Raw genomic sequence first — 52,977 nt, forward strand, 5'->3', positions numbered from 1 at the left:
GTCGGCGAAGAAGGTGTTGCTGATGTCCGGGATCAGCAGCCCGATCACGGAGGTGGAGCCGGCCTGGAGGCTGCGGGCCAGCGAGGCGGGGACGTATCCGAGCCGGTTGACCACACTGCGCACGCGGGCGGCGGTCTGTTCGTTCACCGGCCGGTTCCCGCTCAGCACGTGCGAGACCGTGGTCGGGCTGACCCCGGCCGCCGCGGCCACGTCCTTGATGGAGGCGGCCCGGCGCACGGCGTGCCGGTCGTGGCCCGGCCGGTCATGGCTCCGGTCGTGGGCCGGCCGCTCGTGGCCGGCCCCCGATCCGTACAGCTCACGGGTCATAGTGCTGCACCGCCCTTCCGTGGGAGGTGTCGAGGATCCGCGCCACGCGCGCGTCGGCCTCGGCGAGCAGGACGGACTCGTCGACGGTGAGGAGCCGCCCGTCGCGCATCAGGACCCGCCCGTCGACGACGACCGTGCGTACGTCACTGGCGCGGGCGCTGTAGACGAGCGCGGCACGCGGGTCGTGCAGCGGACGGCAGTGCGGGCCGGACAGATCGGTCAGGACGATGTCGGCGCGCATGCCCGGCTCCAGCGCCCCGATCCGGTCCTGGAGCCCCAGAGCCCGGGCCCCTCCGCGCACGGCCATGCGCAGCGTCTCGGACACGGTCATCCAGGTCGCGTCCCGCACCGCCTGCTTCTGGGTGAGGGCGACCAGCCGCAGCGCCTCCCAGACGTCGAGCGTGTTGTGGCCGGCGGCCCCGTCCGTGCCGACGGCCACCGTGACCCCGGTGGCGAGCAGGTCGCGGACCGGGGTCAGCGGGGACAGCGCGTGCTTGAGGTACACCTTCGGGCAGCAGGCGACGGCGGTCGTGCCGGCGTGCTCGGCCAGCAGCGGCAGGTCCCGCTCGACGATCCCGCAGCCGTGCGCGATGAGGGCGCCCGCGTCCAGTACGCCGGTGTCGTGCAGCACCCCGATCGGTGTGACCCCGCGCCGCTCGAGACTCGACTCCGTCTGCTCCAGGTGCTCGGCGGCGTGGATGTGCATCCGTACGCCCAGCCGGCGGGCGTGATCGGCCAGGGTCCGCAGATCCTCGTCGTCCACGGTGTACGGCGCGTGCGGCCCGAGCGAGACGGTCACCCGGCCGCCGGCCCCGCCGTGCCAGGCCTCGGCGAAGGCGACGGTGGTGTCCAGCGCCGACGCGCCGCCGCTGCTGAAGTAGGTGGGAGCGATGTCGGCCCGCAGGCCCGTCTCGGCGACCGCCTCGGCGATCCGCTCGGGGAGGAAGTAGTGGTCCGCGAAGGTCGTGACACCCGACCGGATCATCTCCGCGCAGGCCAGCAGCGCCCCGACCCGTACGTCCTCGGGGGTCAGATTGGACTCCATCGGCCAGACCCGGTCGTTGAACCAGCCCTCGACCGTCACGTCCTCGGCCGCGCCCCGCATCAGCACCATCGGGCTGTGCGTGTGCGCGTTGACGAGACCGGGCAGGGCCAGCAGCCCGTGCCCGTCGACCACCTCGGCGTCCCGCTCCTCCGGCCGCTCCGCCCCCGTCGGCCGTACCTGCGCGATGACGCCGTCCTCCACCACGATGTCCCGCGCGGGCAGCACCTCGCACTCCCCCGCCGACGGGACACGCAGCACGTCACAGCCGCGCACGAGCAGGCGGTGACGGGGTGCGGAAGGGGGCGTTCTGTCGCTCATGCGGCACAAGCTAGATATCCAAAACGTTTTGCACAACAAGGGGACGCTTCGGATGCCCGGTTGTTTCCGGCGCCGGTCCGGGTGCTCATGCGGTTACCCGCACCCCCTGCGGGCGCGGGGGGTACGGGTCGGCTCGCGGTCGTGCGGCCGCGCTAGGACAGCTGGGACTGCACCTGGCTGGAGATCAGCTCCAGGTGGTCCAGATCGTCGAGGTCGAGGATCTGGAGGTAGAGGCGCTGGGAGCCGATGGCCTGGTAGCGGGCGATCTTGTCGACGACCTCGGCGGGAGAGCCGGCGAGGCCGTTGGCCTTCAACTCGTCGACCTCACGGCCGATCGCGGCGGCACGGCGGGCGACCTCGGCGTCGTCCTTGCCGACGCAGGCGACCAGGGCGTTCGAGTACACGAGGTCGTCGCCCTTGCGCCCGGCCTCCTCGGCGGCCTTGCGCACCCGGCCGAACTGGCGCTCGCTGTCCTCGATCCCGGCAAAAGGCATGTTGAACTCGTCCGCGTACCGCCCTGCGAGGCGCGGGGTGCGGCTCGCGCCGTGCCCGCCGATCAGGACCGGCACCTTGGCCTGGGCCGGCTTGGGCAGCGCGGGCGAATCGGTCAACTGGTAGAAAGTGCCCTCGTACGAGAAGGTCTTGCCGACCTCGGTGGCCCACAGGCCGGTGACGATGGCCAGTTGTTCCTCCAGGCGGGCGAACTTCTCCTTGGGGAACGGAATGCCGTACGCCTTGTGCTCCTCCTCGAACCAGCCCGCGCCCAGGCCGAGTTCGACGCGGCCACCGGACATCTGGTCGATCTGCGCGACCTGGATGGCGAGCACACCCGGCAGGCGGAAGGTTCCTGCGGTCATCAGGGTGCCGAGGCGGATGCGGGTGGTCTCACGGGCGAGTCCGGCCAGGGTGATCCAGGCGTCGGTGGGGCCGGGAAGGCCGTCGACCGAGCCCATGCGGAGGTAGTGGTCGGAGCGGAAGAAGGCGTCGAAGCCGAGGTCCTCCGTGGCCTTGGCGACGGTGAGGAGGGTGTCATAGGTCGCCCCCTGCTGGGGCTCGGTGAAGATGCGAAGATCCATGCCTCCATCCTGCACGCTCGTGCGTCGGTCAAGGGCGCCGGTCCAGCCGGTGCCGCCGGTCCACGGTCGGGTGAAATTCGGTCAATCCCGCGCCTGGGCCGGGCTCGGGCCAGTGACCGGCGGGAACGGAGATCGTTGCTCGGGAGGAGCCGGACCGCCCGGCACCCGTCGCCGGCGGCCGCTGCCGGGACGCCCGCACACGTGCCCCCTCGGGGGGCGAGGGCCGAGGAGGCCGTCACATGTCCCAGGAAGCCGTGCCGGAGCAGGCCGCCGTGCCTGCGCAGCCCAAGGGTCTGCTCCAGCAGATGGAAGAGTTGATGGCTGCCCTGAACGCGGACCTGTCCCAGCTCGACGCGGACCTCTCGGCGCCGCGTGCCGCTGCCGCGGATGAGAGCGAGCCCGCCTGACCTTCTCCGAGCCACGAACCCGACGCCCGGCCATCCCTTTCCGGCCGGGCGTTCGCCATGTGCAGGGGCTGTGCCCTTCGGCCTCTTGGCGTGCGTCGTGCGGCCGCGGGTGAGTTGTTCGGCCGCGGGTGAGTGGGGGTTGCTCGCGCAGTTCCCCGCGCCCCTGAAAAACCCGGGGCGACCCCTGCTTCACGGGGAGCTGGGAACCGCGCGAGCCATCACGAACCCGCCGCGCCCGAACGACTCACCCCGCCGCCGTGTCTCTCTCCGACAGGACCTGGTCTCTCACCGCCAGCCGCCGCAGCATCTCCAGCACCCGGTCCCGCGCCTCGTCCGCCGCGTCGATCGCCTCCATGCACTGCCAGTACGTCGCCTCGTCATCCGCCCCGCTCGCCAGCCCCACGAGCGCGATACCGACCTCGCCCAGCAGGCCCCCGAGCCGCAGCAGCGACTCGTGGGCGTCGCCCAACTCGGTGAGCTGGGCGGCGCGTAAATCGCCCACGCCGAGCGGCGGGGCGCCGAGTATGCCGCAGCCGCTGCCCGCCAGCTCGGTCAACCCCAGGGCCTCGCCGCGCAGTTCGGGAGGCCCCGAGACCGCGAGGCGGCTGCCGATCGCCTGCGCGAGGGCATAGGACTGCCACGCCTCCGCCATGATCTGAGGTCCCTCGACGCTGCCCGCCAGAGCACGCCTGCTCGCGAAGATGAGCCGCACCGCATCCATGCGCTGCCCCCGACTGTCCCGACGCGCTCTCACACGTCCGTCCGAACTCCTGCCTGTTCATTACCCACAGTGAGGGCCGCTGAGACAGAAAGCCAGAGGAAGCCGGAAATCTGTGGATAACAAGTCGACTGTGGACAACATTTCAACTCCGGAGAGTGACAACCGGATGGACGGACTCCTCCCCGAGCCGCGTCAGGGCTTCCCCGGCGCCGGAAATCTCCGTTCGTTGCGGTCGATCTTCGCATCCAGGGCCGACAGCGGATCGATCCCCAGCACCTCGCAGAGCTGCAGCAGATAGGCGAGCACATCGGCGACTTCGTCGGTGACCCGGTGGGCGGTGTCCGGGTCCGACATCACGCGCGTGGACTCCTCCGGCGTCAACCACTGGAAGATCTCGACGAGTTCGGACGCCTCGACACTCAGGGCGGAGACCAGGTTCTTGGGCGTGTGGTACGGCTGCCAGTCCCGGGCGGCGGCGAACTCGGCGAGCCGCCGCTGCAGGGTCGCCACGTCGAGTTCTCGCGCGGATTCAGGATCTTTCACGGTTCAGGTGTACCACCGTCACCCCCGCCACCCGGGCGGCCCAGGACGCGTCGCTCACCGCGCCGACCAGCCGGATGTGTCCTCGGTCGCACATCCGCGCCGCCAGCCGCACCAGCTCCAGGGCCTGACTCGGGTCCAGGGCGTGGTCGAAGCCGTCGGCGAGGACCGTGAGCGTCTGCAGCGCCGCCGGCACCTCCGCGACCGTATCGACCTCCAGTACCCCGGGCCCGGTGAACAGCACCAGGGCCAGCGCGAGATACCTCAACTCCCCGTCCCCGAGCAGGCCCAGGGCGGTCCGCACCCCGTCACCCCGGTCCAGCACCGCCCGTACCGCGCCGTCGCGCAGCGGCTCGGCCAGCAGGTCGAGGACCGGCCCCGCACAGCCGTCGCGGAGGGCGGCGACGAGCAGCGCGTGCCGTCGGCCGCACTCCGTCCGCGTGCGCCACAGCACGTCGGCGAGGTTGTCGCAGCCCCGGAGCAGCCGCCCGGAGCCGAGCGGCACGGCGGCGCGCATCCGGGCCGGGCGCGGCTCGCAGGCGTAGACCGAGCGGAGCGCGACCACCATCTGCTCAGCGGCGGCGAGCACTTGGCGCTGGCCGTCCGTCTTCCCGGCGACGCGGAGCGGGAGCAGCGCCGTACCGAGCCGGTCGTCGGGGAGCGGGCCTCGGGTGACCGGGGCCGCACCCGCCGTGTGCCAGGCGGCCTGGACGACGGGGCGGCTCGGATCGACCAGCGCGGTCTCCAGCAGGGTCCGCCCGCCGGCCGTCAACCGCTCGCCCACGATGCGGAGTTCGGGCTCGGCCTGGACGGCGACGTCGAGCCGTACGGGGCCTTCGGGGCCGTCGACCGTGCAGCCGATGCGGAAGCCACGCCGCCGCTGGGCGTCGGGCCGGGCCCGCTCGGGCACACAGCTCACCGGGTCGGGGAAGGCCTCGCCGAGGTGGGCGCCGCCGCCGAGCCGCGCGAGCGCCTCGTACGCCCGCAGGGCGGTGGTCTTGCCGGTGCCGCTGCGCCCCGCGAGGAGGGTCAGCGGTCCCAGGGGGAAGACGGCGTTCCGGTGCCCGGCGAAGGCGGAGAGCCGCAGTTCGGTGACGCTCGGCCGCTCCGGACGCGCTCCGGCGTCCGCGCCGGGCAACACCGACGACAGGGATGACACGGTCATATGTGGACAGTAGGGGCCCACTGATCAGGCAAACCGTTCCGCCCAGTGGATCTTCCTACGATCGGGGGAGCGCCCCGACCCGGCCACGGGCGCCCTGACCCGGTCGGGAGCGCCCCGCAGCGAGCGGGAGCGCTCCGCGCCGGGCGTCACACCCCGGGAACCCCGGCGCCCTCCATCAGCCCCCGCACCTCGGTGCCGGGCGGCGTGAGAAGGAACACGTTCCGGTCGACGCGGTGCATTCCGCTGGCGAGGCCGAAAACCACCCCCGTGCTGAAATCCAGCACGCGCTTGGCGGTGTCGCTCTCCGCGCCGGACAGATCCAGCAGCACCGGAACGCCCGCCATCAGCGTTTCCGCCACCTCACGGGCGTCCGCGAAGACGTTGACGCGCAGGACCACGAAGCGGCGTCGGGCCTCGGTCTCGGCTTCCGGTATGGTCCGGTGGCCGACTGCGGACGGCCAGGCGTCCCGACCCCGCAGCGGCACGACCTGGGCGAGCCCCTCCCACTGTTCGTCGGTGACATCGTGGCTGTTCACCCTGTTCACCGGCCCTCCCCCTGGCTCGCACTGAATGACTGCATCAGCCAATTCTTACGCATGGTCACCCGTTCGGCCCAACAGCGACACGGACCGCGACACCCCGGTCCGGTACAACGGCCGGATCCGGCCCTCACAGCCCCTTGCGCCGCCGTGTGTGGCGGGCGTAACGCCTCATGATCAGGTCATGTGACATCGGCGTAACGGGCAATTCGTACGATCGGGTCCGCCGGGCAGTGACTCGGACGCTGAGCGGAAGCCGACCGGCCGCCGTACCAGACAGCGACCGGGCAGCGGGCCGGGCGACGATCGCCAGGACCGGCCCGACCGGCCGGACCGACCGACCGGACACCCCGGACGCCGACAGAAAGGGGCCGCCCGTGGCCGCACAGGGCCCGCAGAGCACCACCACCCAGGTGCGGACCGTGTGCTCGTACTGCGGTGTCGGCTGCGGCATGCTCCTCGACGTCGGGATGGGTCCCGACGGCCGGCGTACGGTCCTGAAGGCGTCCGGCGACAAGTCCCACCCGGCGAACTTCGGCCGCCTGTGCACCAAGGGCGCGACCACGGCCGACATGCTGGCCGCACCGGGCCGCCTCACCACCGCGCTCGTGCGTGACGACCGGGGCGACGAGCCCGTCCCCGCGCCCGTCGGCGACGCGATCGCCGAGACCGCCCGGCGGCTGCGCGCGATCATCGACGAGCACGGGCCCGACGCGTTCGCCTTCTACGTCTCCGGCCAGATGAGCCTCGAAGCCCAGTACCTGGCGAACAAACTGGCCAAGGGCTTCATCCGCACCAACCAGATCGAGTCGAACTCCCGGCTGTGCATGGCGAGCGCCGGCACGGGCTACAAGCTGTCGCTGGGCGCGGACGGACCGCCCGGCTCGTACGAGGACCTCGACAAGGCGGACGTCTTCCTCGTCATCGGCTCGAACATGGCCGACTGCCACCCGATTCTGTTCCTGCGGATGATGGACCGGGTGAAGGCGGGCGCGAAGCTGATCGTCGTCGATCCCCGGCGGACGGCGACGGCCGAGAAGGCGGACCTCTTCCTGCAGATACGTCCCGGTACGGATCTGGCCCTGCTCAACGGGCTTCTCCATCTGCTGCACGTCGACGGGCACACCGACCCCGACTTCATCGCCGCCCACACCGAGGGCTGGGAGGCGATGCCCGACTTCCTCGCCGAGTACGCGCCGGACGCCGTCGCCGGGATCACCGGCATCCCGGCGGACGACATCCGGGAGGCCGCGCGGCTGATCGGCGAGGCCGCCGAGTGGACGAGCTGCTGGACGATGGGGCTCAACCAGTCCACGCACGGCACCTGGAACACCAACGCGCTCGTCAATCTGCACCTGGCGACCGGCGCGATCTGCCGCCCGGGCAGCGGCCCGTTCTCGCTCACCGGCCAGCCCAACGCCATGGGGGGACGCGAGATGGGCTACATGGGCCCGGGGCTGCCGGGCCAGCGGTCCGTGCTCGTGGAGGAGGAGCGGGCGTTCGTCGAGGAGCTGTGGGAGCTGGCCCCGGACACCCTCCGCGAGGACGGGGTCGGCAAGGGCACCGTCGAGATGTTCCAGAAGATGGCCGACGGGGAGATCAAGGCCTGCTGGATCATCTGCACCAACCCGGTCGCCTCCGTCGCCAACCGCAAGACCGTGATCGAGGGGTTGGAAGCCGCCGAGTTCGTCGTCACGCAGGACGTCTTCGCCGACACCGAGACCAACGCGTACGCCGACGTCGTCCTGCCCGGCGCCCTGTGGACCGAGTCCGAGGGTGTCCTCATCAACAGCGAGCGCAACCTCACGCTGGCCGCCCCCGCCGCCGACCCGCCGGGCGAGGCCATGGCCGACTGGCGGATCATCGCGGCCGTCGCCCGGGAGATGGGGTTCGAGAAGGGGTTCTCGTACGACAGCGCCGAGCAGGTCTTCGAGGAGATCAAGCGGGCGTGGAACCCGAAGACCGGGTGGGATCTGCGGGGTGTGACGTACGAGCGGCTGCGGTCGGGGTCCGTGCAGTGGCCGTCCGCCTCACAGGACGGACCGGCGCGGAATCCGATCCGGTACGCGGAGGCGGGCGCGGACGGGGGGCTCCTCTTCCCCACCGCCAGTGGGCGGGCCGTGTTCCACGCGCGACCCCACATGCCGGCCGCCGAGATGCCGGACGACGACTATCCGTTCGTGCTCAACACCGGGCGGTTGCAGCACCAGTGGCATACGCTGACGAAGACGGGCAAGGTCGCCAAGCTCAACAAGCTGAACCCCGGGCCGTTCGTGGAGCTGCATCCTCAGGACGCGCGCGAACTGGGCGTTCAGGACGGCGACTCCGTGGAGGTCGCGTCACGGCGGGGGCGGGCCGTGCTGCCGGCGGTGGTGTCGGACCGGGTGATGCCCGGGTGTGTGTTCGCGCCGTTCCACTGGAACGACCTGTTCGGGGAGTACCTGAGCATCAACGCGGTGACGAGCGACGCGGTGGATCCGCTTTCGTTCCAGCCGGAGTTGAAGGTGTGTGCGGTGTCGCTGGCGAAGGTGGCGGCGCCGGTACAGGTACAGGCGCAGGCACAGGCACCGGTCGAGGCCAGGCCTGCGGCGACGTTGGTGCCGACGGCGGTCGCCCCCGGCGCGAACCCGTTCGGTCTCGAACCCTCACCGCCTCCCGTCCTCTCCGCCCAGGAGCGCCAGTACCTCACCGGCTTCCTCGCCGGGCTCGGCTCCGGGGTGCAGGGCGTGCCCGTGCTGCCGGCCGACGCGCCGTTCAGTGCGGAGCACGCGGTGTGGGTGAACGGGGTGCTCGCCGGGATGTACTCACGGACGGCCGCCCCGAGCGCGGCGCCCGTCGCCGCCGAACCCACCGGGCGTGAGGTCGTGGTGCTGTGGGCCTCGCAGACCGGGACCGCCGAGGAGTTCGCGGTGGCGGCGGCCGAGCATCTGGGGGCCGCAGGGCACCGGGCGACGCTGGTCGGCATGGACGAGGCCGAACCCGACCGACTGCCGCGCGGGGCCGACCTGTTGCTGATCACCAGCACCTTCGGGGACGGCGACGCCCCCGACAACGGCTCCGGTTTCTGGGACGCGCTCTCCCACCAGGAGGCCCCCCGCCTGGATGGCGTGCGCTACGCCGTGCTGGCCTTCGGGGACTCCTCCTACGACGACTTCTGCGGGCACGGCCGCCGGCTGGACGCCCGCCTCTACGAGCTGGGCGCCGTGCGCCTGGCCCCGCGTACGGACTGCGAGCCGGACTACGAGCCGTCGGCGGACGCCTGGCTCGGCCAGGTCATCACCGCGCTCGGCACGGGTGCGGGTGCGGGCATGGGCGCGGGCTCCGACACGGTCACGGCTCCGGGAGCGGGTCCGCAGGCCGCCCCCACCGCCGCGCCCACGCCCCTCACCCGCTCCGCCAAACCCGCGCCCGCCGCCGCCCGGCTGGTCGGCAACCGGCTGCTCAGCCTGCCCGGGGCCGGCAAGGAGGTGCGCCGGTTCACCTTCGACACCAGCGGGACGGGGCTGTCGTACGAGGCGGGCGACGCGCTCGGGGTGCAGCCGGTCAACTCCCTGGACCTGGTGGCGGAGTGGCTGGCGGTGACGGGTCTGGACGGCTCGACTCCCGTAGGCGTCAACGGGGTTGGTGAGGTGCCGTTCGCCGAGGCGCTGCACCGGCACCTCGACATCACCCGGATCACCTCGGACCTGCTCCGCTTCGTCTCCGAACACACCCGGGACAACCGGGAGTTGAAGAAGCTGATGCGCCCGGACAACAAGGACGGGCTGGCACAGTGGTCATGGGGCCGGCAGGCCGTGGACGTGGTGGCGGAGTTCGCCGTCCGGGCCTCCGCGCAGGAGTGGGCCGGTGTCTTCAAGCGGCTCCAGCCCCGGCTGTACTCCATCTCGTCGAGCCCGCTGGTCGACCCGCACCACGTCTCGCTGACGGTGTCGGTGGTGCGGTACGAGAACCTGCACGGGCGCCCGCGCGGCGGGGTCTGCTCGCCGTTCCTCGCGGACGGCGAGGCGGACCTGGAGGTGCCGGTATTCGTGCAGCGTTCACCGCACTTCCGGCCGCCGGCCGACCCGGCGACGCCCATGATCATGGTCGGCCCCGGCACCGGGGTCGCCCCGTTCATCGGTTTCCTCCAGGAGCGGCAGGCCCTCGGCCACCGGGCGCCCAACTGGCTGTTCTTCGGGGAACAGCACCGGGCGACGGACTTCTACTACGAGGCGGAGCTGACGGCTCTTCAGGAGACGGGTGTGCTCAGCCGGTTGGACACCGCCTTCTCCCGTGACCAGCGCGCGAAGGTCTACGTCCAGGACCGTATGCGCGAGCACGGCCCCGAGCTGTGGCACTGGCTCCAGGACGGCGCCCGCTTCTACGTCTGCGGCGACGCCTCCCGTATGGCGAAGGACGTCGACCAGGCCCTGCGGGACATCGCGGTCACGCACGGCGGGATGACCGAGGGCGAGTCCGCCGCGTATGTGAAGCAGCTCGCGACGGAGAAGCGGTACGTGCGGGACGTGTACTGATCCCGCCCGCCGTCGGGGCCGTGTACGTGATCCGCCCGCCCTCGGGGCCGTGTACTCCGTCCGCCCGCCCTCGGCTCAGATCCAGCCCTGCTGCCACGCGTGGTGCGCCGCCGCGTGGCGCGTGGGGGCGCCCAACTTGGACCTCGCGGCGGAGAGGTAGTTGCGGACCGTGCCCTGGGCCAGGTGCACCTCGGTGGCGATCTCGACGACCGAGGCACCGGTGCGGGCGGCACGCAGGACCTGTAGTTCGCGGTCGCTGAGCGGGCAGTCGTCCTCGGTGAGGGCGGAGGCGGCGATGTCCGGGTCGACGGAACGGCGGCCGGCAGCGACATCGCGGATGATCTCCGCCAGCCAGCCGGGCGGCGGCGGTGGTCTTCGGTACGAAGCCGCGTACGCCGGCGGAGCGGGCCCGGCCCAGCACCGCCGGGCGGGCGTGCCGGGTGACCAGGACGACACGGGTGGGCGGTTCGGCGCCGATCTCCTCGGTTGGTGTTCCTCGTGTGAGTCCAGTCGAGCGTGCCCGCCGGGCCTCCCGGCCCCGGGACGCCGCCCCGCCCGCGTCTCGACGGCCGGCGCGACGCCCCGGGGCCCAACGACTTTGCCATCTCTTTACAACGCACCCCGAGGCTGTCTCGTCTCTCCGCTCGACAAACCGTCCGACGAAACCAGACGAGAGAGAGCGACCCATGCGCCGCACCTTCCTCAGTGCCACGGCACTCGCCTTCACCGCCGTGCTGGCGACCGCGCTGCCCGCGTTCGCCGACGACACGGCCCCGACCCCCGTACCCAAGGAGACCTCCAAGACGCCGACCCCGGCCCCGTCCACCCTGGCGCCGACCAAGGACGCCCCCACTGAGGCTCCGGGCAACGGCGGTGACTCCCCGGTGCCGAGCCAGGTCCCCGTCGTACCCAGTGGCGCTCCGGACACCGGTGCGACGACGGAGTCAGAGGGGTCCAACGCGGGCGTCCTGGCCGGGACGGGCGCCACCGCGGTGCTCCTCGGCGGCGGCGCGGCCGTCGTTCTCGTACGCCGTCGGCGGGCGAACGGGGCGTGACCTTGTTCTCCAGGCGCGCCTTCGCCGCCGCGGCGACGGCCTCGCTGCTCGTGGGCTGCTCCGGCCGGCGAACCGACCACGCCACGACCGCACCCTCCACGGACACGGCCCCGCTCCCCTCCGCGCCATCAGCCACCGACGCCGCGCGCCCGCTCGGCCGCTCGGTCCCGGTCAGACTGCTGATACCGGCCATCGAGGTCGACACCCCGGTCATCCGGCTGGGGCTGGCCCGGGACGGCACCGTGGAGGTGCCGCCGGTCACGGCGCACGACCGCGCGGGCTGGTACGAGCACTCGCCGACACCGGGTCAGACCGGGCCGTCGGTGATCCTCGGCCATGTCACGGTCGGCCGTTACGGGGACGGGGTCTTCCGTCGGCTCGCGCTCCTGCGGCGGGGCGAGCGGATCGAGGCGCGCCTGGAGAACGGCACGACCGCGGAGTTCACCGTCGACAGCGTACGGACGGTCGCCAAGGCCGACTTCCCGACGGACGAGGTCTACGGGAACGTGGACCGCCCCGCGCTGCGCCTCATCACCTGCGGCGGCCCCCGCACCGGTGACGAGTACCGCGACAACGTGATCGCCTTCGCCACACTGGACTCCATGACCCCGTGACCCACCACCACGTCGCGCACCCGCCACCAACCACCCCTTCCTCCTTGCCACTTGTCGCACCGTCACGACCATGGAGAGCGTTGAAACGGTCCCGTGAGAAGGCCGCGTCCGAGCTGTTCGCCGCCCTCTACCCCCGCCTCGCCGGCTGGTGCCGTCGGCTGGTCGACGACGACGAGACGGCCCACGAGATCGCGTCGGAGGCGTTCACCCGGCTCTGGGCCCGCTGGACGTCCGTGGCGGAGCCGCACGGCTTCCTCTACGTCACCGCGGCCAACCTCGTACGCGACCACTGGCGCAAGCTCGAACGCGAACGCAAGGCGATGCACCGGGCCACCGTCGAGGCCGCGGTACGCCCACTGCCCGACCACGCCGAACAGTCCGACCCCTCGGTCCGGCTGCTCGTGCAGTCGCTGCCGGAACGGCTGCGCGTCCCGATCCTGCTGCACTACTACGCTGACATGCCGATCCGGGAGGTGTCCGCGCTGACCGGACGCAAGGAGGGAACCGTCAAGGCCGACCTCCACGCGGCCCGCGAACTGCTCCGCGCCCACCTGAGGAGAAGCCTTGATCACACACCCTGACGACGGGCCGGACTTCGAGCCCGACGACCCCCTCACGGTCATCCTGCGTCCCCCCTCCGACCACCTCGGCCCACCCCCCGGCCGCTACGAGACGATCCGCCGCACCGCCGCGCGCCGCCGCCTCCTCCGCGCCGCGGCCGGCGCCGCCGCCACCTGCGCGGCCGTCGCCCTCATCGCCCTCCCCCTGCACTTCTCCGGGACGGACACCCCCACGCCCCCCTCGGTCCCCCTGGCCCCGCCTCCCGCGACCAGCCCCTCCCCCGTCCCCCCGTCCCACCGCCCCACCGAGGAACCGGCGACCCCCGTCCCCTCAGCTCCACCCTCCGGACCCACCGAGCCCACCGCGACACACGCCCCCACGGCCCCACCCGCGCCATCGGCCCCACCCACGCCCTCGACCGTGCCCTCGGCGCTGCCCGGCACCCGGCCCTGAGGCCCGAGCCCTGGTTTCCAAGGCGGCAACGAAGGTGACACACCCCCCGCGTTTCAGACCTCGTGCAGCCTCACCACGCTCGGCCGCCTCGCCACCGGTCTCGGCGTCCCGGTCACGGCACTGTTCCGGGGCGTCGACGCCGACCGCGAGGCGGTCTTCGTACCGGCTGGCCAGGGCGCCCGCATCGCCCGCCGCGGCAGCCGCGTCGGCCACCTCTACGAACTCCTCGGCGCCCTGCGCGGCCCGCACAAGCGCATGGAGGCCGTCCTGGTCACGCTGACCGAGCAGAGCGAGGTCTTCCCCCTCTTCCGGCACCCCGGAACCGAGCTCCTCTACATGCTGGAGGGCGAAATGGTCTACGGCCACGGGGAGGCCGGCTACACCATGCGCCCCGGAGACGCCCTCCAGCTGGACGGGGAGGGCGCCCACGGTCCACAGGAACTGGTGGAACTCCCGATCCGCTTCCTTTCCGTCACGGCGTACGGCGACCACGCCCTGGACTGACGCGTGTCCTGGGCGGTGTGGCGCGGCTCGCCGGGCTTCCGGCTACAGGTTCGGCTTGGCGGCGCTGATGTCGCCGAGCGCGGATTCCGGATCCCGTTCGATGGCCATGTCACCGAGGGAGACGATGCCCACCGGCCTGCCCTCGTCGACGACCGGGAGTCGCCGCACGGCATGCTCCCGCATCAGCCGCGCCGCGTGGTCCAGGTCCTCGTCCGGGCCCACCGTGACCAGGTCCTCGCTGCAGGCATGGACCACTGTGGTCTGTTCGGGATCGGCACCCTCCGCGACCGCCCTCACCACCAGGTCGCGGTCGCTGACGAGCCCGCGGAGCCGGTCACCGTCGGTCACCAGGACGGCTCCGAGGTCCTGGTCGCGCATCAGCTGGGCCACCGACCTCACGGATGCCTGCGGTTCCACTGTCAAAGGTGCGCTCGTCATGATGTCGCGTACGTGCTGAGCCATGGCGCTTGCCTCCTCCGGGGGTGTCGAGGTCTTCGCACCGCCGGGTACCCGATCGTCCCCGGTACCCACCTCGTCGTACCGGAACATCCGCCGATCCTGGGTACCCGGGGCTGAGCGGCGGTGTCCGTATCGCCGCCCGAGAGGAGTGAGTGTCATGACGACTCCTGATCCCGACCCGAGGCGCACCCCGGGAATCCCCCCGGGCGGCAGCACACCGCCCGGTGAGACCCCGCCTGCCGAGGGCGGCACTTACGGCATCTCCCATCCGGAACCGCCCGCACCGAGCAAGGGGTGGGCAGCGACGCCCCTCCTCCTGATCATGATCGTGGTGGCCCTGGTGGTGATCGGTCTGATCGGCATGGCGGTGATCCTGATCGCCTGACCGTCCCGCACACCCTCAGGGACGCCGCCAGGCGTCGTCCGGGAGATGGCTGCCCGCCTGCGGCCCCATCCGCAGCATGCCTCCGTCGACCACCCAGGAGGCGCCCGTGACATAGGACGCTCCAGCGCTCGCGAGGAAGGCGATCACGGCCGCGACCTCCCGTGCGTCGCCGGGACGCCCCAACGGCACGCCGGGCCGTCGCTCGGCGGTGACGTCGGTGTCCTCCTGGCCGGTCATCGGCGTGGCGATCTCTCCGGGAGCGACCGCGTTCACGGTGATCCCGTGCTCGGCCAGTTCGAGCGCCATGACCTGGGTGAGCAGCCCGAGCCCGCCTTTGGCGGCGCAGTACGGCGCCGCCCCCACACGCGGCTGATGCTCATGGACGCTGGTGACGTTGATGATCCGGCCGCCGTCACCCTGGGCGATCATCCGGCGGGCGGCGCGCTGAGCGCACAGGAAGGGCCCCACCAGATCGACGTCGAGGACTTGGCGCACGGTGCTGAGATCCAGGTCGAGGAAGGGCGTCATGGTGCCGGTCCCCGCGTTGTTGACCAGCACGTCGACCCTGCCGAGTCGCTCGGCCAGCCGGTCCATGACGTCGGCGGCCTCCGGCAGCCGGGTGAGGTCCAGCTGCTCGACCTCGGCCCGGCGCCCCGTCTCCCGCACCTCGTCGGCGGTCCGCTGTGCCCCTTCGCGGTCGCGGTGCCACGTGATGCCCACGTCCATACCGGCTTCGGCCAGCCGGACGGCGGTGGCGCGCCCGATCCCGGAGTCGGAACCGGTGATCAGGGCCACGGGGGCGGGGTGAGGGTGCGGGGCGGTGCGAGTGTCCGGGGCGGCGTGAGGGTCCGGGGCGGCTTGGTGCGTCTGCATGGCGACTCCGAGGGGGGATGGCTCCGGCGAGTGGCCGACAGCAGCGTAGGACGGTTCGACGCAATGCCCCTGTGCCACACGCCGCCGTGGCTGAGCTCGCGGGAACTGCCGTGCTGTCGCGGCTGCCTCACAGGGACACTTCGGCCAGGTCCGCCAGCAGAGCCTCGGCCACCAGTTCCTCGACCACGGCCGTGCCGTGTTCGGCCATGGCGCGGGTCAGTTCGGGGTCCCAGGGCGCTTCGGTGAGGCGGCCGGGCTGAGGACCGTTCGGTGTGCGGGCGACTGCGGCACGGTAGTCCTCGGCCGTCATCCGCCAGGGCCGGGCCGGCGTCTTGTCCAGGAGGTACGCGGCGATGCGGATGCCTTCACCGTCGAAGTCGCCGTGGTAGCGGAGGACGGCGCCGTGGTCCGCCAGGAGGCGGAGGAGGTGGACGGCCGCGCTGTTGGGCCAGCCGGACGTGCACACGAGCGGCGGGCAGGCGGCACCGAAGCGGCGTACGGCGAGCGCCAGGATGCTGGGGTTCTCCACGGCATGGACCACGGGCGCGGGGGCGGCGGCGAGGGTGAGTTCTCCCGGGGCCCGCAGTTGGGCGAGGGTCAGGCAGGCGGCCTGACCGGCTTCGGCGCAGACGCGGACCACACGGGCGAGCGGGCCGTCGCCGACCGGGCGCAGTCCGCCGACGAGCACGGTGGCGGACAGGTCGTCGTCGGCGACACCCGCGCGGGTCCACAGAGCGCGCCGGTCAGCCGCGGACTCGGGTGGAGCCGTGTCGTGGAGGGTCGCCAAAGCGCGCAGGACGAGGGTGGACAGACGGGTGTCGTCGTCCAGGGCATGGGAGTCGCCCTTCAGGACCCGGGCGGCGAACACCGGCAACGGCTCGGCCCGGGCCGGGAGTGCGGCAAGGACGGTCAGTGCGTCGACGAGCAGGCTTCGGGTGCGTTCCGCCGAGCCACCGACCAGGCCGGTCGCTCGGCAGGACACCGCCCAGTCGGCGAGCGCGGGCTGGGCCCGCACGACGTCATGACCGTCCAACCACGTCCACAACTCGGCGCGTTCGCCGTTCCGGCGCAGCCGTTCGCCTGCGCGGTCGCCGAGAGGGCCGACGAGTCGGGTGACGGTTTCGCGCACCGTACGACCGCACAATTCGGTGACGGCCTCCTCCAGGCGGGCGAGGGGGACCTGGGGACGAACCTCCGGCAGACGGTCCAGGCCCAGGAGGTCGGCCAGGGCCTCGCGCTGGGCGTCGTCGAGCGGTCCGAGACGCACCCGTGTGACGGGGCGACCGGAGGAGAGGCGATCGTGGACCGTGCGCCAGAGCGGGCGGAGTTCGGGGCGGAGCAGGGTGCGTTCGCCCGGGGCGAGGTCCGTGTCCGTGTCCGTGTGCGTGTGCGTGTCCGTGTGCGTGTCCGTGACTGTATGCGGGTCGTGGGTCATCCCGCCTCCAGGTCGACGCCGTTCCAGACGAACCGGACGCTGGTGACCGCGTCGTCGTTCCCGTCGGTGAGGAGTTGGTGGACGGCGATGCCCGGCAGTTCGCGGTAGGTGCCCCACTCGTGGTCCGAGGTCACCATGAGGTCCAGGTCGAGTGCGGTGAGCAGGGCGAAGACCTGTCCTCGGTTGACGGTGTCGACACCGACGAAGACCTCGTCCAGCAGGATCGGCCGGGGCGCCAGCGGCACGGCCTCATAGTGGGCGGCGACCGTGGCGAACAACGGCAGGTGCAGGGCGATGGCCTTCTCACCGCCCGAGAGCGCGCCGTGCAGCTTCTTGGTCAGCGGCTGCCAGCCGGTCCCGTTCGCCCGGTCGAGGCGGACGGTGAAGCGGTGCCAGGCGGTGTAGTCGAGCACCTCGCCCAGCTGCTCCTCCCAACCGGCCGCCGTGTCACCGCTCTTGGCCTCCTCGATGCGGGCGCGGAAGAAGGCGTGCAGGGCCTCCCGGTCGGTCTCGGTGACCCGGCCGGGGTCCTTGAGCAGCAGCCGGCGGGCGGTGCGGGTGCTGTCCGGCAGATCCGGACGGACGTCCCAGACGAGTTGGACGGCGACCTTGGAGGCGGTACGCACCCGCTCCAGGTGCCCGTTCATACGGTCGACGAGTTCGCCGGCCTGACGGATGCGCGCCGCGAGATGGCGGCGGATGTCGCCGGTGAGGATCTGGTCGAAGAGGCGCCGCTCGCCGGTGGTGATGTCGTCGCGGCTGCGGTCCCGCTCCTGGGTGAGCGTGGTGAGCAGCCCTGTCGCCCCTACGCGTACGCCGTCCAGGGTGGCGGTGAAGAGCTGGATGTCGTCGTCGGGTTCCAGGTCCAGGTCGGCGCGGGCGCCGAGGTGGCGGCGGGCCTCGTGGACCGCTTCGGACAGGCGGGTCGCGGCGTCGCCCAGGTTGCGCGGGGCGTGCGGGACGCCGGGCCACTGCCCCGCGATGGCGCGGGCCGCTTCCAGCGTGGCCTTGGTGCCGTCCCCGGCGCCGAGCTCCGGTGTGGTTCCGGCGTCCTCGGCCAGACCCACCAGGCACAGGTGCCGGAACCGCTGCGTCGCACCGTCCCGGGTCGCGACAGCCCGCTCACGTCGTTCGGCGTCCTGACCGCTGGTGGCCCGCAGTCCGCCGATATGCCCTTCCAGACGCAGCAGGAGATCGGCCGCCCGGCGGGCCCCCTTTCGGCAGCGGTCCAGCTCGGCGCGGGCCTCGGCGACGCGTGCGACGATCTGCCGGTAGTCCTCGTCGACGGTTGCCTCCACCGCCTCCAGACGAGCCCGCAGACCCGCTGCCTCCGCCTCGGCCGCAGCCGCGTTCTCGGCCTGTTCCTCGGCGGCCCGGCGCGAACGGTCCGCCTGCACGGCCAGCTCGTGGGCCCTGTCGGCCGCGGCGGTCGCGGTGAGACGGGCGTCCACCCAGCTGTCGGCGAGGTCCCGGAACCTGTCGATGTCGGCGGACAGTTCACGCAGCCGGTCGCGGTCGGCGGGCAGTCCGTGTTCCGCGGCCCGGCGGCTGAGCATGCGCAGAGCACCCGCCACCCCGCTCTCGCAGCGCGCCAGACGCGCGGCCGCATCGCGCACGGCGTCGTCCCGGGCCGCCGCCGTCTCCTCGGCTCGATCCCGGTCACGCCGACGGACATCGAGTTCCCGGTGGTCGGGGCGGGCGGCGCGGTCGGCGTCCAGCCGGGCGCGACGCGCCCCGAGGCCGCGCAGCTGGTCGTCCAGCGCGGCGAGGGAGGCGTTCAACTCGCCGATGAGCCGGGTCAGTTCACCGATCCTGCGCTGCCGGGCCCGCTGCCGGGCCAGGGCGCCGATGTGGGCCGGTTCCGGCTTGCTCCAGGTCCCGGTGGCGAGTGCGAGGCGCCAGGCACCGTCGGCGGAGACGGCCGCGGGATGGCCGTCGGACAGGGTCGTGCCGTACGCGATGCCGGCGAGGATGCGGGTCACGGTGTCGGTCGGGACGGGGATGTCCTGTTCGGGCCTCAGCACCTCCAGCAGACTGGGCCCGGGGGCGGCCACGGCGAGGGCCGCCTCGGCCCGCGTGTCGTGCCCCGGCAGCGTGATCCCGTCGTAGGGGCCGACCCACGCGTCCAGGAGGCCCGACGCCTCGAGCGCGGCCTCCACCGACGCCTGAACCGGGAGCGGGACACCTTCGCGGAAGGCGACCAGCCGCCACAGGGGTGCTCCCGCCGTCGCCGTGCGGACGGTCGTGCGGGTGGGCGGGGGCGGAGGCGGGAGGTCGGTCTCGCCGCTGAGCCGACGCGCCTCCTTTTCGAGCCGGCTCCGCTCGTCCGTCAGGCTCCGGCGTGCGGCTCGGGTGGTGGCCTCCGACGTGGTGATCTCCTGCTCCAGCGGGCGGGCGGCTTCTTCCACCAGGGCCGTCACCTCGGACTCGTGCGCGGCTCTGGCCACCAGTTCCCCGATGTCGGCCAGGCGCAGCTCCGTGCAGCCGTCCGCCCAGGCGACCAGCCGTTCCGCCTGTGCGGCGAGTGCGTCGTCCCAGGCAACGGACGCCTCGTCCCGCCGGGCGATCGCCTCGGCGAGTCGGCCGCGCGCCTCGTCCACCAGGTCCTCGGCGGCACCACGGTCGCGTACCGCGCGGTCGTGCTCGTCGATCGCCTCGGTGACGAGGGCGACCTGATGCCGTCGGGCGGTGACCGCGCCCCGGAGCAGCCGACGGGCCTGCCCGGCCCCGTTCTCCCCCACCGTGCGGGTGACCCCGGAGTCCTCGTGCCCACCGCCGCCCGCCGAACGCCCCGGGCCGGCGGGAAGGGGCACGTCAGGATCCACGTCAAGGATCTTCCTGACCTCGTGGTGAACGGACTCCATACCCGCCGCGCGGGCCGACCGGCGTGCGTCCTCGGCGGCCTCGCGCGCGTGCTCGTCGAGTACGCGCGCCCGCCCTGCCACTTCCTCGGAGTGCTCCTGGTCCTTCTCCGCTCCGGCCCGGGCGGCCCGGGCGGTGGCGAGCCGGCGCTCGGCGGCTGCCACCGCGGCATCCGTGCGGCGGCGGAGCCGGTCGAGTTCCTCACCCTGCCGGTACGCGTCGCTCTCCCGCAGGCCTTCGACGGTCTCCTCCAGGGCGTGCGCGCGCAACTCCTGTTCCTCGCGTTGTCCCTGAGCCGCCTCACGTTGCGTCAGTGCCTGTTCGAGCGCCTCGGCGCTCTGGCGGGCGACACGGGTGAAATTGTCCATCTCCGTGGTCGCCGAGATCAGCGCGGCGGCACCGGCACGCAGGACGCGTCGCGCGTAGCCGCGCTGCTGGGAGGCGACAGCCTGCGCCGCCGTCACCTCGTCGTCGAGCCGCTTGAGGTGTTCGCGCTGGCGGTCCAGCCGTTCGAAGCCCTCGGCCAGTTCGGCGATCTCTCCTTCGCCCAAGGGGGGCAGGGCGCGGGACAGCAAGGTGGAGAGCAGGGACGGGTCAAGCCGTTCGGACAGCTTCGGCTGACGCAACTGGAGCAGTGCGGACAGCAGCGACTCGTAACGCTGTGGCCCCATGCCGGCGAAGAGTTCACGGCGTACAGCCGTGCGGTAGTCGGTGGCTGAGGCATGCACCTCGCCTCGGTCGCGGAGAGCTTCGACGAGGGCGGCGCGGGTCAGCGGCTGTCCCGCCTCGTTGACGAGGAGTACGCCGTCGGGGCGGGCGATCCTGGAGCCGGTGGTGAAGTAGTCGGTGTGCACCGTGCTGGTGTGCACACTCGCCTGCAGGCGCGCCCCGCAGCAGAACCACCGCTCGATGCCGTCGTCGCCGACCCGGCGGAACTCCATCCACACGTAGCCGACGCGGGTCTTGCCGGAGGCGCCTTCTCCCAGCAGGTTCCAGTGCATGGTGCGCTCCGAACCGCCGAACGTCGACAGGCGGTTGGGGCGAAGGCTGGCGTCGAAGAGGAAGGGCAGCAGAAGTTCGAGGGCCTTGGACTTGCCCGAACCGTTCTGCCCGCGCAGCAGCAGACGGCCCTGGTGGAAGGTGAAGGTCTCGTCGTAGTAGCGCCAGACGTTGAGGATGCCCGCGCGGTGCGGCTGCCAGCGGCTGCGGACGACGTCCCCCTCTCGCTCCGCCGACTCGGCCGGCTCGGCCTGCTCGACGGACTCCGGCTGCCGTGGGAAGGGGAGCGCCGTCACAGTCACTGCCTGTCTCCTTCGGCTTCCACCTGGTGTGCTTTCCGCTCTCCGGCTTCCGGATCCCCCGCAACCGGATCTCCCACTTCCGGATTTCCCGCTCTTGGATATCCCGCTTCCGGACCTTCCGCTTCCGGGCCTCCCGCTTCCGGGCCTCCCGCTTCCGGGCCTCCCGCTTCCGGGCCTTCCGTTTTCGGACCCGAACCCGCCGTCTCCGTCAAGCGGTAGCGGTACGCGGCCGGGCAGGCGACGACACGACCCCCGTTCCGGCGGGCCAGACCGACATCGCTCAGCACGCGTACGGCGTCGTCGGACAGCCGAGCGGCACCGTCCACGGACTGGTACGCCTTGGCCCAGCGCGGGAAACGGCGCAGCAACTCCGCTCCCGCCTCGGCGAGTTGTTCGGTCAGCAGTCCGCCGGGCGTGGCACACAGCGGCTCCAGGAGCAGCAGGGCGGCGACCCGGGCGGTGGAGGTGTCGTCGGGGAAGCGGACATCGGTGGCGATCCCGTCCGGGTCCACGAGCAGGAAGCCCTCGGCTCGTTCCTCCAGGAGGAATCCGGCCTGCTCGACCGAGCGGCGCAGGATCTGTCGTCCGGTCAGAGACGTGACGTAGGCCAGCTCGTCCTCGGCGAGGTCCGCCCGGTACAGCACGGGGTCGTCGAAGAGCCGACGCAGCACCGAGTGGCGCAGCCTGAGGTTGCGTTGCGCGTCCGTCGCGGCGGTCTCGCCGTGTTCCTCGTCCGTCCTGCTCTCCACGACGACACCTCCGTAGCGGCGCTCCCGCACCAGCCCCGTAAGCAGCTCCTCGAACCGCGCCGGTGCCTCGTCCGGGGGTACGGCGAGCCGGGAGGCGCCGACAGGTGCGGCGGGCAACCGCATCAGCAGCGTGGTGTCCACACGGTAGAGGACCTTCGCCTCAGCGGACTCGACGTACGCCTCGGTCGTCCCGTCCACGGCGCGCAGCACGTCGTAGGACTCCAGCAGCTTCAGTACGTCGACGAACGCCATCCGCTCCGGCCGATGGACCGGGTCGAAGGCGGCCAGCGCCCGGTCGGCCGCGGTGGCCCGCACGACACGGTCGGCGAGCATGCCGATGGTCGTCATGGGCATCGACAGCAACTCGGCCGCCGTCACGCACAGCAGCACATAGCGCCGGCGGTCGAACGGGGCCCGGCCGGAGCGCGCTCTGCGGGCCGGGCGGGAGCCGTCCTGATCCGCGCGAACCTTGGTGAGGCGGGCGTAGCCGCGGCGGGGCTCCACCACCAGGCTCCAGCCGCAGGTGTAGTCGAACCACTGGGCCAGCGGCTCGCGACGGCGTCGTACGAGTGCGAAGCCGGCCTGGTCGGTGGCCTCGGTGAGCAGGGGGCGAGCCAGCAGGAGGCGGATGGCGCGGGCAACTTCCTCCCGCTCGGCGGCGGCGAGTTGGTTGGCGAGCGTACTCATCCCGCCGCCTCCTCTCCCGCTGTCTCCTCCCGCGCGGCGCGGGGGGCCGGGAAGGCATGCGCTCCGCCCGACGCGGTGATGTGGACGGCGTAGTCGGGCCCGGCGAGGGAACCCCGCGCGGTACGCAGTACGGCGGTGTGCTCGTCGGGTGGCGGCGACAGCGTGATCTCCACGCGGCCGTCTCCCGTCGTGGTGCGCCGCAGTCCATCCGCGTCCGGCCGGGCGGACAGGGCCCGGCCCAGCAGATCGAGCAGGCGGTCGAAGACCACGGGGTCCAGCGCCCCGAAGGAGGACAGCCGTACGGGACCTTCCGTCTGCAGTGCCTGCCAGGCATGAGCGAGTTCCGCCCGCTCCGCGCGGGCCCGCTCGGCGCGCTCCGCCCTGACCGCCGCGACGTCCCGCACCCTGGCGGTGCGGGTGAAGCGCTCCGTTCTTCCGCTGGTCCGCAGCAGTGCCGACACCTCCACCGGAGGGGCCTCGGACCAGGAGTGGGACGACGGGATCAACTCCGGGTCGGGGTGGGCGAGATGAGCGTGGCGCGCCGGGCCGAGGCCGAAGGCCGTCGACCACAGCCGGTGCAGATCCTCTTCAGCCGGGGCCGCGGCGAACCAGCGCGCCAGCTCCCGGAAGTCCTGCACGGCGCTGGAGGAGCGGCGGCGCGACTCGTTGATCCGCTCCAGGACCTGCAGGAGCGAGACGATGGCCCGCCGGGCGATGTCGTGCAGCTGCTCGATGCGGGGCCGCGCCCCGTCGTCCGGCAGGAACCATGCCCGCAGGCCCGCCCAGCGTGCCCGCCTGCTCTCCAGCCAGCCGGCCGCGGGATCCTCACCGGCCACCGGCGGCAGCTCGGCCCCGCGCAGTGCCCGCTCGCGCAGTACGGCGATGCCCTGCTCCTCCACCCGGGCCACGGCGGCAGCGACCGTCTGCCCGCGCCGGTCGAGGTTGACCAGGAACTCCTGGAGGTACGCGACGGTGGCGGCCTTGACCTCGCGAAACACCTCCAAGTCCGTGCCTTCGGCACGCAGGAGGCGCTGCAGCTCGCCGTTGAACGCCTTGGTGTTCTCCACCAGGGCCTCCAGATGCCCCTCCAGCTCCCGCAGCGTGCTGAAGATCCGACGATCGGCCGAGGCGGGTTCGCCGGACAGCAGGCACAGTTCGTCGAGCCGGTCGGCGATCGCCTCCAGCACGGCCGTCTGCAGCGCCCCTGTGGAGGCGAGAACCTCCATCGCGTGCCGGACTCCGGCGAGGGCGGCCTCACCCCGGCGGGTCAGCGAGTACTGCAGGTTGCGCCGCTCGTACTCCTCGGCCGTGCGGTAGTTCTCCGCGTGGTTGTGCACGACGTCCAGGAGCTCCCACTGCACGAGCCGCCTGAGCGCGTCATGCAGTTCCTCGTCCTCCACCGCCGCCGCCCAGCCCACCCCGCGCAACCGCTCGCGCACCGCCTGGAGTCCCAGTGCCGTCTCCAGGTGCTCGCCGGCCATGCCGAAGACGTCCAGCACCGCCCCGTACAGATCGGACCTCTCCACCGTCGTGAACCGGAACATCTCCGGTGGAACCCTGCGCACGCCCGTCGCCCCTCCCCACCGCCTCGGCGGCATCCGGGGTCCACCGTAGAGGGCGGCCGGTCCGGCGTCTCCTCAACGACTACCGGCGGTTGCCGCGGGATCACCCGGCAGAGGGCCGGGGCTCGCCGTAACCGCTCGCGCGCCTCTGGGGATTTGTCGGGTCCTCGCCGAAGAGGTGACCGTCCGCCCACCGGCCGGTCCCGCGTCGCCGTGACCGCGGGCTCCGCCGCGTCCGGCGCCCGGTCAGTCGTCGCGCTCCGCGCCGATGAGGACGAAGGCCATCGTGACCGGCTGGTCACCGCGGTTGTGCCAGGCGTGGCGGGTGCCGTTCTGGATCACGATGTCCCCTGCCGAGAGGGGGGTGCAGTGGCCGTCGTCGAGTTCGAGGACGATGTCGCCCTTCAGCACGATGCCGTAGTCCACGGTCGGCGTCGTGTGGGTGCCGTCGGGCTCGAAGAGCTCCGCGAGGCCGGGTGAGTCGGCCAGGGCTTCCTGGCCGTAGGCGACGGGGTCGAACGCCGGGTCGGCCATGGCGGTGTCCGGCGGGAAGGTCAGGACGATGAAGCGCGTGCCGCCGGGTGCCGGGAGGAGGCTGGTGACCTTCGGTGTGGGGTCCTCCCCCGTCCGGCTGACGCGTTCTCCGGGTTCGGTGGCCCACGGCAGCCGGGACACCCAGCCCGGCAGGCTGGTGAACTCCCGGCTGCGGGGGACGGGGCCGTCGCTGACGACGACCGACCTGCCGTTCTCGTCGTGGCCGGTGACGACTCTGCGCATGTGTCTCTCCTCGGTCGGGTCCGTCGGGTCCGTCAGGTCCGTCAGGTGCGACGGCCCCGACGAAGCGTTTCGGTCAGTCGGGCCGGCCGCTGGCGGGCCGGGCCGGGGTCTCGAACGCGGCCTCCCAGGCGTCCAGGACGTCCGCCGGTGTCGGGGCGGGCGCCCGCAGCAGGACCGCCGCGACCGTGCGGACGAACAGCCGGTGCCCGTCGTCCGTGAGGTACTCCGCCGGGGACTTGCCGTCCACGCGCGCGAGCAGCAGCGCCGGGAGCAGTGACGCGACGCGCGCCTCGAGGGCCGGCCGGGGCTCCCAGTCGACGCAGCGGACGTACGCCTCGACCAGTGCCCGTGCGGATCGGAGGAGTTCGGCTCGGTGCCCGGGTAGCACCAGGCTCTTGAGGAGCAGATGGTTGACGCAGAAGGCCAGGTCGAACGCGGGGTCCCCGTACCAGGCGCACTCGGCGTCGAGGAGTACGGGCCCGGCCGGGCCGATGAGGATGTTCTTGGGGCTGACGTCGCCGTGCACCAGGGCCAGGTGGGTCGTGGCCGTGCGGTCGGCGAGGCCCTTGAGGGCGTCGCCCAGATCGGGGTGCGCCGCCGCGGTGGCCAGCAGGTACGGCTCGATGCGCAGCGCGTGGAAGCTGTCGTCGGTGGCGAACTCCTCGGCGAGGGCGGCATCGCCCGCACTCGCCGCGTGCAGGGTCCCGAGCAGTTCTCCGACGGCCGCCGCGGTCGCCACCTCCACCTGGCCGCCGAACAGCCGCGCCTTCCACACCGGGTACCGCTCGGGTGGCAGGAACGCCATCGCGAAGAGTCCGGCCTCGGCGTCGTGGGCCAGCAGCTCCGGCACGCTGTCCGGCCTGTGCCGGGCCGCGAACCGCATCCACGCCCATTCGTAGGCGTTGCGCGAGACCGGTGCCCGCCAGTCGGCGGCGACCCGGAGGCGGGCCAGGGCCCGCTTGACGCACAGGGAGCGTCCCGGTAGGTCGACCCGCCACAGGTCGGACGAGACCCCGCCGGCCAGCGGCGTCCAGTGTGCGGCCTCACCCGGCACGGCGAGCTTGTGGGTGAGCAGGAAGTCGGTGAGCGAGGCGTCCGGCACCGGTTCCGGGGTCACCGGCGTGGAGGGCGAGGTCATCGGGGGCCATCCGAACCGGCGGGCAGACCGCGGGGGCTGTTGCGGGCGTGGGCCGGGGCCTCGCCCTCCAGGATCCGTACGACCTCCTCGGCGGCTCGGCGGCGCAGTTCCGTGACCGAGGCGTCGGAGGAGAAGGCCACGTGCGGGGTCAGCAGCGCGCCCGGCTGGGCCAGCAGCCCGTCGGGGACGTGCGGCTCGCTCTCCAGGACGTCGAAGGCGGCTCCGTCCAGGTGCCCGCTGTCGAGCGCCTTGATCACCGCGTCGGTGTCCACCAGGCCGCCCCGGCTGACGTTGACGAGCAGCCCGCCCCGCCGCATCAGCGCCAGCTGCTCGGCTCCGATGATGTGGTGCGTGTCCGGCGTGAGCGGCACATGGAGGATCACCACGTCGCTGCGGCGCAGCAGCTCCTCCAAGCCGACCATCTCGACTACGGGGGCGTCCTTCGGCGGGTGCGGATCGTGGGCCAGGATCCGGCAGCCGAACGCGCCGAGCCGGCCGGCGGTGGCGCGTCCGATGCGCCCGTAACCCACGACGCCGCAGGTCAGCGTCGACAGTCGGCGCAGCCGGGCGCTCGCTGGGTCCCAACGGCCCGCACGGACGTCCCGGTCGAACAGGGCCAGGCCCCGGGTCCAGGCCAGCACCATGCCGACGGCGTGGTCCGCGACCTCCTCGACGCAGTAGTCGGGCACGTTGGTGACCCAGACGCCCCGGTCGGTGGCCGCCTCCACGGCGATGTTGTCGAGGCCGACTCCGAGCCTGGCCACGATCCGCAGGTCCGGCGAGGTGCCGATCGCGGTGGCGGAGACGGGCGCCCAGCAGGTCAGGATGGCGTCGGGCCGGTGCTCGGCCACCAGGTTCTCGATGGCTTCGGCGGAGGCGGGCTCGGCGGGGCCGGTCACCAGGGTGTGGCCCGCCGCCTCGATGACGGATCGCTCGACGGAGTCGTCGGGCCAGGCGTAGTCGGTGAGCAGCACGGTGCCTGGGCGGCTCGTTTGGTTCATGACAGGTCGTCCTCGCAGAGTCGTACGGCCGCGGCGGACGGTCGGGCGTCGCGCCCGGTCGCGTCCGGTGGGCGGGTTGATCGCCACCCGGGGGCGGCCGACGACATGTCCGAGGGGCCGTCGGTCGCCTGGATGGGCCGGAGGGGTTCACTGGGCTCGCCGGCACCCGCCGACTTGTGGTCGGGGCGGGTGCCGCGGTACGCCCCTGGAACGGATCACGGGATACCAGGGCACGTCGCATCACTTTGTCACAGCCACGTGATGCTAACGATAGCATTCACGGTCTTCGGCACGTCAAGAGTGCGGCGGACACCCGATCGCCGAGGCCCCGTCGCGGGGCCCGCTTCGGTGCCCGTTTCGGGACCCGTTTCGGGACCCGTTTCGGGACCCGTTTCGGGACCCGTTTCGGGACCCGTTTCGGAGCGGAGGAACCGCGCCGCCACGGGAAAACGAGAGGCGGCGAAGAAAACCCGTGTGCACACCTTGACGCGCCCGGCACTTCCCTTCATGGTTTCTGCCAGCGCCGACCGTGTGACCGAGAAGTGTCCGCACGAAGTCCGGCTGCCGAAGACGCCATAGCCACGGACGTTGCCGACGGGCGATAAGCGACTGAATTCCGCATGCGGTGTCCGACCGCGCGGCAGCCCGCCGTCGCCCGCATTCCGCCAGTCGACGACCGCACCGCCGTCGCCGACGCGAGTCCGCGTTCAGCCCACCGCTTCTCGTCATCGCCGCACGACCCCGTACGGCGATGCTTCCGCCGCGGCCCGCCGTGGCCCATTTCTCTTCAGGAGCCGCTATGTCTCACGCAGCGCAGGTCGACACCGCCGCGGTGCCCGCCGGCGAAACGCAGGAAAGCGACCGGCCCACCCTTTCCCGCCCCATGATCGGCGTGGGCTTCCTGCTGATCGTCCTCTCCTACATGGTCAACGCCATGGACCGCCAGGTCTTCCCGCCCCTGCTGCCCAACATCCGCGAGGAGTACGGCTTCTCCCTGGAGCAGGGCGGACTGCTGGCCACGAACTTCACCCTCGGCATGGCCCTGGCCGGTCTTCCCGCCGGCTACCTCCTGGACCGCTTCCGCCGCAAGACCGTGCTGCTGGTCAGCATCGTGATCTACTCCGTGGGCACGATGGCCACACCGCTGGCGACCGGATTCGCCGACATGACCCTGTACCGGGTCGTCTCGGGCTTCGGTGAGGGCATGCAGTCCGCCGCCATCTTCGCGGCGATCGGGGCCTTCTTCGCCCAGCGGCGCGGCCTGGCCTTCGGTGTCATCGGCGTGGGCTACTCGATCGGTGTGTTCATCGCGCCGCTGATCGGGGTCGAGCTGATGAGCATGCACGGCACCTGGCACTCGCCCTTCTACCTTTTCGGCGCCGCCGGGCTGCTGATCGCCGCCGCCTCCCTGTTCCTCGTGAGCACCGGTCTGACCGAGCATTCCGTCGAGAAAGTCGCCTCGACCGGGACCTACGAGTACATGCCGGCGTCCACCTACAACCGCAACACCATCGCGCTGGCCGTCCACGCGGTCATCAGCGGTGTGGCCATCTACGGGTTCCTCGGCCTCTACCCGACGTTCCTCATCACCTCGCTGCACTACACCCCGGGGCAGGCCGCACTGGCCATGAGCCTCCTCGGCTTCGGCGGCATGACGGCCGTGTTCGGCGGCTGGCTCGGCGACCGCTTCGACCAGCGCAACCTGCTGATCCTCAGCCTGCTGGCCGTCTCCGCCATCAGCGCGTACGTCTACACGACGCAGGCACCGGTGGGGACGCAGTGCCTGTTCGCCTTCCTCATGGGCGCCTTCGGGCTGGGCTTCATCTACCCCAACACCAACAGCGCGATACAGCGGGCCGTCCGCCCCGGCCAGATCGGACGCGCCTCCGGCCTCTTCGTGACCGGCTACTACGGACCGGCGGCGTTCTCGGGTCTGCTCTTCGCCACCCTGGTGGAATCCTTCGGCTGGACCCAGGCCGGTCTGCTGCAGGTCACGGCGCTGCCCCTGCTGGGCGTCATCGCCCTGGCCTTCGTCCGCACCTCGGAGTTCAACAACGCGGTCCGCTAGGCGCTCCGCCGGAAGCACAGTGATGAACCCGGGTGGCGGGGGCCGGTCACTCCCCCGTCGCGGCGGAGCCGCCCATGGCACGGCCCCGCGCCCCTCCCAGGGCGCGGGGCCGTGGCGACTCCACCCCTACCGCTCGACCGACCGGCCGGCGCGGCCCGGCCGCCAGCGGGGCGCCGGCCCACCGCGGCTCCGCCGCCGGCGGGGTGCGTCGGCCCACCGCCGACATGCCCCGGGGCCTGCCCACCGCCGAGCGGTGGGCAGGCCCCGGTACGTGGAGGCGACCCGGCAGGCGTCCCCCGGTCAGAGGCTCTCGGCCACGACAGGGTTGCGCAGCACGCCGATGCCCTCGATCTCCACCTCGACCTCGTCACCCGGACGGATCGGCCCGACGCCGGCCGGCGTGCCGGTCATGATCGCGTCACCGGGCAGCAGTGTGAGATAGCGGCTGAGATAGCTGACGAGGTCGGGCACGGAGAGCAGCAGGTCGGCCGTGCTCGCCGACTGCTTGACGGCGCCGTTCACGCGGGTGGTCAGCGTCAGCGCCGAGGGGTCGAGCTCGGTCTCGATGACCGGTCCGAGCGGAGCGAAAGTGTCCTGCCCCTTCCCTACGAGAAGCGTGCCGAACGCGCTCTCCTTCCGCTGGACGATGCGATCGCTGACGTCATTGCCGCACGTATAGCCGAGGATGTACTCGTGCGCCTCCGAGGGCTTCACATGACGGCCTTCCTTTCCGATGACGACGACCAACTCGCCTTCGAAATGGACCAGTTCACCATCCGCCGGATAGACGATGGCATCACCCGGACCTACGACCGCCGTACTCGGCTTCATGAAGCACACGGGAACTTCCGGAACCTCACGATCGGTCTCGTCGATGTGTGAGGCGTAGTTGTAGGCGAACCCGAAGATCCGGGGCCGTTCCAGCGGCGCGAGAATGACCGCGTCACCGATTTCTTCGACGTGCCCGGTGAGGGAAAGTCCGGTGAAGGGATCCCCCTCCAATCGCGCGATCCCGGTGTCCCCGGATACGAGCTCTCCGTAGTGGCACACGCCTCCGACGGCATACCTGACGATCCGCACGGAAACCTCCGCAGCTAGGCAGCCACAGACGGCTGCACGACCCATCCAGCAATGCTAACGTTAGCACGGCGCATAGCGATCAGCCCCGCGACTCCCTTGCCCGACCACAGAGCGCGACACAAGCGCTATCGTTGGCACACGGAAAGTGACGGACGGGATCAGCCAGCTCTAGGGGGCCCTTACGTGATCACGACCAAGGACATCGCGGAACGCCTCGGAGTCTCCGTCTCGACGGTCGGCCGGGCGCTCGCCGACGATTCCCGCATCAGCGAGGAGACCAAGTTCAAGGTCCGCCAGGCCGCCTCCGAGATGGGGTACGTCGGCAACCGCGCGGCGCGGATGATGCGCGGGGCGTCCAGCAACGTGGTCGCGCTGGTGATCCCGGACATCCGCAACAGCTTCTACTCGACCATCGCGCACGAGCTGTCCAAGAACATGGAGGCCGAAGGCTTCCAGCTGATGCTCGCGGAGACCGACGACGACCGGATGGTGGAGCTGCGCCATCTGCGGGAGCTGTCCGCGACCCGCGTGGCAGGCGTCATCATCGTGCCCACCGCGCGCCCGCACAGTGACTCCGTCAAACTTCTGCGCACGGTGCCGCACCTGCAGTTGCTGCGCCGCCACCCGTCGCTCGGCGCCCAGTGGTTCGGCGTGGACGACCACGAGGCGCTGCGCCGGGCCACGGCCCACCTGGTGGCCGAGGGCCACACGCGTATCGCGTACCTGGGCGGCCCCGAGGAACTGCCCACGGGCGCCGAGCGCCTGCGCGGCTTCCGCAGCGCCCTGCGGGAAGGCGGCCTGCCGGACGACGCCGGGCGCGCGGAACTGGCCCCGCCGTCGTCCGTGGAGCACGGCCGACAGGCGGTGCGCCGGCTGCTGAAGGGCCCGGACACCCCCACCGCGCTCGTGCTGGGATCGATCCAGCTCACCCGGGGGGTGCTGGAGGAACTGTCCGAGCAGGGCACGAAGGTGCCCGGGGAGCTGTCCGTGATCGGCTTCGGTGATGAGCCGGGGTTCTCCTGGTGGGGTCCCGGGCTCACCACGATCGGTCTGCCGATCCAGGAGATGGCCACCGGCTGCGCGCTGTGGCTGATGCGCCGCCTGAAGACCAAGCCGGGCAACGACGGCCCGTACACGTCGGTCTCCCCGGGATCGCTGATCCTGCGCGGCAGCACGGCACCCCCCGACGGAAAGGCTCCGTCCAGGTCCCGCTGAGCCATGGGCGGCCCCACCGGCACACACGGAAGGCGCCCGGAGCATTCCGCTTCGAGCGCCTCGCCTGCGTCCGGCGGCGGTCAGTACGCTCCGCCGCGCAGGCCGCGCATGACACGGGCGGTCCGCACGAGTTCGTCGAGCACCCGCTCGGCCGCGGCCTCGTGGATCTTGCCGGGCCGGAACGTGCCGTTCTCGACGAGCCCGTCGACGAACGGGATGCTCACGGTCGGACCGATCGGCAGCATCCCGAGGTTCGCCACGACCTGGTTGCCCATCTGCACCGCCCGGGTGCCGGCCGAGACACCTCCGTAGCTGACGAACGCGGCCGGCTTGTGCTGCCACTCCACCACCAGGTAGTCCCACGCGTTCTTCAGCGGGGCGGGAAAGCCGCCGTTGTACTCGGGGGTGACGAAGACGAACGCGTCCGACGCCTCGACGATCCGGCTCCACTCCCGGGTGTGGCTCTTGGTGTACTGCCGCCGCGCGGGCGGATGCGGCTCGTCGAAGAAGGGGAGCGCGAGTTCCCGCAGGTCGACGGTGTGCGACGTGAACTGGTCACACTCCGCGGCCCGGGTGGTGAACCAGTCCGCGACGGACCTCCCCACCCGCCCGGGGCGAGTGCTGGCCACCACGGAGGTGAGGGTCATCGGCTCCACAGGAGGTTCGGCTGCCATACCGGGCTCACTTTCCTTTCGGCCGCGCCCCGGCCCGGCGGGCCCGCTCCTCCCTGTGCTGTCCGTCCGTCCAGGAAGCGCACGGGCCCGCCGGAGTCCTTGTCGGAGCCGGATCGTGCGAACGATAGCATTCAATGTCGGGCGAACCAAGAGGCCAGCGCCACACGGCAGTCCGAGAAGAACAGCGGGCAGCCCACCTCTTGACATCGCCGCCAACTGTTCGCACGATTGCGCTATCGTTAGCACTCATCGAAGAGAGCCGTACGAGCCTTCGCTCGCTCTCAGCGCCGCCGTACCGATCCGGGTGCCGCCGCCCCTCGGGGCTCCGCGCCCTCGCCCGTTCGTCGGCCATGACCTCCGTACGCCTTCCGTCGTGCGGACGTCCCTTCTCCGATGACAGGCACGGACTCCCCGGCGGTCGCCCCCGGTCGTCCGTACTCCGAAAGGTTGCACCGCATGTCCGATGCGCGGATCGCCAAGCTCCAGGGCCGCAGGGTGTGGGACTCCCGCGGCCGGCCGACCGTCGAGGTCGAGGTCCACCTCGCGGACGGTGCCGTCGGGCGGGCCATCGCACCGGCGGGTGCCTCGACGGGCCAGGGCGAGGCACTCGACCTGCGTGACGGCGGCAGCCGCTTCGGCGGCCTCGACGTCCAGGGCGCGGTGGGCTCGGTGAACGACGAGATCGCACCCGCCCTCACCGGCCATGACGCGGGTGACCAGGAGACCGTCGACCGGCTCCTGGTGGACCTCGACGGAACGACCGACCGCGGCCGTCTCGGCGGCAACGCGATCGTGGCCACGTCCATGGCCGTCCTGCACGCCGCCGCCGCGTCGGCGGGCGTACCGCTGTGGAAGCACCTGGCGGGCGAGCGCCCGGTCCGCATCCCCCTGCCCGAGATCCAGATCTTCGGCGGCGGCGCCCACGCGGACCGCCGGGTCGACGTACAGGACTTCATGGTGATGTGCCCGGCGGCGGACAGTTTCTCCGAGGCCCTGGACTGGACCGCGGAGATCTACCGGGCGGCCGGAAGCCTGATGCGCGCGGCGGGCAAGGCCCAGGGCGTGGCCGACGAGGGCGGCTTCTGGCCCGCCTTCGACTCCAACGAGGAGGCGCTGGAGATGCTGACCCGCGCCATCGAGAGCGCGGGCTTCGCTCCCTCGACCGAGGTGGGCATCTCGCTGGACGTCGCGGCGTCACAGTTCGGCAGCGGCGGACGGTACACGCTGGCCCTGGACGACCGCACGCTCGACACGGCGGCGTTGATCGACATGCTGGGCGGCTGGATCGAGCAGTACCCGATCCTGTCCATCGAGGACCCGGTGGGCGAGGACGACCACGACGGCATGCTGGAGTTCACCCGGCGCTACGGCCGTCGCTGTCAGGTGATCGGCGACGACTACCTGGTCACGAACGCCAAGCGGGTGGAGGCCGCGGCGAGCGCCGGCGCGGTGAACGCCGTCCTCGTCAAGCCGAACCAGGCCGGGACGATCACGGAGGCGTTCCAGGCACTGCGTGCCGGAAGGGAAGCCGGCTTCGGCACGATCGTCTCGGCGCGCTCCGGCGAGACCGAGGACACCACCATCGCCCATCTCAGCGTCGGCTGGGACGCCGGCCAGCTGAAGGTGGGCTCGTTCACCCGCTCCGAGCGCATGGCCAAGTGGAACGAGGTTCTGCGCATCGAGGAGTCCCTCGGTGAATCCGCGGAATTCAGCGGGTGGTCCGCTTTCACCTTCGCCGGATCCGACGCCTTCACGGCCGAGCGGTAATCCCGAGGAATTTACGGCGAGGCCTCAATCCCCAGGCCCTCCCGCCGAACCGAAATCCCGAGGCCTTCACCGCCGAGCCGTGATTCCGAGGCCGTCACCGCAGAGCCGAAAAACAGCCGCGCGACACTGAGCATCACAGTCAGCGAAAATCCAGAGCCGATCCGAGCACGGAGACCAGCATGCTGCCGCCCGTCAATCTGCGCCCGAGTTTCAACATCACCCGCTCCAGCCACGTCCGGCTCACGGTCGCCGATCTGGCCGAGAGCCGGAACTTCTACGTGAACGTGCTGGGACTCGTCGTCAGCGACGAGGACGAGCGCACCTGCTACCTCCGTGGTCTGTCGGAAGCCTGCCACCACAGCCTCGTCCTGGAACTGGACGAGGAGGGCGCGGGCTCCTGCGGGAGGATCGGTTTCCGGGTCTTCTTCGACGAGGACCTCGACAGCGCCTACGACTGGTTCCGTGAGCGGGGGCTGCCCACCGAGTGGGTCGACGTCCCGTACCAGGGCCGGACCCTGCACGTCAGCGACCCCGTCGGCACGCCGCTCGAGCTCTGCGCGCACATGGAGACCCGACCGCGGCTGCACATCGACTTCCAGCTCCACAAGGGCGCGCACGCGCAGCGGCTCGATCACTACCAGACCTTCGCGCCCGACACGTACGAACTGTGCGCGTTCTACGGCGAGCTCGGCTTCCGCAACTCCGAGTACCTGGCGCACGGCGACAAGCTGCTGGGCGCGTTCATGTACCGGAAGGGCACCTGCCTGGACCTGGCGATCGTCGAGAACACCGGGCCCGCCCTGCACCATTTCGCGTACACCGTCTCCGAGAGCCACGACATCTTCACCGCCTGCGACTTCGCGGGCATCCACGGCTACGGCGAGGGCGTGGAGCGTGGCCCCGGACGGCACGGTCCGGGCGGGATGCTCTTCGCCTACCTCCGGGACCCCGACGGGCACCGGGTGGAGGTCTTCAACAGCCACTACCAGACGATCGACACCGAGATCGAGCCGGTGCGCTGGGACGCGGGATCGCTGAGCACCAACGCCCGCTGGGGCCTGCCGGCGCTGGAGAAGTGGTACTTCGAGGCGTCGCCCTTCGCGGGGGTCAAGCAGATCGCGCCGGCCGAGCCGCCGAAGCCCATGTCGCTGGAACGGTTCCTGCTCGAACAGCCCCGGTCCACCACCCGCTGATCCTTCCGTCCCCGAGGAGACACCCATGGCACGAGTCCCCTATCTGCGCCGCGAGGACGCCGACGAGTCGCAGAAGCCCCTGTACGACCGGCTGGAAGCCGAGCGCAAGGTCCCGACGGCGAACATCTTCCTCGCCCTGACCCACGCGCCGACCCAGCTGGACGCCTTCCTGACCTACGCCAACTCGCTGCGGGCGGCCGACCTCAGCCCCCGCCTGCGTGAACTGGCCATCCTGACCGTGGGACACGCGACCCGGTCGGCCTACGAGGTCGCGCACCACCAGTCGCACGGGCTCAAGGCCGGGCTCAGCGAGGAACAGCTCGCGGCGGTGGCCGACTTCGAGTCGTCCGACCTGTTCGACGCCACGGAGAAGGCGGTCATGCGCCTCGCCAGGGAGTCCACGCTCCAGGTCGACGTCTCGGAGAAGACGTGGCGTGCCGTCGCCGACCATCTGACGCACAAGCAGATGGTCGAACTGTCGTTGTCCATCGCCTGGTACAACTCCGGCGTCCGCATCATGGGATTGCTGGGCATCGACCTCGAGGACAATTACCCGAACGCGTTCCCGAATTCGTAGTCGTCGGCACCGTACGGCATATCAACTCAGGAGTATTTCAATGGCGAAAATGCTCGCCGCACGACTGCACGCCCTCGGTGAGCCGATGTCCGTGGACACCGTCGACGTGCCCACCCCTCGGCCGACCGACGTGCTGGTGCGGGTCAAGGCATGCGGAATCGTGCCGAACATGGCCAATGTGATCAACAACTGGCCCACCTGGTACCCGCACCAGCCGCTGCCCAAGCTGCCCGCGATCTTCGGTCTCGACCCCGCGGGCGTCGTCGAGGCGGTCGGGGAGGCGGTCCTCAACACCAAGCCCGGCGACCGGGTCTATGTGAGCCCGCTGCGGTCCTGCGGCAGCTGCCAGGTGTGCCGCGGCGGCGAGCTCAGCCGGTGCCGCTACTTCACCCTGAACGGCTACTTCAGCACCTCACGCGACGGCCAGCGGATCTTCGACCTGTACCCCTACGGCGGCTTCGCGGAGTACATGACCGCGCCGCAGTACTCGATCGTCAACATCCCGGACACCATGACGTTCGAGCAGGCGGGCAAGCTCGGCTACATCGGCACCTCTTACGGAGCCCTCAAGCACGCCACGGCCGGGCCGGGTCAGGTCGCGCTGATCGACGGCATCACCGGCACGCTCGGTGTCGCCTCCACTCTCCTCGCCCTGGCCTCGGGTGTCTCGAAGGTGCTCGGGACCGGCCGCAACGAGGAGCTGCTCAAGCGCGTCAAGGAGCTGGCCCCGGACCGGATCGAGGTCATGCGGCTGGGCGAGGGCTCCACCGGCGAGTGGGCCAAGTCCCGCACCGGCGGCGAGGGAGCGGACTTCGTCATCAGCGCACTCGGTGCCAAGGCTCCCGTGGAGACGATGCTCGACTCCATGCAGGGCGTCCGGCGGGGCGGCAAGGTCGTCAACGTCGGCGGCGTGGCCGACCGGCTGCCCGTGGACGTGAAGTGGCTGATGGACGAGCAGGTCCAGCTCATCGGCTCCAACTGGTTCACCACCGCGCAGGGCCAGGAGGTCTCCGACATGGTGGCGACCGGAGCCCTGGACCTGTCCTACCTGATCACCAAGCCGTTCCCGTTGTCCGAGGTCAACGAAGCGATCTCGGGGCGCGCCACGGATCTCGACGGCGGGTTCAGCAACTACGTAGTGATCCCCTGAACCCGGATCCCCCTACTCACCCCGCGGCGGTCCTGTTCTGCCCTGACGCCGCCGCGGGGTGCCCGGCAGGACGGAGGAACCGATGGAACCGCGCTGGTCGGATTGCTTCGTCCCCGTCGCGGAGGAAGTGCACTTCGCCAGGGCCTCGGACCATCCACACCTCGCTCCGTCGGCGCTCGGTGCCCGGACCCGGGCGCTGGAGTCCCATCTCGGCGTACGGCTCGTCGACCGGTGGCGACGCACGCGCCCCGCGCTCAGCCGTGCCGGGGCGCTGTTCCTCGACGAGGCGCGGCTGACCCTCGCGCGGGCCGCGCGGGCCGGGACGACGGTGTGATCCGTCAGCTGTGGGAGGCCGCTGCCGCCGCGGCCACCGTCTGAACCACCGATCCACCGATCCACCGCAGGCGTCCGGCACGAGCCCGACGCCTCGTCGGCATGCGGTCATCCCGGGCTCCGGTGAGCGTCGAACTGACGCACGTTTGTACGCGGATGACGCACCGTTCGAGCAGGTCAGAGGGTGTGCACCGGCTTACGCTCAACACGGCAGCACACACTGTGGCGGCGTCGGTCGACCGCCGCCCCACGGAGGGACAGGCGGGAGCAGCAGATGACAGCGATCAAGCACGTGGGCGTCGTAGGCGCGGGCCAGATGGGCCGGGGCATCACCGAGGTGTGTGCCCGGGCGGGGCTGCACGTCACGTTGTGCGACGTGACCGAGGACAGGGCCCGGGCCGGCCTGGCGGGTGTGGCGGACTCCCTGCTGAAGGCGGAGAAGCGCGGTGCCCTCGCGCCCGAGGACCGCGCGCACGCCCTGGCCGGGATCTCGGTCACCGGCGACCTCTCCCGCCTGGGCGGGGCGGACCTCGTCATCGAGGCCGCCGTCGAGGACGAGCAGGCCAAGACGGCGCTGTTCCGGCAGTTGGGCGAGGTGGTCACCGACCCGTCCACCGTGCTGGCGAGCAACACCTCCTCCATCCCCATCGCCCGGCTCGCCGCCGCGGCCGGTCGGCCGGAGACGGTCGTCGGGCTGCACTTCTTCAACCCGGTCCCCGTCATGCCGCTGGTCGAGATCATCCCCACCCTGCACACGTCGAAGGCCACGGAGCTGCGGGTGCGTGCCTTCGCGGGCGAGACCCTGGGCAAGAAGACGATCGTCACGAAGGACCGCGCGGGCTTCGTGGTGAACTCCCTGCTGATTCCGTACCTGTTGGCGGCGGTGCGGATGGTCGGCTCCGGCATGGCGACGGCCGAGGACATCGACACGGGGATGACCGCCGGCTGCGCTCACCCCATGGGCCCGCTGCGCCTGGCCGACCTCATCGGCCTGGACACCGTGGCGGCGATCGGCGAGGCCCTCTACGAGGAGTACCGGGAACCGCTGTACGCCCCTCCCCCGTTGCTGCGCCGCATGGTCGAATCGGGTCTGCTGGGCCGTAAGTCGGGGCAGGGGTTCTTCGACTACCGGGCGGCCTGAGGGCCCGTACGGCCTGGCAGCACGCACACGGGCGGCCTGAGAGCACGCCCACGGGCGGCCTGAGGGTGCGTCAGGAGCCGTTCGGTGAGCGGATCCTCCGTCGCCGGAGAGCACCGGCCGACGTCATCGGCGGTCCGAGCGTGCCTCTCGGGGACTCATGCCGTACGCCGCCTTGAAGGCGTGGCTGAAGTGGGCCGGGTCCGCGAAACCCCAGCGTCCGCCGATCGCGCCGACCGGCAGGTGGTCCAGGGCCGGGTCGGCGAGGTCGCGGCGGCACCGGGCCAGACGCTGTTCCCGTATCCAGCCCGAGACCGTGTACCCCCGTGCCGCGAGCAGCTTGTACAGATAGCGACGGGAGATGCGGTGGGCGGCCGCGATCCCCTCGGGGCTCAGCCCGGGGTCGGCGAGCCGCTGTTTCCATGTGGACGAGCACACGCTCGGTGAGCCGGCCCGGGCCGTCCTCGCCGGGTGTCCGACCCGTGTCGGCGTGCTCCACGAGAAGGCTGCCGATCAGGTCGATGACGTTGTCGGCGAGCCGTGGCGTGGCTCGGGCCTCCAGGTGCTCCAGCTGGCGCGCCAGCCCGTGCAGGAGGGGCAGGACCACCTGGCCGAGGCCGTCGTGGCAGGGCACCGGCGTCGCCGTCACCCGCACCAGATCACGTTCGGTCAGCTGCAGCATGGCCTGCGGGAACATCAGTACGAGGCCGGTGTGGGACTGGTCGAGATCGTAGGTGAAGGGACGGCGCGTGTCGTAGACGACCAGTTCGCCGGGGCCCACCTGGGCCTGACGGTCCAGTTGGGTGAGCACGCCCTGTCCGGTGAGCTGCAGGGTGAGCTGGAAGAAGTCGGGTGCGTCGGAGGCGATGTGCCGGCGGGTGCGCACGATGCTGTGCGGTGCCGCCGAGATGACCGACATCTGTACCTGCCCGACCCTCACGGCGTGCAGTGACGCGCTGAAGTCAGCCCTCTCGCGCGGCAGGACCTCCAGGGGCACGAGGTTCTGGCTCACGGCGTCCCGCCAGCATTCCAGTCGCTCGGTGGCCGTGCCGTCGCTCGGCGTCGTGATCCGGGGCATGCGGCTCTCCTCCCGGTGCGTCCGGCCCCGCGAGACGGGCTCGGACGGCACTCCTGGCGAGGAATGGCAAGTCCATCCGGGCGATCCGCAACCGGCTCCGGGGAAGTGTTCTCAACCACGCAAATTACCGGTGCTCCCGGACACAAGCAGGCCCCTCGTTCCGCCCCGCATCATGTGAGCAGTGCCCGAGGCGACTCGTACGGCGTTCGTGCAGGACGAGCACGAACGCCCCCGCGAAGACGGGCACGACGCCCCCGCGAAGACGGGCACGACGCCCCCGCGAAGAGGGCGGTACGGCCACGGGCGAGGCGTCCCGTCTTCGCCGACCGTCCCGCCACGGCCGCCGTTCCCTCACCGGAGCGGCCGCCGCGCGCAAGCCGTGCGAGGCGTCCTCCCTCAGCCATGAAGCGGCCCAGACGCTCCCTGACCGCACACATTCCCAAGGATCGATCATGACGACATTGCTCGAACCGACCTCCTCCCACGACCGGGAAACCGATGACGGCGTGCTCGGCCGCGTCCGCGCACACCTGCCCGAGATCGCGGCGCGCTCCGCCGAGGCCGAGGCCGCCCGGGCCGTCCCCGCGGAGATCATCACCGCGTTGCGCGAGGCCGGGGTGTTCCGCATGGCCCTGCCCAGGGCCTGGGGCGGCGAGCAGATGGACCTGGTGGAGGCCGCTCGGGTGATCCGGGAGATCTCACGGGCCGACGGTTCGGCCGGCTGGACCGTCCAGGCGGCCTCGATGGCGTGGTTCTTCGTACGGTCGCTGCCCCGGGAGACGCTGGCGAACGAGGTCTTCGCCCCACGGCGCCGACCTGATGCTCCGTGGGGCGATCGCCCCGAAGGGGAAGGCGACGCCGGTGGAGGGCGGCTACCGGCTCAGTGGCCGCTGGCCCCTGGCCAGCGGCTCCTTCACCCCGGACTGGATGCTCGCGGGCTTCGTGGTCGAGGGTGCGTCCCCGCTGCCGGACGGCGGCCCGGACATGCGTGTCGCGCTGATCCGTCCCGAGCAGGTCACCTTCCTCGACACCTGGGACGCGGTGGGCCTGCGTGCCACGCAGAGCACCGACTTCACGATGGACGACGTCTTCGTGCCCGAGCGCCACACCGGGCCGCTGATGGGCCCCAACAACATCCCCGCCCCCTTCTACGACCTGCCGTACTCGCCGACCGGTGCCTCGCACGACGCCGTCATCCTCGGCTGTCTGCGGGGCGCGCTCGACGACCTCGCCGAGCTCGCCGCCACCAAACGGCCGGCGTTCAACCCGAGAGTGGTCATCGGTGAGGACCCGGTGTTCCAGGAGGACTTCGCCGAGCTGCACGTGCGCACGGCGGCGCTGACGGCCCTGTCGGAGAACACCGGCCGCATCGTGATGGACCGGATCCTCGCGGGCGAGCAGCCCACCTCCACCGAGTGGTTCACCTTCACGGGCGGCGTCGAGTACATCCACGACGAGGGCATCCGGATCCTCAACGAGATCATGACGCTGTCGGGCAGCTCGGGCCTCTACAGCTCCCATCCGATGCAGCGTCGCTGGCGCGACGTCCGCTGCGTCTCCCAGCACGTGGCCGGCAACAACGGCTCGATGCGGAGGCTGGGCGCGGTTCTGTCGGGGCAGGGGGACGCCCGATGAGCCCGCTGGACACGACGACGGATCCCCTCGAACTGCGCCGGGCCTTCGGCTGCTTCCCGTCCGGTGTGACAGCCCTGTGCGCACGGGGTTCCGGCTCGCCGGTGGGCATGGTCGCGAGCACCTTCACCCCGGTCTCGCTGTCACCCGCCCTGGTCTCGGTCTGCGTGCAGGACAGCTCGGCGACGTGGCCCAGGCTGCGCGAGCGGGACCGCCTGGGCGTGAGCGTGCTCACCGAGGGACAGGACGCCGTCTGCCGGTCGCTGGCCGGCAAGGACGGGGACCGGTTCGCGAGCGTGGAGTGGGAAGCCGCTGAGAACGGCAGCGTGTACATCCACGGGGCCAGCCTCTGGCTGGACTGCTCGGTGTACGCCGAGCTTCCCGGGGGCGACCATACGATCGTCCTGCTGGAGGTCCACGGCCTGAGGGCCGAACCCGACCGGGCGCCGCTGGTGTTCCACGGCAGCCGGTTCCGGCGCCTGGCCGCCTGACGGACCGACGGCGGACGCGGCAACTCCCGGGCGAAGTCCTACGAGAGCTGTCGCGCCCGCTTCGTCTCTCGTGGACGACGACCGCGTGCCACAGCCAGCTGCGGCGGCCCTCCAGCACACCGGTGCCCTTCGCATGGGTCCAGCGCACACCAGTGCCGCCGCTCCCACGGCCGCCGCCCCGACCGCCTACAACTCCGGCCCCGAACCACATGGTCCGGGGCCGGGTCACCGAACGGGTCGCCGGGGCGACCACCGCCCAGCCGAACACCGCTGCCTCGCAGCAGACCCTCGGCCGCGTCAGCCGACCGCGCGGCGGGCGGCCACTTCCCGCGTGAGCTCGGGAGCCACCGCGAACAGATCACCCACCACGCCGTAGTCGGCGAGGTCGAGGATCGGCGCCTCCGGGTCCTTGTTGACCGCGACGATCGTCTTGGAGGTCTGCATCCCGGCAAGGTGCTGAATGGCTCCGGAGATCCCCAGGGCGATGTACAGCTGCGGGGAGACGGACTTGCCGGTCTGCCCCACCTGGAACTGGTGGGGGTAGTAACCGGCGTCGACGGCGGCACGCGAGGCACCCACCGCGCCTCCCAGGGCGTCGGCCAGCTCCTCCACCACCTTGAAACCGTCCGCCGCTCCGACCCCGCGGCCTCCGGAGACGACGACGGCCGCCTCGGTGAGCCCGGGCCGGTCACCCGCGGGCGCCGCGCGCCGGGCGGTGATACGGGCGGATGCCGAGGGGTCCGTCGCAGGCGGCGTGAGTGTCCGCTCCACGGCCTCCCCAGGATGGTCCTCCGGCTCGAAGGCTCCCGGGCGCACCGTGATCACCGGTATGCCGTGGGTGACCCGGGAGCGCACGGTGTACGACCCTCCGAAGACGATCTGGGTGACCACGCCGGAGGAGTCCAGGTCGACGGCGTCGATCAGCAGCCCGGCGTCCAGCCGCGCGGCGAGACGCGCGGCCACCTCCCTGCCGTCCGTCGTCGCGGAGGCCAGAACCGCGGCGGGAGCGGATTCCCGGACCGCGAATTCCAGGGCGTCGACGGCGGGCGTGACGAGAAACTCGCCCGCGTCGGGGGATTCGGCCGCGTGGACGCCGGTGGCTCCGTGGCGGGCGAGGGACTCCTTCAGGCGCGCCGCGGTGCCGGGGGTTCCCACGACGACGGCGGCCGGGTCACCCAGTCGCCGTGCGGCAGCCAGGAGTTCGTACGTGGACTTGTGGACACCTTCCCCGTCGTGGTCGACGAGGACGAGGACATCGGGCATGGGTGCCTGCTTCTCGGTCGTGCCGCTCGGCCGTGCTTGTCGGCCGTGCTGCTCGGTCGTGCTGCTCGGTCGTGCGACGGGCCGGGGCGGTTCAGACGAGCTTCCGCGCGATCAGGTGCTCGACAAGCCGCCGTCCGGCCGAGCCGTCGTCCGTGTCACGGATGCCGGCCGCCCGCGGCGGACGCGGGACGGCCTCCACCACACGGGTGCGGGACACGAGGAACCCGGCGTCGCCGGCGTCGGGGAACAGATCGTCGAGGTCGACGGTCTTCACCGGCTTCTTCTTCGCGGCCATGATCCCTTTGAACGAGGGGTAGCGCGGGTCGTTGATCTTCTCGGTGACGCTGACCAGCGCGGGCAGCGGTGCTTCGAGCGTCGCCTCGCCGTTCTCGGTCTGGCGCTCCGCGCGGACCCGTCCCGCGTCCACGGTCAGCTCCCGCGCGTGCGTCAGCTGCGGCAGGCCGAGCAGGTCCGCGACGACGGCGGGGACGGCGCTCGCCTGTCCGTCGGTGGTGGCGTCGCCCGCCAGTACGAGGTCGATGTCCCCCGCCGTCCGTACGGCGGCTGCCAGCACCTTCCCGGTGGTCACCACGTCGGCGCCGTGGAGCCTGTCGTCGCGGACGTGGATTGCGCGGTCGGCGCCCACCGCGAGGACTTTGCGGATGGCCTCGAGTGCGGAGTCGGGCCCCATGGACACGACGGTGACGGTGACCTCGGCGTCCACCGACTCCTTCAGCCGCAGCGCCTCTTCCGCGGCACGCTCGTTGATCTCGTCCAGGACGAGGTCGGCGTCCTCGCGGTCGAGGGTGTGGTCGTCCGTGGACAGGGTGCGTTCGGCACCGCTGTCCGGGACCTGCTTGACCAGTACGACGATATTCACGGTCGTCTTCCTTCGGCCGTCAGTGGTCAGCGGAACGCCGGGTGGCCAGTGAGCGCCTGACCCACGACGAGGGTGTGCATCTCGCTGGTGCCTTCGTAGGTGAGGACGGACTCCAGGTTGTTGGCGTGGCGCAACGGCGAGTACTCCAGGGAGATGCCGTTGGCACCGAGGATCGTGCGGCACTCCCGCGCGATGGCGATCGCCTCGCGGACGTTGTTGAGCTTGCCGACGCTGATCTGTTCGGGCCGGATACGGTGCTGGTCCTTGAGCCGGCCCAGGTGGACGGCGAGCAGCGCGGCGTTGCCGACGGACACACTCATGTCGGCCAGCTTCTTCTGGGTGAGCTGGAAGGCGCTGATCGGCTTGTCGAACTGCACGCGGGAGTCGGCGTACTCGATGGCCGCCTGGATGCAGTCGCGGGCCGCGCCGACCGCGCCGAACAGGATGCCGAAGCGGGCCTCGTTCAGGCAGGACAACGGCCCGCGCAGGCCCTGGGCGTGCGGCAGTCGGGCGGCGTCGGGAAGCCGCACGTTGTCGAAGTACAGCTCGGAGGTGATGGACGCGCGCAGCGACATCTTCTGCTTGATGTCCTGCGTGGTGAAGCCGGGCGTCCCGCGCGGCACGAGGAAACCGCGGACGCCGTCCTCGGTCTGCGCCCAGACGGTGGCCACGTCGGCGATGCCGCCGTTGGTGATCCACATCTTGGAACCGTTGAGGATCCAGTCGGCGCCGTCGCGGACCGCCCTGGTGCGCATCCCGGAGGGGTTGCTGCCGAAGTCGGGTTCGGTCAGGCCGAAGCAGCCGATCGCCTCACCGGCGGCGAGGCGGGGAAGCCACTCCTGCTTCTGCTCCTCCGAGCCCCACTTCCAGATGGAGAACATCGACAGCGAGCCCTGCACGGAGACGAAGCTGCGGAAGCCGGAGTCCGCGGCCTCCAACTCCAGGCAGGCGAGGCCGTAGCTGACGGCGTTCGTGCCCGCGCAGCCGTAACCCTCCAGGTGCATGCCGAGCACACCCAACTTGCCGAGTTCCGGGGCGAGTTCACGGGCGAAGTGTGCGTTCTCGAACCACTCGCCGATGTGCGGGCGCACCCGGTCGGCGAGGAACTTGGCGACGGTGGCCTGGATCTCGCGTTCCTCGTCGGTGAGGGTGGAGGGGAGATCGAGCAGGTCGAGGGGGTCCTTCATCGGCTTGGCGCCGCTCATCGTGAGCTCCTGAGGTGGGTGGTGATCGGTTCGGTGGTGGTGTCCGCGCCGGGAAGAAGGGTCAGCCGACCGCTTGATCCGGTGCGGGCGCGTGTGCGGGTGCAGGTTCGGGTGCTGGTGCCGGTGCGGATGCGGGTGCGTGGCCGTGGCCGTGGCCGTGGCCGGAAGGGCCGTGCAGGATCTCCGCGGAGTGCTGGCCCAGGCGGGGCGGTGGCAGGCGGTACCGCGCGGGTGTGCCGCTCAGCGCGATGGGGTTCGCGACCTGGCGGGAGGGTGTGCCCTCCGCTCCGTCGGCGGACGCGGGGGGAATCTCGACGATGCCGGGAAGGCCGAGCTTCCGGGCGAAGTCGAATGCCTCGTCAAGGGTGTTGACCGGCCCGGCGGGCACCCCCGCGGCCAGCAGGACGGCCGACCAGTGGTCCGCGCCCGCGGCGCCCAGGCGCCGCGTCAGGATGTCCCGCAGTTCGGTGCGGTGGGCGACCCGGTCGGCATTGGTGCGGAAGCGGTCGTCGAGCGCGAGACCGGGTTCCCCGACGAGTTCGGCGAGCGACGCGAACTGCCGGTCGTTGCCCACCGCGACGGCGATCGGACGATCGGCGGCCGGGAAGGTCTCGTACGGGGCGATACTCGGATGGGCGTTGCCCATACGGCCCGGGACCACACCGGCGACGGCGAACGCCGACGCCTGGTTGACCAGGGCCGACAGCAGCGAGCTGAGCAGGTTCACCTCCACCAGCTGCCCCTCCCCGGTGGCGTCCCGGTGCCGGAGGGCCGCGAGGATGCCCAGGGAGGCGTGCAGGCCGGTGATCACATCGACCAGGGCCACGCCCGCCTTCACCGGCTCCCCGGCCGCGTCCCCGGTCACGCTCATCAGACCGCCGACGGCCTGCACCAGCAGGTCGTATCCGGGGATCGTCGCGCCCTCGCCACCGCCGAAACCGCTGATCGAGCAGTAGACCAACTCCGGTTGTCGGGCCCGTAGTTCACGGGGGCTCAGCCCGAGCCGTTCCATCGTGCCGGGTCGGAAGTTCTCCACGACCACGTCGGACTCGGCGATCAGGGCGCGGGCCTGTTCACGGCCGGCGTCGGTCGTCAGGTCCAGGACCACGGACCTCTTGTTCCGGTTGACGCCGAGAAAATAGGTCGACGTGCCGTCGTGGTCCGCCGGCGGGTGCCAGGCCCGGGTGTCGTCCCCGATGCCCGGCCGTTCGACCTTCACCACGTCCGCCCCGAGGTCGGCGAGGAGCATGGTCGCGTAGGGCCCCGCGAGAACCCGGGAGAAGTCGGCGATGCGCAGACCCTCCAGGGCGCCGCGCCCCGCTCCTCCTCCTTCTCCGAGAACGCCGACCCGTCCGTCCGGCGCGTTCTGCTGGGTGCTCACGCACCCTCCTCTCTTGTCGTCCGTCCTTCGCCCACGTCCCTCGTCCAGGCCGTTCCCGTCACCATCGGCGCTCCGAAGTCGGCGGGCGGGTGGGTTCGACGACGGGAAGTCCCCGCCCGAGGGGAGCGACGGCCCGTACGACACTTACCCTCGATCCGACCGCGACCGGCGCCGTCTCGGTGGCCCGGCAGACCAGGTTGAAGCCCTCGTTCATCGCGACGAACCACGTGTGCTGCGGCACCTGGCCGTGCCGGCGAACGACGACCCCGTCACCCGCGCTGCGTTCGCGTCGAAACGCCACGGATCCGCAGGCCCGGCAGAACGAGCGGCGGTAGGCCGGAGTGCCGCACCAGAGGCAGCGCTGGAAGAACAGCTCACCGTGCTCCGCCGGTGCTTCGGGCGGGGCGGGCGCGGCGGGCACGGTCGTGGCGGCGGCAGCCGCCTCGTGGGCTCGCCCGAACTCGGTGTCTTCACGGATGTCTGTCTGGAGCATCACGGCCTCCTTCGCGCAGTTCGGTGACCCGAAACGGGAGATCGGAATCCGATCCGGCTCCACCACCCTGGCCCTGCCACGGACAACCGGTCAACGACGTGTTGACGCATCTTTGTGCGCGGGAAGCGTTCGATTCACCGAGGTCAGAGCCGCCTTCCAGGCGCTACTCTCGGACCGGCCCCGAGAACCGGAACGGCCGGCTGTGGGAGAGGTTGCTCTTCCGCGCCACGACGGGAACCATCAGGTGCCCCCTGCTCAAGGGCCCTCGGGAGACTCGTCGCCGCAGAGGGAGAACGGCACTCCGCGATCAGCCGCGCCGGCACCGAACCACTCGGCGCCCGGGGCGAAGCCGCGGGTCAGTGGGCCCTTGCGTGCCCGGACTCAGACTCGCCCAGCACGGCCCGCACCGCTTCCCCGGCCGCCACGAGGGAGTCGACCTCCCGGTGTACCGGGAGGTGCCCGGCGTCCGCACGCACAGCGACGTGCTCGAGTTCCTGTACCCGGGACCGCATCGCCGCCTCCCGGGCCTCCGGTTCCCCGATCGAGGAGCCGCACCCCCGTGGACGACCGATGAGCCCGAATCTTCCGCTGATACGCGCCCTACGAGCGGGTGGCCGTGGCGCAGCTGTCGTCCGTGATCCCCACGCCGTCGCTCTTGTCGACCGGCTTGCTGCGGTCGTACGGATCGACGTGGCGGTCCCCGTCGGCGGACTGCTCTTCGGCCGTGCCGAAGGGCGGGGTGAAGTAGCCGGTGGAGGCGGAGCAGCCCCCGTTGGTCACTTCGAGCGCGTACGAGACGAGGGACATCGTGCCCGGCTCGGTGATGACCTTGGCCGGGTCGTCCCAGCTCATCACCACCTCACGCCGCACGATCGTCCGGACGACCTCGCCGTCGCCCGCGGCCGCTGTCTCTGCCGGGGTGAGCGGGTAGACGAAGGTGACGTCCGCCGTCACCTCGACCGCCCCCCGTTCCCCCTCCCGGTACGAGAGCCGGCCGCGCGTCTTGACGACGTCACCGACCAGCCGGGCCTGGTCGGGCTGGAAGCGGCTGAAGAGCAGGAGCGGGTCCGTCTCGGGAGTGGGAGCCTTCGCCGACAGCGCGGTACGGAGATACTCCTGCACGTCCTTCTGGTGCGGGTTCAGCACCGCGATCGCCTTCGAGGGCCGCTCCCCGCGCAGCACGCGGGAGTCCAGCCCCGCGGCCACCAGGAACTCCTTGCTCTGCTTCAGCGCCCGTTCGACCTGGGCGGCGTCCATCCAGCCGGTCGTCCGGGCCGCCGGCACTGTGATCCCGGCCGCTCCGTCGGCCCAGCGAGCGGCGGGCGAACCGCGGAACGGCTCGGCGAGCGTGGGCCGCAGATCCGGCTCGGTGCCGGGCGCCTCCTGCGGGCTCTCCACCTCGGCGGCCAGCGGTGCTCTGTCCTGCCCGCCGCCGTCGCCCCCGAACCAGCCAACGATCTGCTGCGGGAACAGCGCCGCCGCCAGCAGGGCCACGGCCGCCCCGAACCCGGTTACGTACCAGCCGCTCCTGCGCCGGGTCTTGGCCGGCGCGTACGTCCGCCAGCCCTCCGGCTGCCCCGGGCTCTCCCGCAACCGCCGCTCCACGGACCGGGCACGCGCTGACGGTTCCACCGGGGCTCCGGCCGCACCCTCCACCGACTCCCGCAGGAACCGGTCCCACTCGTCTTCGGACGCCGACGAACCGTCCTGCGGCCCCGCCCCGCTCACACCGCACTCCGTTCCCGGTCCGATTCCCCGACACCCCGGCCGCGCAGCCCACAGCAGCTGATCGAGATCGCCCCTATGCTCGCATGAACATGCCACCAGCACCACGATGGTTGCGCCCAGGCCGGCCAACGCATCGACGAACTCCGCGACGAAGTCGTCACGGCGCAAACCCCCTTCATTGACAACGCCACGCACTCGTGGCCAGGGCGATCTCGTCGTGCGTGAGGTGCACGGACGGCTCGAATCGGAGGGTGTTCGTGGCGCTCGCGGTGGTGAAGATGCGGATCCCGGCTGGACGCGGCCGACGTGGACGCGGTCGAGGCACACGGCACCGGCACCGGCACCGGCATCCGACTGGGCGACGCCATCGAGGCGCAGATGCGGCAGCCGGTCGGCCTCGTGGACGCGGTCCGCACCCTCGCCGAGCTGCAGGTGACCACCGCCCTGGAGCTGGGCCCGACCGTGGACGCGGAGGTGCTGCAGACCCTCGTGAACGGGGACACGGCCATGCTGATCGTCGAGTGGTCGATGGGGTCCAAGGACGCCGACGGCAAGCCGGAGCACCGGCCGGGCGCGACAGGCGTCCGGGCCCCGTGGGCTCAACGGCGCCGGTCGACGAGGGCGTTGCGGCGGTCGGGGCCGCCCCGAAGGACTGGCGGTAGCCCGTGGGCGTCACCCGACGTGCAGGGTGTCCGGCCCATCCATGACGCCGGAGTTGAGCCGCGGTGCGGCGTCGCTGATCGGTAGCGACCTCAGGTCATGGCCAGGACGGCCGAGACCAAGGCCCGCAGGCAGACGCGCTCGGCTTCCTCGTCCGGCAGGGAGCGGTGCTGCATCGTCAGTCCGTCGAAGCCGGCCAGGAAGAACCTCGCGATCGCCTCAGCGGGCCGGCCGAGCTGGTGACCGGTGCGTTGGGCGGCCTGGTCGACCAGCATCGTGGTCACCGCCAGGACCTCGCTGTGGTGGCTCTGAAGAGCCTCCTTCAGGTGTGGCGTACGCAGGGCGAACATGCTCAGCTCGGTGAGCAGTTGGTGCGAGGCGGGCTGTTCGAGCACGGTACGCCAGAGCGCTTCGGCGAACGTGACGATGGTTTCCTCGAAGCTCGCGTCCGTGGGCGCGGCCCGTGTCACCTGGCCGATCAGATCGTGCGTGAGCTGTTCCATGACGGCCCGGTACAGCTCCTCCTTCGTGCCGAAGGTGTAGTGCACGGTCGCCTGTGCCACGCCGAGTTCGGCAGCGATGGCGCGGGTGCTGCCGGCGGCGACGCCCTCCCTGGCCATGAGGCCGATGGCCGCCTTGATCAGTTGCGGGCGGCGCTCCGCCGCGGATACATGAGCCATGGCGCGATCCTATCCGACTCAGTCTATCGAACAGGTCGCTCGACAAAAACCGGTGCACGATGATGGCCGCTCCGGGGCGGCGGCCGGTCGGACGGGCGGACCGGCCGCCGGCCCGGGAGCATTCGCCGCCTGTCAGAGGGCGGCCCTCGACGCCTCGGAACGGAGCAGGGTGTTGAGGTTGGTCATGGAGGTGTGCAGGCGGAGTTCAGGAACAGGTTGATCATGTCGACGGCGTGGCTGGTGATCTCGGCCTGGCGCAGCCACGTCTCGTACGTCATGCCGTCCAGTTCACGGGCGTTCGGGGTCTACCACGGTGCCGCCGGATCCACCTTGGCCGCGGCCTGACCGATGCGGGCCAGCGCGATACCCATGTCCGGCACCGCGAACAGGGTCCGGCGGGGGTGTGCCCGGTGAACCGCTTGACCTTGCCGTCGTTCACGTAGACGGCCTCACCGGGGACGGCGGCCTGGTAAGTGTCCGGCCAGTCCCGCACCGATCACCACCACATCCTCCCTGCGGGCCTGGCGTGACGTGGCGATGTCCGTGTTCCGCGTACTGCTCATGATCACTCCTCGTCGTGGGGGTGGCCCCGGCGCCGCGGAAGTCCTCCGCGGTCCGCAGGGAAAGCGGCGCAGGCCCTGACCTGGCCCTTTCCGGGCGCGGTGCGCTCCGGCGACCATCACCATACAGGCGACACGATCGAATGACAATGTCATACGTTCAAGTTGGATGATTTGGTCGCTCGACTTGAGCAGCTGATAAAGTCAGGGCTCGAAGCAGTCGGGATGCCGCTCACGGCACCGGGTTGCCTCATGCCCGTAGCCGCTCGACGGCGCGGGCCGACCCGTCCCGCCGTTCGTCCCACGTCCGCGTCGAGACGCCACAAGTCCCCCACCGACCCTGGGAGTTCGCCATGGCAGTCCTGCTCCATCGGCTGGGCCGCAGCGCCTACCGTCATCGCAAGCTGGTGCTCGGCATCTGGCTCATGGTCCTTGCCGCGCTCATCACGTGCGCCGGCGTCTTCGGCGGCAAGCTCGACGACCGCTTCACCGTGCCGGGGACCGAGTCACAGCGCGCGCTGGACACGCTCGGCAAGACGCTGCCCGAAGCCTCCGGGGTGGACGCCCAGATCGTCTTCACCGCACCCGAGGGCCGCCGCGTCACCGACGCCCGCTTCACCGCGGCCATCGCCGGAGCCGAGGCGGCGGCCTCGAAGGCGCCCCAGGTCAGTGCCGTCATGGGCCCGGGCGTCACCGGCGCCGTCTCGGCCGACCGGAGCACGGCGATCGTGCAGGTGCAGTACTCGGTGCAGCGGGCCGAGGTACGCGCCTCCTCCCTGGACGCCATAGAACAGGCCGCCGACGCGGCCGAGAAGAACGGGCTGAAGACCTCCGTCGGCGGCAGTGTCTACGGCAGCAACGGCGTCCACATCGGCCCGTCCGAGATCATCGGTGTCGCCGTCGCCGTGCTCGTCCTCGTCGTCACCTTCGGCTCCCTGCTCGCCGCGGGCATGTCGCTGCTGCCCGCCCTGCTCGGTGTGGCGGTGGGACTCGCCGGCCTGCTCGCCCTCGCTCCGGCGGTCAGCATCTCCTCCACGGCCGTCACCCTCGCGCTGATGCTGGGGCTGGCCGTGGGCATCGACTATGTCCTGTTCATCCTCTCCCGCCACCGCCAGCAGCTCGCCCGCGGCACCGAGCCGCTGGAGTCCGTGGCGCTGGCCAACGGCACGGCCGGCAGCGCCGTCGTCTTCGCCGGCAGCACCGTGATCATCGCCCTTGCCGCCCTGAGCGTCATCGGCATCCCGTTCCTGACCGTGATGGGCCTCGGTGCCGCCGGAGCCGTCCTCGTCGCCGTCCTGGCCGCGATCACCCTGGTCCCGGCCCTCGCCGGCTTCGCCGGCACCCGGCTGGCCCCGAAGCCCGGTAGCAAGGCGGCCCGGCAGGCCACCGACCCGGACGGAACCGCCGGGAAAACCACCCTGGGCGCCCGCTGGGTGAAGTTCGTCGTCGCCAAGCCCCTGCTCACCGTCCTGGCCGTCGCGGGCCTCCTCCTCTCACTCGCCCTCCCGGCCGCCGACCTGCGCCTGGCCCTGCCGGACAACGCGTCGGCCCCGGTCGGCTCCACCGAGCGCGAGGCCTACGACACGGTCGGCGACAAGTTCGGCCCCGGCTTCAACGGCCCGCTGCTGGTCCTGACCGAGACCAAGGGCCGACCCGGGGCGCAGGCGGGCGCGGAGGCCGCGCGCGAGCTGCGGGATCTCAAGGGTGTCAAGGCGGTGCTGCCACCGGTCCCCACGCGCGACTCCGCGCAGACCGTCATCCAGGTCATCCCCGAGACCGGCCCCGACAGCGTCCGCACCGACCGGCTCGTCCGCGACATCCGTGCCGCGGCCCCGGAACTGCGCGAGACCACCGGAGCGAAGGTCTCCGTCACCGGCACCACCGCCGTCAACATCGACGTCTCCAACCGCCTCAGCGACTCCCTGCTGCCGTTCATGGCGATCGTCGTCGGCCTGAGCCTCATCCTGCTGACCATGGTGTTCCGCTCGCTGGTCGTCCCCCTCAAGGCCGCCGTCGGATTCCTGCTCTCGGTCGCCGCCTCGCTCGGCATGGTCGTCGCCCTCTTCCAGTGGGGCTGGCTGGCCGACGTCCTCGGCCTCGCCCACACGGGCCCCGTCGTCAGCTTCCTGCCGATCATCCTGATCGGCGTGCTCTTCGGACTCGCCATGGACTACGAGGTGTTCCTCGTCTCCGGGATGCGCGAGGAATGGGTCCACACCGGGGTGGCCCGCCGCTCGGTGACCGACGGCGCGCGGCACAGCGTCCGGGTCGTCACCGCGGCCGCCCTGATCATGTTCACCGTCTTCGCCGGCTTCTTCCCCCTCGACGACGCCCTGATCAAGCCCATCGCCTTCGCGCTCGCCGTCGGCGTGGCCATCGACACCTTCGCCGTCCGCCTGACCCTCGTCCCGGCAGTCCTCGCCCTCGCCGGACGCCACGCCTGGTGGCTCCCCGCCTGGCTCGATCGCGTCCTGCCCGACCTCGACGTCGAGGGCACCCGCCTCCAGAAGGCCCCGGAGGCGGAGCACAAGGAGCCCGCGCGAGTCTCCTGAACCGGCTGCGCGCGGCGGCGGATCCGCCGCCGCGCGCGGGGCCCAGGCCCGGGGGGGGCGTCACCACCCCGCCACGGCCCCCGCCAGCCCCAAGGCGGCTACACAACCCGG

At 71.6% G+C, this 52,977-nt stretch carries 47 protein-coding genes and 2 pseudogenes (1 of these 49 running past the window's edge); 21 read left to right on the plus strand and 28 right to left on the minus strand.

Annotation, left to right across the window (positions count from 1 at the left end):
* From ACWD26_RS25585 to ACWD26_RS25595, 3 genes are all read right to left on the minus strand, one after another.
* Window positions 1-327, minus strand: the 5' end (the start) of a protein-coding gene (locus ACWD26_RS25585) for a LacI family DNA-binding transcriptional regulator (RefSeq protein WP_451273839.1). Its footprint begins 774 nt before the window's first position; 327 of the gene's 1,101 nt are visible here — the first part of the coding sequence; it begins with the start codon at window positions 325-327; its stop codon lies off the left edge, out of view.
* Complete coding sequence (locus ACWD26_RS25590) at window positions 317-1,690, minus strand: amidohydrolase (protein WP_451273841.1); 1,374 nt, start codon at window positions 1,688-1,690, stop codon at window positions 317-319. Before ACWD26_RS25590 ends, ACWD26_RS25585 begins: the two co-directional genes overlap by 11 nt.
* 152 nt (window positions 1,691-1,842) lie before the next feature.
* Window positions 1,843-2,766: an LLM class F420-dependent oxidoreductase gene (locus ACWD26_RS25595; protein WP_451273843.1), complete on the minus strand. Its 924-nt coding sequence runs from the start codon at window positions 2,764-2,766 to the stop codon at window positions 1,843-1,845.
* A 239-nt stretch (window positions 2,767-3,005) separates the two neighbouring features.
* Between ACWD26_RS25595 and ACWD26_RS25600 the strand changes: the two genes are divergently transcribed.
* Complete coding sequence (locus tag ACWD26_RS25600; protein ID WP_451273845.1) at window positions 3,006-3,173, plus strand: hypothetical protein; 168 nt, start codon at window positions 3,006-3,008, stop codon at window positions 3,171-3,173.
* Between the two features lie 244 nt (window positions 3,174-3,417).
* Here the strand turns inward: ACWD26_RS25600 and ACWD26_RS25605 are convergent, their stop codons facing one another.
* From ACWD26_RS25605 to ACWD26_RS25620, 4 genes are all read right to left on the minus strand, one after another.
* Window positions 3,418-3,894, minus strand: coding sequence for a DUF6099 family protein (locus ACWD26_RS25605; protein WP_451273847.1), 477 nt, complete (start codon window positions 3,892-3,894; stop codon window positions 3,418-3,420).
* A 192-nt stretch (window positions 3,895-4,086) separates the two neighbouring features.
* Window positions 4,087-4,437: a nucleotide pyrophosphohydrolase gene (locus tag ACWD26_RS25610; RefSeq protein WP_451273849.1), complete on the minus strand. Its 351-nt coding sequence runs from the start codon at window positions 4,435-4,437 to the stop codon at window positions 4,087-4,089.
* Window positions 4,424-5,599 carry an ATP-binding protein gene (locus ACWD26_RS25615; protein ID WP_451273851.1) on the minus strand — a complete coding sequence of 392 codons (1,176 nt, stop codon included), beginning with the start codon at window positions 5,597-5,599 and terminating at the stop codon, window positions 4,424-4,426. The genes ACWD26_RS25610 and ACWD26_RS25615 overlap by 14 nt, the downstream gene beginning before the upstream one ends.
* 146 nt (window positions 5,600-5,745) lie before the next feature.
* Window positions 5,746-6,135, minus strand: coding sequence for a cell division protein SepF (locus tag ACWD26_RS25620; RefSeq protein ID WP_319101436.1), 390 nt, complete (start codon window positions 6,133-6,135; stop codon window positions 5,746-5,748).
* A 380-nt stretch (window positions 6,136-6,515) separates the two neighbouring features.
* On the opposite strand from ACWD26_RS25620, the gene ACWD26_RS25625 reads away from it, so the two are divergent.
* The gene (locus ACWD26_RS25625) at window positions 6,516-10,652 is read left to right on the plus strand and encodes a molybdopterin-dependent oxidoreductase (RefSeq protein WP_451273853.1); all 4,137 of its coding nucleotides are present in this window, start codon (window positions 6,516-6,518) and stop codon (window positions 10,650-10,652) included.
* A gap of 75 nt (window positions 10,653-10,727) precedes the next feature.
* On the opposite strand, the gene ACWD26_RS25630 is transcribed toward ACWD26_RS25625, so the two are convergent.
* Window positions 10,728-11,108 carry a response regulator transcription factor gene (locus ACWD26_RS25630; protein ID WP_451273855.1) on the minus strand — a complete coding sequence of 127 codons (381 nt, stop codon included), beginning with the start codon at window positions 11,106-11,108 and terminating at the stop codon, window positions 10,728-10,730.
* Window positions 11,109-11,338: 230 nt separating this feature from the next.
* Between ACWD26_RS25630 and ACWD26_RS25635 the strand changes: the two genes are divergently transcribed.
* The 5 genes from ACWD26_RS25635 to ACWD26_RS25655 all read left to right on the plus strand — a co-directional run bounded on the left by ACWD26_RS25635 (window position 11,339) and on the right by ACWD26_RS25655 (window position 13,839).
* Window positions 11,339-11,707: a sortase-dependent protein gene (locus tag ACWD26_RS25635; protein ID WP_451273857.1), complete on the plus strand. Its 369-nt coding sequence runs from the start codon at window positions 11,339-11,341 to the stop codon at window positions 11,705-11,707.
* On the plus strand, window positions 11,704-12,321 hold the full coding sequence (locus tag ACWD26_RS25640; RefSeq protein WP_451273859.1) for a class F sortase: 618 nt from the start codon (window positions 11,704-11,706) through the stop codon (window positions 12,319-12,321). The genes ACWD26_RS25635 and ACWD26_RS25640 overlap by 4 nt, the downstream gene beginning before the upstream one ends.
* Window positions 12,322-12,401: 80 nt before the next feature.
* On the plus strand, window positions 12,402-12,902 hold the full coding sequence (locus ACWD26_RS25645; protein WP_451273861.1) for an RNA polymerase sigma factor: 501 nt from the start codon (window positions 12,402-12,404) through the stop codon (window positions 12,900-12,902).
* Window positions 12,886-13,335 (plus strand): hypothetical protein, encoded by a 450-nt coding sequence (locus ACWD26_RS25650; RefSeq protein WP_451273863.1) that lies wholly within the window; start codon window positions 12,886-12,888, stop codon window positions 13,333-13,335. Before ACWD26_RS25645 ends, ACWD26_RS25650 begins: the two co-directional genes overlap by 17 nt.
* 255 nt (window positions 13,336-13,590) lie before the next feature.
* Window positions 13,591-13,839 (plus strand): cupin domain-containing protein, encoded by a 249-nt coding sequence (locus tag ACWD26_RS25655; protein WP_451273865.1) that lies wholly within the window; start codon window positions 13,591-13,593, stop codon window positions 13,837-13,839.
* Between the two features lie 42 nt (window positions 13,840-13,881).
* Here ACWD26_RS25655 and ACWD26_RS25660 read toward each other — a convergent pair whose 3' ends face one another.
* Window positions 13,882-14,301, minus strand: coding sequence for a CBS domain-containing protein (locus ACWD26_RS25660; RefSeq protein WP_451273867.1), 420 nt, complete (start codon window positions 14,299-14,301; stop codon window positions 13,882-13,884).
* A gap of 154 nt (window positions 14,302-14,455) precedes the next feature.
* Between ACWD26_RS25660 and ACWD26_RS25665 the strand changes: the two genes are divergently transcribed.
* Window positions 14,456-14,683: a DUF6480 family protein gene (locus tag ACWD26_RS25665; RefSeq protein WP_451273869.1), complete on the plus strand. Its 228-nt coding sequence runs from the start codon at window positions 14,456-14,458 to the stop codon at window positions 14,681-14,683.
* A gap of 15 nt (window positions 14,684-14,698) precedes the next feature.
* On the opposite strand, the gene ACWD26_RS25670 is transcribed toward ACWD26_RS25665, so the two are convergent.
* From ACWD26_RS25670 to ACWD26_RS25705, 8 genes are all read right to left on the minus strand, one after another.
* The gene (locus tag ACWD26_RS25670) at window positions 14,699-15,478 is read right to left on the minus strand and encodes an SDR family oxidoreductase (protein ID WP_451273941.1); all 780 of its coding nucleotides are present in this window, start codon (window positions 15,476-15,478) and stop codon (window positions 14,699-14,701) included.
* Window positions 15,479-15,683: 205 nt separating this feature from the next.
* Window positions 15,684-16,991, minus strand: coding sequence for a TIGR02679 family protein (locus tag ACWD26_RS25675; protein WP_451273871.1), 1,308 nt, complete (start codon window positions 16,989-16,991; stop codon window positions 15,684-15,686).
* Window positions 16,988-21,154 carry a TIGR02680 family protein gene (locus ACWD26_RS25680; protein ID WP_451273873.1) on the minus strand — a complete coding sequence of 1,389 codons (4,167 nt, stop codon included), beginning with the start codon at window positions 21,152-21,154 and terminating at the stop codon, window positions 16,988-16,990. Before ACWD26_RS25680 ends, ACWD26_RS25675 begins: the two co-directional genes overlap by 4 nt.
* A complete protein-coding gene (locus ACWD26_RS25685) occupies window positions 21,151-22,590 on the minus strand; it encodes a TIGR02678 family protein (RefSeq protein WP_451273875.1) in 1,440 nt (479 codons plus the stop codon). Before ACWD26_RS25685 ends, ACWD26_RS25680 begins: the two co-directional genes overlap by 4 nt.
* The gene (locus ACWD26_RS25690) at window positions 22,587-24,155 is read right to left on the minus strand and encodes a TIGR02677 family protein (RefSeq protein WP_451273877.1); all 1,569 of its coding nucleotides are present in this window, start codon (window positions 24,153-24,155) and stop codon (window positions 22,587-22,589) included. Before ACWD26_RS25690 ends, ACWD26_RS25685 begins: the two co-directional genes overlap by 4 nt.
* Before the next feature lie 243 nt (window positions 24,156-24,398).
* Window positions 24,399-24,929 carry a cupin domain-containing protein gene (locus ACWD26_RS25695; protein ID WP_451273879.1) on the minus strand — a complete coding sequence of 177 codons (531 nt, stop codon included), beginning with the start codon at window positions 24,927-24,929 and terminating at the stop codon, window positions 24,399-24,401.
* Between the two features lie 73 nt (window positions 24,930-25,002).
* Window positions 25,003-26,067 (minus strand): phosphotransferase family protein, encoded by a 1,065-nt coding sequence (locus ACWD26_RS25700; protein WP_451273881.1) that lies wholly within the window; start codon window positions 26,065-26,067, stop codon window positions 25,003-25,005.
* Window positions 26,064-27,068, minus strand: coding sequence for a C-terminal binding protein (locus ACWD26_RS25705; RefSeq protein ID WP_451273883.1), 1,005 nt, complete (start codon window positions 27,066-27,068; stop codon window positions 26,064-26,066). Before ACWD26_RS25705 ends, ACWD26_RS25700 begins: the two co-directional genes overlap by 4 nt.
* A 799-nt stretch (window positions 27,069-27,867) precedes the next feature.
* On the opposite strand from ACWD26_RS25705, the gene ACWD26_RS25710 reads away from it, so the two are divergent.
* Window positions 27,868-29,136: an MFS transporter gene (locus ACWD26_RS25710; protein ID WP_451273885.1), complete on the plus strand. Its 1,269-nt coding sequence runs from the start codon at window positions 27,868-27,870 to the stop codon at window positions 29,134-29,136.
* 300 nt (window positions 29,137-29,436) lie between these two features.
* On the opposite strand, the gene ACWD26_RS25715 is transcribed toward ACWD26_RS25710, so the two are convergent.
* On the minus strand, window positions 29,437-30,216 hold the full coding sequence (locus ACWD26_RS25715) for a fumarylacetoacetate hydrolase family protein (RefSeq protein WP_451273887.1): 780 nt from the start codon (window positions 30,214-30,216) through the stop codon (window positions 29,437-29,439).
* A 183-nt stretch (window positions 30,217-30,399) separates the two neighbouring features.
* On the opposite strand from ACWD26_RS25715, the gene ACWD26_RS25720 reads away from it, so the two are divergent.
* Window positions 30,400-31,431 (plus strand): LacI family DNA-binding transcriptional regulator, encoded by a 1,032-nt coding sequence (locus tag ACWD26_RS25720; protein ID WP_451273889.1) that lies wholly within the window; start codon window positions 30,400-30,402, stop codon window positions 31,429-31,431.
* A gap of 80 nt (window positions 31,432-31,511) precedes the next feature.
* On the opposite strand, the gene ACWD26_RS25725 is transcribed toward ACWD26_RS25720, so the two are convergent.
* Entirely contained in the window at window positions 31,512-32,105 is a 594-nt protein-coding gene (locus ACWD26_RS25725) for an NADPH-dependent FMN reductase (RefSeq protein ID WP_451273891.1), read from the minus strand.
* Window positions 32,106-32,561: 456 nt separating this feature from the next.
* Here ACWD26_RS25725 and eno point away from each other — a divergent pair, with 456 nt between their 5' ends.
* The 6 genes from eno (at window position 32,562) to ACWD26_RS25755 (ending at window position 38,266) form a co-directional block, all read left to right on the plus strand.
* A complete protein-coding gene (gene eno / locus ACWD26_RS25730; protein WP_451273893.1) occupies window positions 32,562-33,872 on the plus strand; it encodes a phosphopyruvate hydratase in 1,311 nt (436 codons plus the stop codon).
* A 179-nt stretch (window positions 33,873-34,051) separates the two neighbouring features.
* Complete coding sequence (locus ACWD26_RS25735) at window positions 34,052-35,065, plus strand: VOC family protein (protein ID WP_451273895.1); 1,014 nt, start codon at window positions 34,052-34,054, stop codon at window positions 35,063-35,065.
* 25 nt (window positions 35,066-35,090) lie between these two features.
* Window positions 35,091-35,642: a carboxymuconolactone decarboxylase family protein gene (locus ACWD26_RS25740; RefSeq protein ID WP_451273897.1), complete on the plus strand. Its 552-nt coding sequence runs from the start codon at window positions 35,091-35,093 to the stop codon at window positions 35,640-35,642.
* Between the two features lie 40 nt (window positions 35,643-35,682).
* Window positions 35,683-36,792, plus strand: coding sequence for an alcohol dehydrogenase catalytic domain-containing protein (locus ACWD26_RS25745; RefSeq protein ID WP_451273899.1), 1,110 nt, complete (start codon window positions 35,683-35,685; stop codon window positions 36,790-36,792).
* 82 nt (window positions 36,793-36,874) lie between these two features.
* The gene (locus tag ACWD26_RS25750) at window positions 36,875-37,126 is read left to right on the plus strand and encodes a LysR family transcriptional regulator (protein ID WP_451273901.1); all 252 of its coding nucleotides are present in this window, start codon (window positions 36,875-36,877) and stop codon (window positions 37,124-37,126) included.
* A gap of 273 nt (window positions 37,127-37,399) precedes the next feature.
* The gene (locus tag ACWD26_RS25755; protein WP_451273903.1) at window positions 37,400-38,266 is read left to right on the plus strand and encodes a 3-hydroxybutyryl-CoA dehydrogenase; all 867 of its coding nucleotides are present in this window, start codon (window positions 37,400-37,402) and stop codon (window positions 38,264-38,266) included.
* A 123-nt stretch (window positions 38,267-38,389) separates the two neighbouring features.
* On the opposite strand, the gene ACWD26_RS25760 is transcribed toward ACWD26_RS25755, so the two are convergent.
* Both ACWD26_RS25760 and ACWD26_RS25765 read right to left on the minus strand, forming a co-directional pair.
* Window positions 38,390-38,701: a helix-turn-helix domain-containing protein gene (locus ACWD26_RS25760; protein ID WP_451273905.1), complete on the minus strand. Its 312-nt coding sequence runs from the start codon at window positions 38,699-38,701 to the stop codon at window positions 38,390-38,392.
* A 121-nt stretch (window positions 38,702-38,822) separates the two neighbouring features.
* Window positions 38,823-39,341: pseudogene (locus ACWD26_RS25765) on the minus strand (cupin domain-containing protein); the annotation flags it as partial.
* Between the two features lie 452 nt (window positions 39,342-39,793).
* Between ACWD26_RS25765 and ACWD26_RS25770 the strand changes: the two are divergent.
* The 3 genes and pseudogenes from ACWD26_RS25770 to ACWD26_RS25780 all read left to right on the plus strand — a co-directional run.
* Window positions 39,794-40,075: pseudogene (locus tag ACWD26_RS25770) on the plus strand (acyl-CoA dehydrogenase family protein); the annotation flags it as partial.
* An 85-nt stretch (window positions 40,076-40,160) separates the two neighbouring features.
* A complete protein-coding gene (locus ACWD26_RS25775; protein ID WP_451273907.1) occupies window positions 40,161-40,976 on the plus strand; it encodes an acyl-CoA dehydrogenase family protein in 816 nt (271 codons plus the stop codon).
* Window positions 40,973-41,464, plus strand: coding sequence for a flavin reductase family protein (locus ACWD26_RS25780; protein WP_451273909.1), 492 nt, complete (start codon window positions 40,973-40,975; stop codon window positions 41,462-41,464). Before ACWD26_RS25775 ends, ACWD26_RS25780 begins: the two co-directional genes overlap by 4 nt.
* A 297-nt stretch (window positions 41,465-41,761) precedes the next feature.
* On the opposite strand, the gene ACWD26_RS25785 is transcribed toward ACWD26_RS25780, so the two are convergent.
* The 6 genes from ACWD26_RS25785 to ACWD26_RS25810 all read right to left on the minus strand — a co-directional run bounded on the left by ACWD26_RS25785 (window position 41,762) and on the right by ACWD26_RS25810 (window position 48,414).
* The gene (locus ACWD26_RS25785) at window positions 41,762-42,727 is read right to left on the minus strand and encodes an electron transfer flavoprotein subunit alpha/FixB family protein (RefSeq protein ID WP_451273911.1); all 966 of its coding nucleotides are present in this window, start codon (window positions 42,725-42,727) and stop codon (window positions 41,762-41,764) included.
* Window positions 42,728-42,818: 91 nt separating this feature from the next.
* Entirely contained in the window at window positions 42,819-43,607 is a 789-nt protein-coding gene (locus ACWD26_RS25790) for an electron transfer flavoprotein subunit beta/FixA family protein (protein ID WP_451273913.1), read from the minus strand.
* 26 nt (window positions 43,608-43,633) lie between these two features.
* A complete protein-coding gene (locus tag ACWD26_RS25795) occupies window positions 43,634-44,812 on the minus strand; it encodes an acyl-CoA dehydrogenase family protein (RefSeq protein ID WP_451273915.1) in 1,179 nt (392 codons plus the stop codon).
* 61 nt (window positions 44,813-44,873) lie between these two features.
* The gene (locus ACWD26_RS25800) at window positions 44,874-46,118 is read right to left on the minus strand and encodes a CaiB/BaiF CoA transferase family protein (RefSeq protein ID WP_451273943.1); all 1,245 of its coding nucleotides are present in this window, start codon (window positions 46,116-46,118) and stop codon (window positions 44,874-44,876) included.
* 133 nt (window positions 46,119-46,251) lie between these two features.
* Window positions 46,252-46,686: a zinc ribbon domain-containing protein gene (locus tag ACWD26_RS25805; RefSeq protein WP_451273917.1), complete on the minus strand. Its 435-nt coding sequence runs from the start codon at window positions 46,684-46,686 to the stop codon at window positions 46,252-46,254.
* Between the two features lie 600 nt (window positions 46,687-47,286).
* Window positions 47,287-48,414 carry a hypothetical protein gene (locus ACWD26_RS25810; RefSeq protein WP_451273919.1) on the minus strand — a complete coding sequence of 376 codons (1,128 nt, stop codon included), beginning with the start codon at window positions 48,412-48,414 and terminating at the stop codon, window positions 47,287-47,289.
* 306 nt (window positions 48,415-48,720) lie between these two features.
* Between ACWD26_RS25810 and ACWD26_RS25815 the strand changes: the two genes are divergently transcribed.
* Window positions 48,721-49,161, plus strand: coding sequence for a hypothetical protein (locus tag ACWD26_RS25815; RefSeq protein ID WP_451273921.1), 441 nt, complete (start codon window positions 48,721-48,723; stop codon window positions 49,159-49,161).
* A 5-nt stretch (window positions 49,162-49,166) separates the two neighbouring features.
* On the opposite strand, the gene ACWD26_RS25820 is transcribed toward ACWD26_RS25815, so the two are convergent.
* Window positions 49,167-49,754: a TetR/AcrR family transcriptional regulator gene (locus ACWD26_RS25820; protein ID WP_451273923.1), complete on the minus strand. Its 588-nt coding sequence runs from the start codon at window positions 49,752-49,754 to the stop codon at window positions 49,167-49,169.
* Window positions 49,755-50,667: 913 nt separating this feature from the next.
* Here ACWD26_RS25820 and ACWD26_RS25825 point away from each other — a divergent pair.
* A complete protein-coding gene (locus tag ACWD26_RS25825; protein WP_451273925.1) occupies window positions 50,668-52,866 on the plus strand; it encodes an MMPL family transporter in 2,199 nt (732 codons plus the stop codon).
* Window positions 52,867-52,977: the final 111 nt, after the last annotated feature.

The organism is Streptomyces sp. NPDC002787, from assembly GCF_053592095.1.

Bases quoted from the DNA above. Each gene is read 5' to 3' on its own strand.
- ACWD26_RS25590 (WP_451273841.1), bottom strand. From the start codon at position 1,690: ATGAGCGACAGAACGCCCCCTTCCGCACCCCGTCACCGCCTGCTCGTG.
- ACWD26_RS25595 (WP_451273843.1), bottom strand. From the start codon at position 2,766: ATGGATCTTCGCATCTTCACCGAGCCCCAGCAGGGGGCGACCTATGAC.
- ACWD26_RS25600 (WP_451273845.1), top strand. From the start codon at position 3,006: ATGTCCCAGGAAGCCGTGCCGGAGCAGGCCGCCGTGCCTGCGCAGCCC.
- ACWD26_RS25605 (WP_451273847.1), bottom strand. From the start codon at position 3,894: ATGGATGCGGTGCGGCTCATCTTCGCGAGCAGGCGTGCTCTGGCGGGC.
- ACWD26_RS25615 (WP_451273851.1), bottom strand. From the start codon at position 5,599: ATGACCGTGTCATCCCTGTCGTCGGTGTTGCCCGGCGCGGACGCCGGA.
- ACWD26_RS25635 (WP_451273857.1), top strand. From the start codon at position 11,339: ATGCGCCGCACCTTCCTCAGTGCCACGGCACTCGCCTTCACCGCCGTG.
- ACWD26_RS25655 (WP_451273865.1), top strand. From the start codon at position 13,591: ATGGAGGCCGTCCTGGTCACGCTGACCGAGCAGAGCGAGGTCTTCCCC.
- ACWD26_RS25660 (WP_451273867.1), bottom strand. From the start codon at position 14,301: ATGGCTCAGCACGTACGCGACATCATGACGAGCGCACCTTTGACAGTG.
- ACWD26_RS25665 (WP_451273869.1), top strand. From the start codon at position 14,456: ATGACGACTCCTGATCCCGACCCGAGGCGCACCCCGGGAATCCCCCCG.
- ACWD26_RS25675 (WP_451273871.1), bottom strand. From the start codon at position 16,991: ATGACCCACGACCCGCATACAGTCACGGACACGCACACGGACACGCAC.
- ACWD26_RS25685 (WP_451273875.1), bottom strand. From the start codon at position 22,590: ATGAGTACGCTCGCCAACCAACTCGCCGCCGCCGAGCGGGAGGAAGTT.
- ACWD26_RS25695 (WP_451273879.1), bottom strand. From the start codon at position 24,929: ATGCGCAGAGTCGTCACCGGCCACGACGAGAACGGCAGGTCGGTCGTC.
- ACWD26_RS25700 (WP_451273881.1), bottom strand. From the start codon at position 26,067: ATGACCTCGCCCTCCACGCCGGTGACCCCGGAACCGGTGCCGGACGCC.
- ACWD26_RS25705 (WP_451273883.1), bottom strand. From the start codon at position 27,068: ATGAACCAAACGAGCCGCCCAGGCACCGTGCTGCTCACCGACTACGCC.
- ACWD26_RS25710 (WP_451273885.1), top strand. From the start codon at position 27,868: ATGTCTCACGCAGCGCAGGTCGACACCGCCGCGGTGCCCGCCGGCGAA.
- ACWD26_RS25725 (WP_451273891.1), bottom strand. From the start codon at position 32,105: ATGGCAGCCGAACCTCCTGTGGAGCCGATGACCCTCACCTCCGTGGTG.
- eno (WP_451273893.1), top strand. From the start codon at position 32,562: ATGTCCGATGCGCGGATCGCCAAGCTCCAGGGCCGCAGGGTGTGGGAC.
- ACWD26_RS25735 (WP_451273895.1), top strand. From the start codon at position 34,052: ATGCTGCCGCCCGTCAATCTGCGCCCGAGTTTCAACATCACCCGCTCC.
- ACWD26_RS25740 (WP_451273897.1), top strand. From the start codon at position 35,091: ATGGCACGAGTCCCCTATCTGCGCCGCGAGGACGCCGACGAGTCGCAG.
- ACWD26_RS25745 (WP_451273899.1), top strand. From the start codon at position 35,683: ATGGCGAAAATGCTCGCCGCACGACTGCACGCCCTCGGTGAGCCGATG.
- ACWD26_RS25750 (WP_451273901.1), top strand. From the start codon at position 36,875: ATGGAACCGCGCTGGTCGGATTGCTTCGTCCCCGTCGCGGAGGAAGTG.
- ACWD26_RS25755 (WP_451273903.1), top strand. From the start codon at position 37,400: ATGACAGCGATCAAGCACGTGGGCGTCGTAGGCGCGGGCCAGATGGGC.
- ACWD26_RS25775 (WP_451273907.1), top strand. From the start codon at position 40,161: ATGCTCCGTGGGGCGATCGCCCCGAAGGGGAAGGCGACGCCGGTGGAG.
- ACWD26_RS25780 (WP_451273909.1), top strand. From the start codon at position 40,973: ATGAGCCCGCTGGACACGACGACGGATCCCCTCGAACTGCGCCGGGCC.
- ACWD26_RS25785 (WP_451273911.1), bottom strand. From the start codon at position 42,727: ATGCCCGATGTCCTCGTCCTCGTCGACCACGACGGGGAAGGTGTCCAC.
- ACWD26_RS25795 (WP_451273915.1), bottom strand. From the start codon at position 44,812: ATGAGCGGCGCCAAGCCGATGAAGGACCCCCTCGACCTGCTCGATCTC.
- ACWD26_RS25805 (WP_451273917.1), bottom strand. From the start codon at position 46,686: ATGCTCCAGACAGACATCCGTGAAGACACCGAGTTCGGGCGAGCCCAC.
- ACWD26_RS25820 (WP_451273923.1), bottom strand. From the start codon at position 49,754: ATGGCTCATGTATCCGCGGCGGAGCGCCGCCCGCAACTGATCAAGGCG.
- ACWD26_RS25825 (WP_451273925.1), top strand. From the start codon at position 50,668: ATGGCAGTCCTGCTCCATCGGCTGGGCCGCAGCGCCTACCGTCATCGC.